The sequence below is a fragment of the Mesorhizobium sp. LSHC420B00 genome, assembly GCF_000503055.1.
Classification (GTDB): domain Bacteria; phylum Pseudomonadota; class Alphaproteobacteria; order Rhizobiales; family Rhizobiaceae; genus Mesorhizobium.
Genome location: NZ_AYVY01000034.1, coordinates 1 through 47,287 on the forward strand (window position 1 = coordinate 1; position 47,287 = coordinate 47,287).

The following is a 47,287-nucleotide window of genomic DNA, read 5'->3' on the forward strand; positions in this document are numbered from 1 at the left end:
ACCCATGACCAGGAAGAGGCGCTGGAGCTTGCCGACCGCGTCGTGGTGATGAGCCAGGGCCGCATCGAGCAGGTCGGCACCGCCGACGAGATCTACGACACACCGAATTCGCCCTTCGTCTATGGCTTTATCGGCGAATCGAGCTCGATCCCGGTCAAGGTCGAGGACGGCCAGGTCTGGATCGTTGACCGCCCGATCGGGCTGTCCGCGCCGCAGGCGCCGCAAGGCGAAGCGACGCTTTTCTTCCGTCCGCACGATGTCGAACTGGTGGAAGAATGCAATGGCTGCATCGCCGGCACGGTCGCCGCCAGCCGCCGCGTTGCCGATACCAGGCGGGTGGAACTCGAAATCGGCGGCGAACGCCAGCGGGTCGAGATCGAGCTGCCCGTCGACCATCCGGCGGCGCAGAAAAGCCGGGTGGCATTCAGGCCGCGGCGCTGGAAGCTGTTTCCGGCTGCTTGATTACGAGGCGATTACCAACTTGTGCACAACAAGACGTTTCGGCCCGCTCTTTCAACGCGCCTTAGCGAGAGCACAAGGGTCATCGGATTTTTCGGGAAAGCCGCAAAGCCGTAGTGCTCGTAGAAGGCTTTCGCTTCGTCCGATATGGCATGAACAAGAAGGCCGCGAATCCCGAGGATCGTCGCGGCGTAACGCGGTGCGCAGAACGGCGTCTTGCAACAGCGCGGCGCCTAACCCCTTGCCTTGCCAGCTTGTGTCCACGCTGCTCGAATGTCGCGCGGTCGACGTCGAGCAGCCTGATGGAGCAGGTCTGCACGGCCTTGCCGTTCAAGATGGCTTTGGTCACCGCGATCACGTTCCCGGCGGAAACTCGCCGTCGGTTGTCTCCCATCCCTGAAAGGCGTCCACGTCATCGACCGGAGCAAGCGCTGCGTCAGCGGATAGTGGTGTCGATGCACGCGTCTTTCGCCACAGCGGCGCCAGGAGCCACCATTCCCGGCGCTTCTCCAATACTGACCTTCGCGCGCTACGGCTTGAGGCGATTCGGAGCTGAACCTTCAAAGATAATAGCGAATTAAAGAAAACAGCGGTATTTTGACCGATTGAAATCTCCTTGGGGGTGCTCATGGCTCTATATGTCATTGGCGCAGGCATGGGTCGCACTGGCACATATTCGCTGAAGCTCGCGTTGGAGCATCTTGGGTTCGGGCCGTGTCATCACATGGCAGATGTCCACGCCAATCCCGAGCAGAAGGCGCTGTGGCGCGCCGCCGGCCAGGGACAACTCCCGACCTGGGATGCGGCATATGCCGGCTATCTTTCCGCGGTCGATTGGCCAACGGCGCATTTTTGGCGCGAAGTGAGTGACCACTACCCTCATGCAAAGGTTATCCTGACAGTTCGTGACCCGGAAGCCTGGTATGACAGCATGGCGCAAACAATAGGGCTCACGATGGATGCTGCTACCAATGATCCACAGTCCTTTGGTGTGGCGGTGGTTGGAAACACTGTCTTTGGCGGTCGATTTGATAACCGTGATCACGCAATCGCTGTCTATGAAGCACATAACGCTTCCGTGAAATCAACGCTGCCACCTGAACGCCTTCTTACTTATCAGGCCTCCGAAGGGTGGGAGCCGCTTTGTGCCTTTCTCGGTGTACAGTTGCCTTCCGAACCGTTTCCACGCACCAATTCGACTGCCGAATTTCGTGCTCGCATAGGGCGCTGAACGGCGGTTTTCCACCCCGGCCGGACCTTCCCGAGCCTCATCAGGCAATCTGATGTCTGAACGCACCAACCGACCACGTGCGCCAGTAGCAGTCATCCGATCGGACGAATCGAATGACCGCTTTGGCTAGTTCGGTTCGAATTCTTTTGCTCCAGGATGTGTTCCGCCGAACCAACCACGTAGGCAGCTGGTACAATACCAAGAACTGCAGGCCGGGGGTACGCGTCCGAGGAGGGCCGGTGCGTACGTCGCTGCGAAAGCGGCCAATTGGACCCACAATCAGCGAACATTCATTTTCGTCTGAGCGCCGATACGTCTCACAGTGGCCCTATGAACTCGGAAGATGCGAGCAATCTCGGCGGCGGGTGGACCATCATTCAGCATGCCGATGATTTCGGAGCGCTGATCGGACGTGAGTTTTGGGCGACGACCACCTTTTCGCCCGCGCTCCTGGCCGCTTGAAGCCCCGCCATGGTGCGTTCCCGTACCATGGGCTCGCTCGAATTCGGCGAAGGAACCGAGCATCCGCATCATCATGCGGCCTGCCGTCGTGGTCGTGCCGATTGCCTCGGTCAGTGAGCAGAACCCGGCGCCGGCGGCCTCGATCTTCTCAAGGATAAGGAGCAGGTCTTTGAGTGACCGCATCAGTCGGTCTAGTTTCCGGACAACCACGATATCGCCTTCTTCGAGCTCGCCAAGAAGCCGATGGAGCTCGGGTCGATCCCAGCGTCCTCCAGATGCTCGCTCCTCCGCGAGCCGCTTGCAGCCGGCGGCTTTGGCACCGCAGACAGGCCTACGCGCTTCTCTGGAAGCCATACTTGGCCTACTCTGTCAGGGGATCAGATGAGTCGCTCGTCACGAAAACGACGACCAAAGGATCGAAGAAATCGCTGGGTCGTCAGGCGCAGCGCGATATTTGGAGGTAACGATGAATTTCACGGACAGGCGCCTCTGGTACGGTGTGGCAGCCGTGATCGTGGTGCTGTTTGTGATCGGGTATGCGGCTGGGTGGTTTGGGGGCACACCGCCACCAGCGCCACAGCAGTAAGCGTACTCTGGTTGCGGTTGCCCGGTTTCGTGGACGATGCGAATTGGACGCGTTTGTCGTCCAAAGAACTGCAAGCGCCTTAGGCTCCAAAGAGATGCGCTAAACATCTTGGATTCGAACGCGCAGCAGTTTTGCCGAATTCAGGAACACCAGGACATCTGGCCCCAAGTGCAAAATCGCTGCCTGGATAGGACCGATCCAGCCCATCAGCGCTGCGGTAATGCCCAAAACGTGCACAACACCGACACCGACAAAAATATTTTCCTGAATTGTCCGGTAAGCACGTCGAGCAATTGCGCGCGCGCTGACAATTTTTGCCAGATCATCCTTCATCAATGCAATGTCGGCGGCTTCCAGTGCCGCCTGCGTGCCGCCGCCGCCCATCGCAATGCCGACATCGGCGCGTGCCAGCGCCGGCGCGTCGTTGATCCCGTCGCCGACCATCGCCACGCGATGGCCCTGCTTTTGCAGTTCGGCGATGGCGGCGACCTTGTCCTGCGGCATCAGATTGGCACGCACTTCATCCACGCCGAGTTCCTTGGCGATGGTCCGCGCTGTGGCCTCATTGTCACCCGTCACCATCACCATGCGCTTGACCCCGGTCGCACGGAGCTTTGCCAGCGCTTCGCGCGCACCTGGTCGCAATGTGTCGGCAATCAGAATCACGCCCGCGAATTTCCCATCGACCGCGACGTGAACCGGCGTCTGTCCGCCCTTTTCGATCGCATCGGAAAGCGGCACGCCGGCCTCGCGCAGCAACGATGCATTCCCGACCAGCACGGTGCGTCCGCAGACCGTCGCCTTCACACCGCGCGCCTGCAACTGCTCGTACTGCTCCGGTTCCGGGACATCGATTTTCATCCGGGCGGCATAGTTGACGACCGCTTTCGCCAAGGGGTGAGCGGAGCGCCGATCGGCGGCGGCGGCAAGGCTGAGCAGATCAGCTTCCGAAAGCGTGCCGTCCTGCATCTCCACGCCGACAACCTCGGGCTTGTTCGCCGTCTGTCTTGTCGAACACCAGGACGTCGACCTTGGCCAAAGACTCCAGATAGACGCCCCCCTTGACCAGAATTCCACTGCGTGCGGCTCGCGCAATGGCTGCGATAATCACCAGAGGAGTCGCCAATCCGAGTTCGGCAGGCGATGTGAAAATCAGCAGAGTGACGATCATCCGAACGTCGCGGGTATAAAGATAAACCGCAACGAGGAAGATCAGCACGACCGGGATCAGCCATGACGCGACCTTATCCGCCAGTTTCTGGACGGGTGCCTGTTCCGCTTCGGCATTCTCGACCAGACTGATGATGCGGGCAAAGGTGGTGTCGGCACCAACCTTCTCGGTCTCGATGTCGAGGGCGCCGGATTCGACGATGGTTCCGGCAAAGACATCGGCGCCATCGCTCTTGTCCTTCGGAATGCTCTCTCCAGTGATCGATGCTTCGTTGACCGAAGCCGCTCCACCGACGACGGTGCCATCGACCGGGATCTTCTCGCCGGCCCGCACCAAGACAACGTCGCCCGCGCGCAAATTCTCGATCGTGACCATGCGTTCGCCACCTGCGTCCCGCACAAGCGCAACCTGGGGCACCGAGCCGATCAGGTCTTTGATCGAGGCTCGCGCACGATCCATATTCAAATCGGCAATGAACTCTGCGATCAGAATGATCACCATGAGGACCGCGCCGGCGACGGTCTCGCCTCCGATCAGCGCTACCACCGTAGCGATGGTGACGAATATCTCGGTACCGATCTTGCGCTCTTTTACGAGGTCAACGGCGCCGGTCTTGACAAGCGGATACAAACCGATGGCAACCGCCCCCCACAAAGCTTGAATGGGAATCAGCTGTTGCCAGTACAGAAAGGCCATCAGGCCGATAAATATAATGCGAGCGACTTCGGTCCAACGTTCGCGTGTCATCAACACTCGCCAACCCGATGGAACAGCCTTAGGCGCCGGCTCAACGCTTTCGGTGGCTGCTGTCTCGGATTTCATGATTGGCTCGCTATCTGGATTGCGGTCTTGGCTTGAAGCGTGAGCGCATCAGGATCGTGTCCCAGGGAGTGGTGTAGTTGACGGCTTGGTCGCCGCAGCTTCCGGCATGGGCCGGGAATGATCAGCGCGCCACAGCAGGCTGATGAGCGGATCATCGCTCATTTGGCTGATGGTTTCCAGCGTAATGTATCTCGCCCGCTGCACGGCCCATTCATCGTTCTGCTCGAGCAGGATCGCGCCAACCAGACGGACGATGGCGTCATCATTTGGGAAGATGCCGATGACCTCGGTGCGCCGCTTGATCTCGCCGTTGAGGCGCTCGGTAACCGGTATGATCATGATGGTGCCATCTGATCCCCCGCTGGAGATGCGAGATTTTCAGCGCATGTGTGACCATCCGGGACAGCGGCGCCGGGAGCACGCCAAGTGCGGGCAGGCCGATGTATTCGATAAGCTGCGAGCTCGCGTTAGTAGCTGGCCGCCCCTGCGACCTGCCCGGTTGCGCCGAGAGCGCGGATCCGTAGGTGTCGCGTCGCCCGCCGGCTCCCGATTGTTCAAGGAGAGAGGGGGCCAATGACGTGTAATTGGAATGGACATCCACCGCACCTTTGCGGAAGTGGTTTTCTGCGAAGATGGCCGGCTGCGCCATCACGGACGGGTCGACATGACCCGCTCCGGACTGGAGGGATTTGGCCGCAGCTTGAACAGGACGGACGAGGTCGTTGTCGAGGCGACCGGCAACGCCATGGGGGTGGTGCGGGTGCTTTCGCCTTTCGTCGACCGGGTGATGGTGCATCAGTATCAGTCAGGTTGGATCACGCAGGATACAGTTGGTTCGCGGGCACCGGCGACCTCGACGAGGCCATGGCGGCCTATTCATTGGCCTATGTTCTGAGCCCATCTACCTCCGATGTTTCTTGCCGCCCCGTGGGAGAGTTCCTTCGTGCGAGCAGTTTGTCGATCCGCCGGCCATCCATGTCCACGATCTTGAAGTGCCAGCCGCCATACTCAAAATGTTCCCCGACCTCAGGCAGATGCCCCAGTCGAAACAGGGCAAATCCTGCGATCGTATGGAAGTCGCCTTCAGTTGGCCGTGCTCGAAAACCAAGGCGATCGAACGCGTCCTGGGCCGACATCATACCATCCACGAGAAGGGAGCCGTCTTCACCCTCGACGACATCCGGCTCTTCGCCTTCGATGTTGGGCAGGTCGCCGGCGATGGCTTCGAGCAAATCGGTCTGGGTAACAATTCCTTCCAGACTTCCGTACTCGTCGAGGACCATTGCTATGCGGACGGGCGCCTTCCTGAACTGCTCCAGCACTTTGAAAATCGGCGTTGATTCATGAACGACGAGCGGCTCACGGATGATCGCCATCGGATCGAGAACCTGCCCGTCAAGAACCTGGTCGAGCATGTCCTTCTTCAGAACCATGCCGAGCAGTTCATCGATACCGCCCTTGCCAACAAGGAGCTGCTCATGGCGGCAATCGCGGATCGTACGAAGAATCTCGGTTCGGTCATCATTCACGTCGATCCAGTCGATATCCGGCCGAGGCGTCATGATGTCACTGATGCGGCGCTCGCCGATATTGAAGACCCGCTCGACCATCTCCCGCTGCGCCTGCTGCAACAGCCCGCCTTCCTGACTGGCCGAGATCAGAAGCTTCAGCTCGTCTGGCGAGTGCAATGAATCCTCACCGGTTCCCGGGCGCAGGCCGCAGAGTCGCAGAACGAGGTTGCCGAGACCATTCAGCATTAGAATCGCCGGCCTGAGCAGAAAGAGGAACAGACCGAGCGGACGCACGACCCAGAGCGCAGTGTCTTCGCTGCGCTGGAGCGCCAGACTCTTTGGTGCGAGCTCGCCAAGCACGATGTGAAGCGCGGTGATGATGATGAAAGCGATCGCGACGGCGACAGTGTGTGAGCCCGCAGTCGCCAACGACCCGAGCAGCCCGATCAAGAGAGGCTCGACGAGATGCGCGAGAGCAGGTTCGCCGATCCAGCCGAGTGCCAGCGATGAAATGGTGATGCCGAGCTGGGTCGCCGCCAGATTGGCATCGAGATTGTCGACGGCCCGCTGGAGCGCTGCCGCATTCAGCCGCCCAGCCGCAGCGAGTTCGGCAACTCGGCTTCGGCGCACGGCGACCAGGGAAAACTCGGCGGCGACAAAGAAGCCGTTTGCGGCCACGAGTAGGAGAACCGACAAGATTCCAAGAATGTCGCTCAAACTGCCATCGCCTGTCGGCATGATATCCTCTTAATGACGCAATTGGATACTTCTCTGAAGCGCAAATGATGGCATTGCGCAATCGCTATCAGCATACGATCGCCAGAAGCATAATCCCCTGATGGCGATGGTGGTGCATCTACTAGCGACTGATCACGGTGCGGTCGAATACGTTGAATGCGGCAAAGTGCGTGGTCCAGCCTGGCTTGCAGCGCGGGTCATGTACCGACGCGCCCCGTTCTTGGCGTGGATGCGCAGATCACATGAAGGCAGACGCCATCACGCAGCCCGTCGATAAAGCTCAAATGATTGGGCTTGAACTGCTGACGGTAACAGGGCTGAAGCCAACGCGGGATCTGCAGATGATGTCAAGCGCCTCTCCGCAAAGAGGTGACGCTTGATAGGCGGCTGCTTCCGTGCAAATGCTCCGGCATGCGAATTCTCCTCGTCGAAGACACGCGCGACGTTGGCGAGGCTATCAGCCGCCGCTTCGAAACGATCGGCCACGCAGTCGATTGGGAGACGGACGGCCGTGCTGCCGCAGAGATCCTCGATTTCACCTGCTACGATCTCGTCATCCTCGACGTCATGCTGCCCAGCCTCGACGGGTTCGAAATCGTTCGACGGCTCCGGCAGGCAAGGAATACGACCCCGGTTCTGATGTTGACGGCCCGTTCCGAGATAGAGGACCGCGTTGGCGCGCTCGATCTCGGCGCCGACGACTATCTGGTCAAACCGTTCGATTTCCGGGAATTGGAAGCGCGCGCCCGTGTTCTGCTCCGGCGGAAAAGCGGCGAGGCGACCAACATCGTACAGTGTGGCGATGTCGTGCTCGACCGCGGCAGCCGCTCAGTCCGAGTAGGCAGGCGCGAGGTGCAATTGAAACGACGCGAGATGACGTTGCTTGAGATACTGGCGTCGCGGCCAGGCCGCGTCTTCAGCAAAGATGAACTTATCGATCAGCTTTTCGGGTTTGACGAGCCGGCCAATCAGAACGCGATCGAACTTTATGTCGGGCGGCTGCGCAAGAAGCTGGAAGGCGCCAAGGCGCAGATCGTTACCGTGCGGGGCGTGGGATATCAACTGGCTTCCGATGATACCGGCTGAGCCTTCCCTTTTCACGCGCCTGGCGGTCCGCATCTCGCTGGTGCTGGGCCTGGGTGCGGCTCTTCTGGTGAGTGCGGCGTCGTACTACGCACGTACCGCCGCCGATGACGCCTATGACCGGCTTCTGCTTGGTGCGGCCATCCAGATGGCAGACAGCCTTACGGTTGAATCCGGTTCGCTTATCATCAACCTGCCGGTATCAGCTTTTGAACTCCTGGGCCTCGCCAGCCGCGATCGCATCTTCTATCGCGTGATCGGCCCTTCCGGCGCGACGCTGACAGGTTATGCCGATCTGCAAACAGAAGTTGATCTGGCCGCAATACACGATGTCCCGGTATTGGAATCGGCGCATTATCGCGGCGAACCGGTTCGGATTGCGGTGGTGGCGCGCGCACTGTCCGATCCAGCCGTATCCGGTTGGGCGCATGTCATCGTTGGGCAGACCACGGAAGCCCGCCGCGCGCTCGCGGGTGAATTGACTCTCAGGGCGACCGTCCTCCTGGCGATCATGAGCATATTGGCATTGGCTGGAGCGATGATTGCTATTCGCTATTCTCTGCAACCGGTCAAGCATCTCGGAGCGACGCTCCGCCGTCGCGATCCACAAGACCTGACGCCGGTAACGGTCGTCGTACCGAGAGAATTGCGGCCCTTCGTTACTTCCATCAATTATTTCATGAGTCGGCTCGACGAGCGCGTGGAACTCCTGCAGCGCTTCATCGCCGACGCGGCGCACCAGATCAGAACGCCGCTGACGGCGCTAACGGCGCAGCTCGATCTGTTGAGTCAAGCCAAGCTGGACAAGTCGAGCCGCCAGCATCTCGATCGCGTACAGCAGCGCGCCAGCGAACTTGCGCGCCTGACCAACCAGTTGCTCAGCCACGCCATGGTCATCCATCGTGCCGATTCCGTGCAGCTTCAGCCGCACGATCTGGCAGATGTCGCACGGCGCGCTTTCCGTGCGGCGGTTCCGATAACTATCGATCCGGACATCATCGTCTCCTTCGAGGCGCCTGACGACGAGCCGGTCGTGCTTGCGGACGCCGTCAGCCTTCGCGAAGCGATCGTCAATATCATCGACAATGCCTTGCGCCATGGAGTGGTGTCGCGCCTTGAAGTCAGAGTACGCAGCGACGGTACACGTGCCCATCTCGAGGTCGAAGATGACGGACCGGGCATTCCGCGGGGCGAGTGGGAGCGGGTTACGCAGCGCTTCGAAACGTCCAAATCTCATGACGGCAGCGCAGGTCTTGGTTTCGCCATCGCGTCGGAGGTTGCGGCGGCTCACGGTGGCGCGCTGACCTTTCGCGAGACAAGCAAGGATGGCGGGAAGGGCACGCAAGGGTTCACCGTCACCTTGACGTTGCCCATCGCGACGGAGAAGACCGGATGATAACGGGAACATTGCCGACATTCGGTTTGATGGCTGCCGTCGTCCTATGCATCGGTCACGCGGCAAGAGCTGCTGAAGGAAGCAGCGCATTTTTCCCTTCGTCTCAGCCGGAGAAGAACCGACTGTCGATCCACGCCGCGACCGATCTGGCGGCAATGGAACCACTGATCCGGGATTTTCAGTCCGTTTTCCCCAACGTGGCAGTCGACTATGTTGAATATGTCACCAACGACTTGCAAAGGAGTGCCAGTGAAGCCTGTCGGACGGACGCGGTGCTGGGCGACATCTTGTTGTCTCCGTCGGTCGACCAACTTGTGAAGCTCGCCAATGACGGCTGCGCGGCGCCGCACGTGTCGGCCGAAACCGCGCATGTCGCCAATTGGGCAAACTGGCGCGACGAGGTATTCGGCTTTACCTACGAACCGGCCGTCTTCGTCTATAACGCCCGCCTCGTGCCGTCCGGCGACGTACCGCGCACCCACATCGAACTCGCCGATCTTCTCAGGCGGCGGATCGATTTTTATCGCGGACGGGTCGGAACGTTCGACATCCGACTTTCGGGCATCGGCTACCTATTGGCGTTCAGTGATGCGCGGCAGACGACGGCGGTCTACGGTCGGCTTCTGGAAAGCATGAGCCGAGCGGAAACTGTGGTGCGTTGTTGCACCGCGGAGACCCTTCAGGACGTTGCAAACGGGAGCCTATATATAGGCTACAATATGATCGGGTCATACGCCTACGCGGCGGCCAGGGGCAATTCCGACTTGAGGGTCGTTGTCCCGCGGGACTATGCGCTGATACTCAGTCGTGGCGCGCTCATTCCGAAGACGGCGCCGAATATGGACGTTGCCAAACGATTTCTCGACTACCTTCTGTCGGCCCGGGGACAGAAGGTTGCCAGGGATAGCGCCTTCTTCTTTGCCGAGAACGGGCAATTGCCTGAGGGAGCGGACGGCCCGGAAAAACTTGGGGAGTCTGGTATCGCGCGCGCCATACGCATCGGCCCTGCGTTACTTGCCGTACAAGACGAGGCGTTGCGCCGCCGCTTCATCGAGGATTGGAGCAAGTCCATGATCGATGCGCAGGGCCAGCGACCGTGACGCGTAGGATGCCGCCCCAAGATTTCAGCAATCCCGCAATACGTCGATGTGGCCGATCCCGCTGTCATCGACAATCTGATCACGACCCATCGGGCCTAGTCGGCTGAGCAAACCTCGACATCGCCGTGACAGGTTGGTGACAGGTCAGGATGATACTCGCCTTTTGTGCCTGGAGGAGGTACGATTTAGGCGAACTTGGAGGAGATCCTAATGAAAAATCGTCTTGCGACGATGATGGCCGCGTTTTCGCTGTCAGCCGCTTTTGTGACGCTTGCCGCCGCTGCCGAGATCCCCGCCGGGTATCCGGATAACTACAAGGATCTAGTGGCCGCCGCCACCGCGGAAGGACACCTCAGCATCTATTCGACGACCGATGCGGCGCTGGTCCAGCCCTTGCTCAAGGACTTCGAAGCAGCATTCCCCGGCATCGCCGTCGAATATTCCGACCTCAATTCCACCGAACTCTACAATCGCGTCATTGCCGAAACCGCTTCGGGCCAAGGCACGGCAGATGTCGCATGGTCTTCGGCTCCGGATCTGCAGATCAAACTTGCCGCAGACGGCTATGCGCAGGAATACAAATCCGTGGAGGCGGCCCACCTTCCGGCCTGGGCGTCCTACAAGGACATGGTCTATGGTACCACCGCCGACCCGGTGACTTTCGTCTACAACAAGCGTCTCGTGCCTGAAGGCGATGTTCCCGCAACCCACGCCGATCTTCTCAAGCTGATGACTGGGAAGACCGCAGAATATGATGGCAAGATCGCGTCCTACGATCCGGAAAAATCCGGTGTCGGCTTCTATTTCTACAACCAGGACGCCAAGAACTGGACCGATTCCTGGGCGCTTAACAAGGCTTTTGGCAAGGCCCATATCAAGCTCTACAGCTCCGCCGGCTCGATGATCGAGAAGGTCACGTCTGGCGAACATTCCATCGCCTATGGCATCTTCGGCTCATATGGCCTCGCCAAGCAGGCCAAGGACGAGAACCTCGGTGTGATAATCCCGAAGGACTATGTCCTGGTGACCACCCGCGCCACCGTCATTCCGGCGGAAGCCCAGGATCCCAATGCTGCGAAGCTATTCGTAGACTATCTGCTGTCGGCGCGCGCGCAGAAGCTGATCGCCGACGACATCAAGCTCTATGCCGTTCGTGATGACGTTGAAGGGGCAACCACGCTGGCGTCCATAAAGGCCGCCGCCGGTGAAAACGTTCACCCGATCGCGCTCGACGACAAGCTGCTCGAAGGTCTCGACGAGACGACACGGCTGGCGTTCCTCAACGAGTGGCAGAAAGCCATGAAGGGCGAGTAATCGCTTGATCGGGAGTGCCTCCACAGTCGGCTCTCTCACCCTTCTTGCTATTAAGAATCATCGGAACGGCGCGCTTGCGCTCTTGCTAGCGGACGGCCCCCGGCTTTGTTCGAGGCAATCATGCCCTTCCGTGTCTTTCGTGTCAGCACCAACCTCCTCGCCATCCTGGTGGTGCTGGCGCCGGTCACCCTGATCATTTATCAGAGTTTTCTGTCCGCGCCTTTCTTCCAGAAAACCGCGCATCTGTCGCTGAACGCCTACAGCTTCATCCTCGCGGACGCGGATTTCTGGCTAGCGCTGACGACTTCGCTCAAGCTCGCGGTGGGCATGACGGTGATCGCAGTTCCGGTGGGAATCCTGCTGGCGTTCATCATCGTGCGCACCGACGTGCCGGGCAAGCGCTGGCTGGAGCCGATCATCCTGATCCCGGTTTTCATGTCGGCGGTGGTGCTGGCCTTCGGCTATGTGATGACACTGGGACCAGTCGGCTTCGTCTCGCTGGCGGTCAAGTCGATGATCGGCTACGTGCCCTGGAATGTCTATTCGGTGACATCGATCGCGATCATTGCCGGGCTCACCCATGTCCCACATGTCTATCTCTATGCATCGGCGGCGCTCCGCAACGTTGGCGCCGACCTCGAAGAGGCGGCACGCACCGCCGGCGCTGGCCCTTGGCGCGTCGCCGCCAGTGTGTCGCTGCCCATGGTGATGCCGGTGGTGCTCTATGCGGCGGTTCTGGTGTTCTTCCTCGGTTTCGAACTTTTCGGCCTGCCGCTGGTGCTTGGCGATCCGGAAGGCGTGCTGGTTCTCGCCACCTATCTCTACAAGCTCACCAACAAGCTCGGTGTTCCTTCCTACCAGTTGATGGCCGTAGTGGTGGTGGCGATCATCATGATCGCGCTGCCGCTGGTCGTGCTGCAGCGCTACATGCTGCGCAACGCCAGCCGCTATGTGTCTGTCAAAGGCAAGGGCAGTCGGCACAACCCCATCCGGCTGGGCGCTCTTCGCTGGCCGGCCTTCGCGCTTGTGGTGGCCTGGTTCGCGGCCACCGTGATCATACCGGTGGGCGGCGTCGCAATTCGTTCACTGGTGACAAGCTGGGGCGTCGGGGTGAATATCTTCCAGGTGCTGACGTTGGATCACTATCGCGATCTCGCTGACTATCCGAATGTCATCAGCGCCATTCTCAACACGGTCGGCGTCGCGGTGGTCGGCGGCGCGGCTTCGATCGCGGCCTATACTGCCGTGGCACTCGCCGGTCACCGCTCGAACGCACCCCTGACTAAAGTCGTCGATTACGTGGCCATGATACCGCGGGCGATGCCGGGCATTGTGGCTGGCCTGGCCATGCTGTGGATATTTCTCTTCTTCAAGCCGATCGCACCCCTGCGTGCCACGATGATCTCGGTATGGCTCGCCTATACCATTGTCTGGTTCGCCTATGGCATGCGGCTGATTTCCGGAACGCTCCTGCAGATCGGCAAGGAGCTCGAGGAAGCCGGCCGGTCAGTTGGCGCCAGCGAGGGCCGGGTCGCCCGGGACATCACGCTGCCGCTCATCCGCGGCGGCATGTTCTCGGCCTGGCTGTTGATCTTCCTGATCTTCGCCCGTGAATATTCGACGGGCGTCTATCTGCTCGGACCGGGAACCGAAGTGATCGGCTCGCTCATGGTTTCCCTTTGGGGCACCGGCGCGATCGATCTGGTCTCGGCTCTCGCCGTCATCAACACCGTCATCATCGTGACCGGTCTTGCCCTCGTGATGCGCTTTGGAGTCCGCCTCAATGACTGACATCATCATAGACGGCCTGCGCCTCAGTTACGGCAACCTTGAAATCCTGAAAGGTGTGTCCTTCTCGGTCGAACCGGGTCAGATCGTCGCCTTGCTCGGCGCGTCCGGGTCCGGCAAGACGACGCTCTTGCGAGCGGTCGCCGGTCTGGAGACACCCAACAGCGGCAAGATACTGCTCGGTGACAAGCCGCTTTTCGATGCCGGGCAGAACATCAATCTGGCGCCGGAAACGCGCGGTCTCGGGCTGGTATTCCAGTCCTATGCGCTGTGGCCTCATCGGACGGTGTCCGAGAATGTGGGTTATCCCCTGAAGCTGCGCAAAGTGTCCCAGGCAGATGTTGCGAGCCGCGTCCAGAAGGCTTTGGACAGCATCGGCCTCGGCAAACTGGGCGAACGCTATCCGCATCAGCTCTCCGGCGGACAGCAGCAGCGCGTGGCGCTGGCCCGCGCGCTGGTCTATGAGCCGAACGTGATTCTGCTCGATGAGCCGCTGTCAAATCTGGACGCCAAGTTACGCGAAGAAGCGCGGATCTGGCTGCGCCGCCTCATCACCAATCTCGGGCTATCGGCGCTGTGCGTCACCCATGATCAGGTGGAAGCGATGGCGCTCGCCGACCGCATCCTGCTGCTCAACGGCGGCCAGATCGAACAGGACGGAACACCCAAGCAAATCTACAACAAGCCGAAGAGCCTGTTTGCAGCAGAGTTCATGGGTGCCAGCAATCGCCTTGACGGCGTGGTCACCGCCATCAACGGCAACCGTGCGGAAATTGTCGCCAACGGCATCCATCTTGTGGGCAGCGCCCAGCAGGAGCTGACCGTCGGCGCCAAAGTCACCGCACTCGTCCGGCTTGAGCGGGTGACGTGGTCCGGGGAGGACGGCCCTGGACGTATCGCCATGACCTGCGTCGAGAGCCTTTTCCTTGGCGATCGGCATGAAGTCATTTTCGAAAGCAATGACCTGACCATCCGGACCTATTCCCGGGACGCCCTTCCGTCCGGCCAATACCATGTCGAGTTCCCGTTCGAGGATCTGATGGTCTTCGCGGCGGAATGAACTCCGGCGTTCACCACGAAGAGGATCATTCTTGCCAACCGGCATAAACATCGTCGAGCGGCTGACCTGCCACGGGCAATTTCCTCCATCTGAGATCAAAGTCCGGCCTCGATTGAAGGGCGGACTGATGAAGAGAATGCGGTTTACGCAAGAGCTGATCATCGCGGTCCTGCGTGAGCATGAGGCGGGGCAAAAGCGGGCGACCTGGCGCGCAAGCATGGGACCTCCGAGGCGGTTAGCCTTACACACGTGTTGAACGCGTGTTCGCTTGCGCATCACCGGGTATCAAAGCTAATGAAACCCGGAGAGGACTTGGCTGCTTCTGCAGGTGAAAAGTGCTGATTTTCTCATGGTTCTATCTCGCGTCGTGCCTGCTTGCGCTTATAGCGCTCGTCGCCGTTCTCGAACTCGGGCTGCTTCCGGCACTGCTTTCGGGCCTTCTCGTGTTCAATCTCGTTCATTTCGCCGCACCGATGCTCCATCGAATCGGCGTTTCCAACAGCCTGACGAAAAGCCTTGCGCTGACCTTGGTGGCATTGATTTTCACGCTCCTGGTAGCCGCCGCTATCTTTAGCGGCATGTCGCAATTGACTGGCGGTTCGGAGAACGTCGTGACGCTCCTCAAGAAGATGGCCGAGATCATCGATACCGCGCGCGTCCATCTCCCGACCTGGGCGATGACCTATTTTCCGTCGAACATCGAGGAACTGGAAGTCTTCGCGGCCCGGTGGCTCCGCGAACATGCCGGCCAGCTTCAACTCGTCGGGCGGGATGTCGGCGTCCTGGTGGTCCACATTGTCGTCGGCATGGTGATCGGCGGCTTGATCGCGGTGAGCTCGGCGGCGCCATCGCGCGAGCCCGGCCCACTGGCGGTCGCGCTGGCGGATCGTGTCAACATTCTGAGCAAGGCCTTTCGCAACATCGTGTTCTCGCAAATCCGGATTTCGGCGTTGAATACGTTTCTGACGGCGGTCTATCTCGTCGTTGTTCTGCCGTCCTTCGGCATCGATCTGCCATTCATCAGGACAATGATAGCGCTGACTTTCGTCACCGGCCTTCTGCCGGTCATCGGCAATCTGATCTCCAACACGGTGATCGTGGTTGTCAGCCTCAGCATCTCCTTCCTTGCAGCACTCGGCTCGCTTGCCTTTCTCATCATCATTCACAAGCTCGAATACTTCGTAAACGCCAAGATCATCGGTTCGCGGATCAATGCGCGTGCCTGGGAGCTTCTTCTGGCGATGGTTTTCATGGAAGCCTGGTTCGGTATGCCGGGTCTTGTCGCCGCGCCGATCTATTATGCCTATCTGAAGGCTGAACTGACGATGCGCGGGCTAATCTAGTTTCCGTCCATAAACGGCAAACGATTGATTCTGTTGGATGAATCGCGGCTTTGCGCGAGCAAGGCCCGGCGGTTTCAGGTATCTTGGATCATGCCACTGATTCCAAAGCCTTGCCACCGCCGGAGCCGACAATGCGCCAAGAACGCACCGTCCAAGATGGGGTATTCGGCTTGCGCCCCATCTTGGCGGAGCGGCATGGAGGTGCTGCGCTTCGAGCTGATGGTAGAACGTGGTCTGTCCGAAACAGCCACAAGCATCAGGAAAGGAAGCGCAGCATGAAACATTATGCAGGATTGGACGTCTCGGTGAAAGAGACGGCAGTGTGCATCGTCGACGAAACAGGCACGGTTTGCCGCGAGATGAAAGTTCCCAGCCATCCGGAGGATCTTGCGCGGGTGCTCAAGGATCCTGCCTGGAACTTTGAGCGGATCGGTCTTGAAGCCGGGCCCTTATCGCAATGGCTGTTCGAGGCCCTTGCCAAAGCCGGCCTGCCGTTGATCTGCATTGAGACGCGTCACACCAAGGCATTCCTGAAGGCGCAGGTGAACAAGACCGACCGCAATGACGCGCGCGGCATCGCACAGATGATGCGGGTCAACCTGTTCCGCCCGGTGCGTGAAGACCCTGACGAGCCAGAAGCGTCGGGCGTTGCTGACGGCGCGCAAGCTGCTGCAGGAAAAGGCGATTGCCATCGAGAACGACATCCGCGGGCTGCTGCGCAACTTCGGGCTCAAGGTCGGCATCGTCGGTACGGGCAAATTCGAGCAACGCATCCACGAACTGGTTGAAGGCATGCCTGATCTGGCCGAAATCGTCGAACCGCTTCTCGACGCTCGCGGCAAGCTGCGCCAGCACTTTGCCACCCTTCACCGCAAGCTTTTGGCGATCGTCCGGGATGAGGAAGTTTGCCGCCGACTGATGACGACACCAGGTGTAGGCCCGGTCGTGGCTCTGGCCTATACCACCACCATCGACATTCCGGCCCGCTTCCGCAATTCGAAAGCGGTCGGACCGGTTTTGGGTCTGACACCTGTGCTCCATGAGTCGGGCGAAAGCCGCCGGGTCGGCCGGATCTCGTTATGCGGTGACGATATGATGCGAACGCTGCTCTACGAAGCCGCGCAGGTCCTACTGACGCGCGTGACGAAGTGGTCCTGGCTGAAGGCCTGGGCGATGAACGTCGCCAAGCGGCGTGGTCGGCAGAGGGCCATCGTTGCGCTCGCCCGTAGACTAGCGGTGATCATGCATCGCATGTGGAGCGATGGCACACGGTTCCACTGGACAAAGGAAAGCACACCGGTCGCCGTCTGAACTGGGCCGTTAAGAAGGAGACAACAAAGTTCCACTTGCCGGTGGAAAAACGTCCTTCGCGGGACGAGGGATGAGGTGAGTTCGCTATGCTGGCGGTGCCAGCATATTCGATCTTTTCGCCACGCACGAGATCGGTCACGAGTTGAAGGCGATGTCGCAATGGCTGGATGAGCATCGCGACCTTCTTGGCTTGGTGGCGCGCGATTTGGTGCGGGTCGACGTCAAGGCCACCGGACGGCAGGGCCTGCCTGCCGAAGCGGTGTTGCGCTGCGCGATCCTCAAGCAATACCGGCAACTGAGCTACCAGGAGCTGGCGTTCCATCTTGAGGACTCCGCTTCGTTTCGCGCCTTTGCTCGCCTGCCTTTGTCATGGAGCCCGCACAAGTCGGTGCTGCAAAGGACCATCAGTGCGATCCGGTCCGAGACCTGGGAACAGGTCAATCGGGTACTGCTGTCGAGCGCTCGGCAGGCGAAGCTCGAAGATGGCGCAGTCGTGCGGCTGGACAGCACCGTGACCTCGGCACTCATGCACGAGCCGAGCGACAGCAGCCTGCTTTGGGATGCCGTGCGGGTCATGGTGCGCCTGCTGAAGCGGGCTGACGCCTTGGTCGGCGGTGCCGGCTCAGCATGGCGGATCATTGCCGCGCAGCCAAGAAGCGGGCTCGCAAGATCCAGTTCACGCGCGGTCGACCCAATCGGGTCCAACTCTACCGCGAGCTGATCGCAATCGCCCGTGCGACCTTGACTTATCTGGAGCAGGCGAGCGAGCGATTGGTAGTGGCGAGCACACCGTCCATCGCACTGTGGCAGCTCCAGGTCCGTCACTATCGGCCGCTGGTCGAACGCATCATCAGACAGAGCGAGCGGCGGGTATTGGCCGGCGAGCCGGTGTCGGCCGGCGAGAAGCTGGTCAGCCTGTTCGAAGAGCATGCCGATATCATCGTCAAAGGCAGCCGCGACACCGAGTATGGCCACAAGCTCAACCTGACCACCGGCAAGAGTGGAATGATCCTCGATCTGGTGATCGAGAAAGGCAACCCGGCCGACAGCGACCGATTGCTGCCGATGCTGGAGCGTCACATAGGCATTTGGGGTCAGGCGCCACGGCAGGCAGCAGCCGATGGTGGCTTCGCCACGCGCGACAACCCTGGCCACGGCGAAGGCGTGGGGCGTCTCCGACATGGCCTTCCACAAGAAAGCCGGCCTCAAGATCGAGGATATGGTCAGAAGCAAGTGGGTCTATCGCAAGCTGCGCAACTGTCGCGCCGGCATCGAAGCTGGCATCTCGTGCCTCAAACGCGCTTACGGCCTGGCGCGCTGCACTTGGCGCGGCCTTGATCACTTCAAAACCTACGTCTGGTCCTCGGTCGCGGCCTACAACCTCGTCCTCTTCACCCGCCTCAGGCCGACCTGATATCAGCTCGGCATCGCAGCCGTCCCGCCGGCAGAGCCGCCGGCAATGGCGTGCGTCCGATCGTTGCCAAGCACTGCATTTTGTCGATCATCAACTATTCCTGACCTGTCCATGCCCGTCAACGGCGCTTCCGGTCGGATCCAAGCGATTGCAAATGCTGCGAAATACCGGCGTTTATGGACGGAAACTAATCTAGGGTTAGGGCAGGTGGCGATTTGACGACGCAAGCAAGGTTGCTGGGAAACCGCGCAAATTTGGCCACTCGCTGAACAGCACCATCTTGGTTAGTGAACCCTCAGGAGTTTCGTGACCGATTTGAAGGCCCCCGTTTAATAGCACACCCCCTGCAAAGACATTAGACAGCGCTAAAACGTAAATTGTCCGGAGGCATGTAATCTGCTACTGCTTAATCACCGACAAACGGCTCTGGAAAGCCGTGCGTCGGACATCATGCACAAGATCAACTCAAACCGGAGAACGGCCATGAAACGGCTGCTGACGGTCGCTGCCCTTTTGGCGGCAGGCAGTTTGGTTACGATGCAAGGCGCAGCCGCCGACGACGCTGCGATGATCAAGAGCGCTGAATCTGCTGCACCCCCTGCCGTGGCAAGCGGCGCTGCGGTCTACGCCGCGGATGAAAAGGGCGCCATGCGCACCTTGCGCGAGGGCAAGAACGGCTTCTGGTGCATGCCGGACAGCCCGTCCACGCCCGGCCCGGACCCAATGTGCGGCGATGCCAACGCGATGGAATGGGCGATGGCATGGATGGAAAAGAAGGAGCCGCCCAAGGGCAAGGTCGGCTTCATGTACATGCTGTCCGGCGGTACCGATGGCAGCAACACCGATCCCTATGCGACGAAGCCCGAGGAAGGCAACAATTGGATAGAGACCGGCCCGCATGTGATGATCGTCAACGCAATGGACATGATGCAGGGCTATCCGACGGACCCCAAGCCTGACACATCCAAGCCCTATGTGATGTGGCCGGGCACTCCATACGCACATCTCATGATCCCGATTAAGTAGCTGAAATGGAGTCACGCGGGCGCAAACGCTTGTTTCGCCCGCGCTTGTCCTGATAATTACAAACGCTTGCGGCGTCCGTGACCTTCAATCGAGAGTCTCGGCGGTCGGTAGCGTGTTGGCCTGATCTCCCATCACTTTTCCGGCAAATGGAAAATTTCGTGACAGCTCGAACGGTGGCGGCCCTGCAACACCAACAAATTCGTATACTCGTCAGAAAGTGCATAGTCTTTGATGACCGTCGCCGCGGGAGGAGTTCGCGTTGAATCGGACTATCGGAATGATCGCCACACTTGCGCTGTGGAGCGTGCCATTATCGGGCCAGGCGCTTGCGCATGCTCGATTGGTCGAGGCTACTCCAGAGATCAATAGCACCATTGCCGCTCCGCCCACCGAGATTGGACTGCGGTTTAGCGAATCCATTGAGGCTCGATTCTCGGGCATCGATCTGTCGGGGCCGGATGGTGCGAAGATCACCACGGAGATCGCGGTGCGCGATAAGGACATGGTGGCACCTGTATCAAGGTCCCTTGCGCCGGGTGTTTATCAAGTTGATTGGCACGTGCTGTCAGCAGACGGGCACAAGGTGAAGGGCAATTTCAAATTTGAAGTCAGACCGTAGAAATGGACGTTGATGGCACTCTGGCCTTCGCCCGGTGGGTCTACTTCCTCTCAGTGATGATTCTATTCGGGTCGGCACTCTTCCCTTTCTATGCGCTAGACAGAACCGCGGCTCCCGCGCTTGCGCCTCTACCCCGTAACATCAATCCTGCCCTCGCACTTGCGGCCGCAATCTTCGCGGCAATTTGGCTGCTGTGCTTTACGGCCGGGCTCTCCGGACGCGAGGGTATGGTTGACACCTTGCGCGGCGTTCTCATGGAAAGCGACTTCGGAACTGTTTGGTTTGTTCGCCTTTCGCTCGTTCTCCTGCTCCTGGTGATCAGTTTCTCGGGGCGGCCCGAATTGATCGTCGGGCCGGCTTTCTTGCTACTGACCTGCGAGGGTTGGCAGGGCCACGCGGCGGCGTTGGGCCTTCTAGGCTCACTGACTCAAGCTCTCCATGTTGCAAGTGCCGGGGCGTGGATAGGTGGCCTCCTGCCCCTCGGCCTGCTTATCGCGGCAGCACAGCGGCATCCATCCGAAGTCGCAGGCGTGGAAACCGTCCTGTGGCGCTTCTCCCGCTTTGGTATGGTGGCGGTTGCGCTCATTTTTTTGACGGGTGCCATGAACACTTGGCTCGTGCTTGGCTCGTTCCCCGATCCGCGCAACAGCTACGGTCGAGTTCTCCTGTTCAAGATCAGCCTATTCGTCGCGATGGTCGGTTTGGCGGTCTACAACCGATACGCCCTGGTCAGCCGCATGAAGTCCGAACCGGCCAAAAGCTTGGGCACATTGTCTCGCAACGTTGCGCTGGAGCAGATCATCGGGTTTGGGGTGCTTATGGATGTAAGCGCGCTGGGGCTTATGGATCCGTACGCGTGACGCGCTGACTTTGCAATTATCCGCTGGCAACCGTTTCTGCAATTCGCGATCGACACTCACCTCTATCCGCTTGGCGCACAGAGTGGCTGGCCGGTCTGGCTGCCGATCTCAACCAACGTCAGGACGTGTGGAGTGCGGATATATGCCTGCAACCTAGACACGATTCCATGCGTAAACGAGTAACTGCCAGCCCCAGCCGGCTAGCGTTCATCGCTCCTTTGATCCCCACCCTGGTGGAGAAGCCTCCCGAGGGCCGAGGGAATGGACACACAAGTTCGACGGCTACCGCGGGTCTTCAATGCGGACCGCGTCGGAGAATAACTGGCGAATGATACTACGGGGCGACGGCGCAGCCGCCGACAGTCGGATGCAGGTCGATCTCGTCGCAGCAGCTGGGCCCGCTAAATGGCACTCTTGACTAACGTGCCAGACGGTCCATTTTTTGATCCTGCGGTGTGCTGATGTCGAAGCCCCTCTTTATCCCGGCGTTCGCTGCTATATGCCTGAGATCGCCGCTGGTGCGTGCCGATAATGTCGATCTGGCGTTGGAAGCTTTTCACGGTATTTGTCTTGCCCATGGACCTGACTTCGAACGAACCGTCGCTGCGGCCAGGAGACGCGGATGGACTCCGTTGTCCGGCGACGCAGCACTTGCCCCCGTCGGTGACATAGACGCCTTCCAGGGCCGGGAGGCGATCGGTGACGACCTCCCGGCCAAAACCATGATCGCGGTGACATAAGCCACTGAATGGCAAGTCCGTGCAAACTTGCTCCATAAAGCTATTCGATGTCGACGGCGCGCCATTCGAGGAGCGTTTCTTCGCCCGGACCGATGCCGAAAAAATCGGCGAGGACAGAAACGGAACGCAAGTTTCCAAACTCTACATATTGACAGCCGGCAATCGCAAGCAGCTTGTCCATTTGATGTTCCGGAGGTCCCGGACCACGTCGAACACCATCATTGCAAGCTCGATCGCCGACGACTAGGGCGGATCAGCTGGTGTTATCAGCACGGGACGCGGGGCTTTTTGCGTTTGCAAGGAACTCGCGATAGGAATGCTCTGAATCGATCAGGAGCAGGAAATTGAGCGATCGGCAAAAGATCATCTGGATGATAGTGCTGGCAATCCTTGCTGGTATCGCGGTGATCATGCTCAAACATTGGCTGAAGGGCGACCTTGGGTAGCTGCCTCCTTAGATGAAGCAACACAGCCCTGATCGATCAAGGTTGGTATGGGCTTTGGCCCGTCCCATTTCGGCCTGCTTGCAATGGCAGGTGTCCTGCCTGATGCGGAATCGACGAGCGAAATGTGAGCGAAAAATGCAACTGACAGGCATGGTATCCGGCGCGGCGCTGTTGCTCGCTTCCACCGCGGCAGCGAACGCCCATCCGCATGTCTTTGCCGAAGCGAAGCTGGACCTGACCGTCGGTCCAGACAGGACGGTCAAGTCGCTTCGGCATCTCTGGCGTTTCGACGACCTCTTTTCCAGCACTGTGCTGATGGAATTCGACAAGAATTCCGACCTTGTCCTTGATGCGAAGGAACTCGATGAAGTCGCTCTCACCGTCCATGCGTCGTTGGCCGAGTACAACTACTTTCAGATGGTGACCTTGAACGGCAAGGACGTGACGATGGCGCCACCGCCGAAGTTCAGCGTCAGCTATGAAAACGATCAACTCGTCGTCCAGTTCGAAACGCAGCCGAAGGACCCGTTGGCCCTTGCTGGAAAAGTCAGTATCGGTGTCTACGATCCGACCTTCTACACGGCGATCGATTTTACCGAGGACGAAAAGCTTGCGGTGGCCGGTCTGCCGCAAGGCTGCTCACGTTCCGTCGTCCGTCCAGATCCGGACACGGCCATCGCGCAGAACCAGAAGAGCCTGACAGACGCGTTCTTCAGTGACCCGACGGGGACCGATCTCGGCAAGATTTTCGCGACGCGTCTTGAGTTGACGTGTGGTTGAGGCGGGCGGCTCGATCGTGTTTTTCCAGACCCTTGTTGAATTCCAACGCACAATCTACTTGGCACTGGCCGAGCAGATCAAACTGCTTGCGGCTGGCGGCGGTTGGCTGGCGTTCACGGCCTTTCTGCCCATGGGCATTCTGTTCGGTGCGGCGCATGCGCTGACGCCGGGCCATAGCAAGGCTGTCCTGGCCACCTATCTGGCAGGATCGGACGCCAGCGTCCGGCGTGGGCTTCTGGTGTCGCTGACACTCTCCTTCACGCATGTAACGATTGCCGTGCTGATCGCGGCGCTCTCGTTGCCGTTGGTATCGATTGCCCTGGGCAGTGTTGGCCGCGCCCCACTGCTGGAAGACGTCAGTCGGGGCCTGCTTGGCCTGATCGGCATTTGGATGCTCTGGCGCGCATTGAGCCACGGCCATCACCACAAGCATGAGGGCGAGGCCGTCGGCGTCATGGCCGGCCTGATCCCATGCCCGCTGACGCTTTTCGTGATGACCTTCGCAATGTCCAGAGGCGTTCCGCTCGCCGGCATTCTTTTCGCAATCACAATGATGGCCGGCGTGGCGCTGACGCTGTCTTGCGTTGCGGTGCTGTCGATCGTGTTTCGTGAACGTCTGGTGCATTTTTTCGATAGCCGGCCACGCCTGTTCGATGCCATTTCCCGAGCCATTGAGGGCACTGCCGGCTTGGCGCTTGCCGGCGTAGCCGTTTGGCAGATCACGTCAGGCTGAAATGCCGTGAACCAGATCGAGCGGTGGATCAAGACCCGTTTACCTGGAGGTCAGCCGTGTCTTCGTCGCGGCGCAAAGCTTCGACGCGCATCTGCGCTCGTCGGTGGAACAGACGGATAGGTGACGCCCGACGCTCGAAGTGGCGCCGGGCGACCCTGTATGCGCTAGATCATACGCTTGACGTCGATGTAGTCGCCTTCAGTCTGGATCGTCAGGGTCACGTCGCTGCCACCGCGATTCCGCCAGAACCAACCATGATTTCCATCGAAGGCGCTGAAGGCATCGAACGACGACATTCAGATGCGCNAACCATGATTTCCATCGAAGGCGGCTTCAATGGCACGTTCGTCAGCTGGAACGCTGCGACCCTTTTCGTAGCTTACGGACTGACCGCCGCCATCGCCGTGCGTCTCGAAGTTCACCACGCCACCGTCAGCTGTCCAGGAAAAGTTTGCCTTGGCGCCCTGCCGCATCACGAGCTTGACTTCGGCACCCTGGCCTGGCGCCAACGTGAAGGATAGCTCGTCTTGCCTTCCATCTGGCCGGATCGGGGTTTCCGAGGCTGCTTCGGTGGCAGGCGCTGCAGCAATGGCCGGAGCCTCGGCAGGAGCGATCTCTCCAACTGTCACATTGTCTTGGGATACGGCCTCCCCAGTTGGCGACGGCTGCAAAGCAGGCCGTTCGGCGGTCAGGGCGACGAGGAGGTTTTCAATTCGGTCCATGCGCGCCATCAACTCGGCCGGAGGGACCATTTGCGTCATCCGCTCGGCCGTAGCCTTCGCGCTGGCCATTTCATCCGCTGCCGCCTCTGCCGCCAGTTGCGTCTTGATTTCGCCCATATTGGTGAGGCCGAGCAATCTGCCTGCTCCGGTCGGGTCGATCGCATACTCGGATGGCATGACGATCGTGACGAGCAGGGCAAGCGCCGTCAGCGCGGCAATGAAGGTGGAGCGCTTCAGCTGCGCCGAAGTCGGCAGATCGGCGCGTCCGGGAAGATCGGTGTTGTACATGGTTTCGGTTCCTTATGCAGCGACGAACAGGCCAGTGAGCTGATATCCGATCAGCAGGAATCCGGCCGTCATCATGATGACGTTTGCCGTGTAGGCGTGGCGCCAGAAGCTTCGTGTCCGGCGCCAGTAGCCCATCACGATCAGGATGGCGCCAAGGGCCAAGAGCTGCCCGATCTCGACACCGACATTGAAGGCCAAAAGGTTGGGCACCAGGCCGTCCGACGAGATGTTGTATTCGATGATCTTCGTCGACAGGCCGAAACCATGGAAGAAGCCGAAGACCAGCGTCGCGATCTTGGTGTTCGGCTGGAAGCCGAGCCATCGCTGGAAAGCGCCCATATTGTCGAGCGCCTTGTAGACCACGGACAGGCCGATGATCGCGTCGATGATGTAGCTGTTGATGCCGACGTTGAAGTAGACGCCAAGCAGCATGGTCGTGGAGTGGCCGAGCGCAAACAGGCTGACATAGATGCCGATATGCTTCATCCGGTGGAGGAAGAAGATCACGCCGAACAGGAACAGGATGTGGTCGTATCCCGTCACCATGTGCTTGGCTCCGAGATAGATGAAGGGCAACACGTTGATGCCCGAGATTTCCTGGATGTAGCCCTTGTCGCCGGCAGCGACGGCATGGGCAAAGGCTACTCCGGTGAGCAGCGGCAGGGTCATGAGAGCGATAAGCAGGGGCAGGGCGGGTCGCCAACACGTGCGACGCGAGCCTGTCCGGCCCCGGTCGAAGGGTCCTTGCATAAGATTTCCAATCTTCGTCGTTGAGGGTGGCCGCGTGAGCGGCCGCGATCATGCGGCGAGGAATGGTCTCGGCGGTCGCTCAAGCCGGAATGTCGTGCCCGGATCGACGAAAGTCGGCGGATAATTCAGCCAGCCCCGTTCGACCTGCGGAAAGGTCGGTGCGAACCCGACAGGCGTGCTCGCTGTCTCGTGCGAATGGTCGGCCGCATCGTGCCCGTGAAAATGGCCAGCGCTCTGCTCGTCGGCTACGCCGTCATCATTTGCATGGTCATGATTTTCGATCTGCGCGGCGGCTTCAACTTGGCGCTCGATCGTGGCGGCGGCAAGTGCGACCGGATCGTGCGAGGCCGAATAGCCGACGGGGCGCAGCATGCCGAACGTCATCGCCAAGGCGATGACGAGACAAAAAACTGAGCTGTGGATCCGATTCGGCATGAACGGCGATTATTCTCCAAAATCCTAAGGAATGGTTGTTGCATGCACCAGAATCGAGGCCTCTTTGAGACTTGCATATCCCCTCCGGGAGGATAGTATCAACATATGAGCGGCCAACCCCACATCCACGAAACCCATCCCGATATCGTCAAGCGCCTGAAACGGGCCGGAGGACATCTCAAGGGCGTCATCGAAATGATCGAAGCGGGCCGGCCCTGCCTCGACCTCGCCCAGCAGCTTCATGCTGTCGAGAAGGCCATTTCGCAAGCCAAGAAGACCCTGATCCAGGATCATCTCAACCATTGCCTTGAAGATGTCGTCGGGCCGCTGGCACGCGAGCAGCGCCGTTCGATCGACGAGTTCAAGGATATCACCAAGTACCTGTGAGAAGCGCCATTATGGACAAAGTTCGCGACTGGTTTGGGTTTGGCCCGATGACGCGTGGCAAGGGCGGCCACGGACATGATCACGGTGATGGCGGCCATGGCCACACCCATGGCGTCATCGATCCGACGATCGCCACGACGACGCGCGGCATCTGGGCGATCAAATGGTCATTCGTCGTTCTGGCCATCACGGCAGCGCTCCAGCTCGTGGTCGTGTTCCTCTCCGGCAGCGTGGCGCTGCTGGCCGACACGATCCACAATGTCGGCGACGCGGCCACTGCCATTCCGCTGTGGATCGCGTTCGTGCTGGCCCGCCGCAAACCGAGCAAGACGTTCACCTACGGGCTGGGCCGGGTCGAGGACCTGGCCGGGATCGTCATCGTTCTCATCATCCTGTTCAGCGCCATCGTCGCCGGCTATGAGGCGATCGACAGGCTGATCAATCCGCGTCCCATCGCATTTCTTGGTTGGGTCGCCATAGCCGGCATCATCGGTTTCTTAGGCAACGAAGCCGTCGCTGTGTTCCGTATCCGGGTCGGCCGCGAGATCAACAGCGCGGCGCTGATCGCGGATGGCTACCATGCGCGCACCGACGGCTTTACCAGTCTGGCGGTTGTGCTGGGTGCTATCGGCGTATGGCTGGGGTTTCCGCTGGCCGATCCGATCATCGGGCTCTTGATCACGGTGGCCATCTTCGCGATCGTCTGGCAGTCTTCGAAGGCAGTCCTCACGCGCATGCTCGACGGTGTCGAGCCCGGCATCGTCGACGAAATCCATCATGCCGCCGAGCACGTGCCCGGTATCGAACGTGTCCAAAGCGTGCAGGCGCGCTGGATCGGCCACCGCCTGCATGCCGACGTTGCCATCAGTGTCGCCGACGCGGCGACGGCCAAGGATGTGCTGGGCGTCACCGAAGCCCTCAAGGAGGAACTGTTCGCCCACTTGCCGGCGTTGGCGGAAGCGAATGTGCGTCTGGAAAGCCCGGCCGGATCTGCCGAAAAGGGCACGGAACCCTCTCACGCTCATGGTCATCATGCGCCGGAGCCGTTCAAGGTCGACTGCGATCTGGCTGCGGGGACACTGGAGATCGTCGACACGCCTGCCGGCGAGCGGATGCGTCTGACGATCGACCGGCACGCCGACGATTTGACGGCGACGGTGATCATCGACCGGCCAGAGGGGCCGGAGACGTTGCACCTCGATCCTGTCGCCGACAATCATCATCGCCTTGAGAGCACGTTGGCCCCTGCCGAGCCGCATGAATTCGAGGCAAGACTGGTCCTGAAGGCCAAGGATCGCGAACAGGTGCTGCCGTTCAAGATGGTCGAACCCGAAGGCCACCATCACTGAGATCCGTGTGCCGGCTCGTACTCCGTCTCTGGCTCGACGAGCCGTCTCGAACTGCAAGAAGACAAAAATATGCTTCAGGTCTTGGCCAATCGCACCTACCGTCATCTCTTCCTGGCCCAGGTCATCGCCCTGATTGGCACTGGCCTTGCCACCGTGGCGCTCGGGCTGCTGGCCTATGACCTTGCCGGCGCCGATGCCGGCGCGGTGCTCGGCACGGCGCTCGCCATCAAGATGATCGCCTATGTCGGCGTGGCGCCTGTCGCCGCTGCGTTCGCCGAGCGCCTGCCGCGCCGCACCATGCTGGTTTCGCTCGACCTCATCAGGGCAGGGGTCGCCGTGTTCCTGCCCTTCGTCACCGAAGTCTGGCAGATATATCTTCTCATCTTCATCCTGCAGTCGGCGTCAGCAGGCTTCACCCCGACGTTCCAGGCTTCGATCCCTGACGTGCTGCCCAAAGAGAAGGACTACACACGGGCCTTGTCGCTCTCGCGACTGGCCTACGACCTGGAAAGCGTCGTCAGCCCCATCCTCGCGGCGGCGCTGCTTTCAGTCATAAGCTTCCATAGCCTGTTCGCCGGCACGGTTGTCGGGTTCCTGGCGTCAGCGGCTCTGGTCGTCTCTGTGGTTCTGCCCAGCCCGCAGCCCTCGGAGCCGCGCGGCATCTATGAACGCACGACGCGCGGGATCCGCATCTATCTGGCGACGCCGCGTTTGCGCGGCCTGCTGGCCCTTAATCTTGCCGTCGCGGCGGCCAGCGCCATGGTGATCGTCAACACGGTGGTCCTGGTGCAGGCGCAATTTGGCCTCTCCCAAACCGACACGGCGCTGGCGCTCGCAGCCTTTGGCGGTGGATCGATGATTGCAGCTCTTGCCCTGCCGCGGTTGCTTGAGAACGTACCGGACCGGGTTGCGATGCTCTCGGGCGCCGCGATACTGGTCGCCGGGGTGCTGATAGGGCCTCTCGCCAGCAGCTACTATCTGCTGCTGCCGCTCTGGTTCGTGCTCGGGCTCGGCTATTCACTGGCGCAGACGCCAACGGGCAGATTGATCAGGCGTTCCGCCGATGCCGTCGATCGGCCCGCTCTGTTTGCCGCTCAATTCGCACTGTCTCATGCCTGCTGGCTGATCACCTATCCGATTGCCGGCCGCGTCGGGGCGGCAATGGGATTGCCCTTCACATTCATTCTGCTTGGCGTCATGGGCGCCGCCGCCCTGATTGCCGCGATCTGGCTGTGGCCGAAACACGATCCGGACGTGCTTGTGCACACGCATGTCGATCTGCCCAAAGACGACCGGCACATCGGCGACGCGGTATGGTCGGAAGCAGGCTATGAGCATTCGCATGGTTACGTTGTCGATGATCGGCACCCGCAATGGCCAAAAGCAAGTTGAGCGCCCGGCATGCCTGGCGATCTCGCCGTCTATGGCGGTCTTTTTCTGACCGCGTTCGTGGCGGCTACAATCCTGCCGATGCAATCAGAAGCAGCCCTTGCGGGACTGCTTCTGACGGAAAGCTATGCTCCGGCTCTGCTCATCGTCTCCGCAAGCGCAGGCAATGTGCTCGGCTCGATCGTCAATTGGTGGCTTGGCCGGGGCGTCGATCACTTTCGCGACCGCAAATGGTTCCCGGTGAAGCCCTCCGCACTGACGCGCGCGACGCGATGGTACCAGCGCTATGGACGATGGTCGCTGCTGTTGAGCTGGCTGCCCCTCGTCGGCGATCCGCTGACGATCGTGGCGGGCGTCCTGCGGGAGCCGTTCTGGAGCTTCCTCGTGATCGTCACGATCGCGAAGGTTGGCCGCTACCTAGCGCTCGCGGCGGTGACACTGAGCTGGATGTAGCGGCTCATGGCAACACATTCGCGACCATCGCTTCCGACCTTTCTCTTGAGCCGACGCAGACCGAATAAGTATAGACATATCGCATATCCGAGTTAGCATGATTCAAAATCAATCAAAAAATGGGGAACTGACATGATCACTCTCGACCGCCGCAATTTCCTTGTTTCCACTGCCGGACTTGCCTTCGCCGCCGCGCTGCCACGCAGCGCCTTCTCCGAAACCAACGACACGCTGAAGATTGCCATCGCCGCGGAGACCGGCGATCTCGATTTGCTGCAGAACGTGTCGACGCTGAGCACCTACACCATCGTCTTCGATGCGCTGATCCACTACGGCCAGAACGGCGCGCTTGAGCCGGGACTTGCCACCAAATGGACTGTCGCGGACGATCAGTTGTCAATCGCTTTCGATCTGCGTGAAGGCGTGACTTTCAGCGACGGCACACCGTTTGACTCGGCTGCGGCCGAATGGAACCTCAAGCGCTGGTTGGGGGTGAGCGACTTTTCATGGATCGGCATCTCCGACGCTTTCGATAGCATCGTCACCGATGGACCGAACAAGTTGACGGTCAAGCTGAAGCGGCCAGTGCCGGCGGCACTGCTTGAACTCACCATCGTGCGGCCCGTCCGTTTCCTGTCGCCCAAGGCGGTCGACAAGGATGGCAAGCAGACGGCGCCGATCGGCACCGGACCGTGGATCGTCGAAAAATACGATTCGAGCGGCACCACCCTCATTCGCAACGACAAATACTGGGGCGAGAAGCCGCTCTTCAGCCGCATGGAATTGAAGGTGGTTCCGGACGAACTCGCTCGCGCCAATGGTCTGCGCTCAGGCGACCTCGATGTCATCGGTGGCGACTGGGTGGCGACGCTGTCGCCGCGCCGCGCTCGCGCACTGGAAAGCGACGGCATGAAGGTCGTGGCCGAACCGGGCACGGCGACGATGCTGCTCGGCTATTCGCCGAAGTCGAAGATCATCGCGGACAAGGCCGTCCGTGACGCCGTCTATGCATCGGTCGACCGGGCGGCGATCGCCAAGGTGCTGTTCGAGGGCTTTGCCGACCCGGCCGCCGATCTGTTCCCGGCGAACGTGCCTTCCTCGGGCAAGCGGCATGACGTGCCGGTGCGCGACGTGGCGGCGGCCAAGAAGATCCTTGCCGATGGCGGCTGGGTCGACAGCGGTGGTGCCTGGACCAAGGCCGGCTCTCCACTGACCATCGATTTTCTCGTTTCCGAAGAGTCCCTGCCGGGATCGCGGCGCATCGCCGAAATGATCCAGGGTCAATTGTCCGAGGTCGGTTTCCAGGTCCAAGTCTCCTCGGTGGACAATGCCACCATGCATGAACGGCGTCCGGCCTTCGACTATGATCTCGCTTTCTTCACCACCTATGGCGCTCCCTATGACCCTCACGGGACCCTTGGCAATGCCTTCGTCTCGACGGCGGACAGCGGGCCTGACGGCAAGATCTATGTCTCGGACGCGCTCGACGGCGTAGTCAAGGCTGCGCTCGAGGCGAGCGGCGCCGAACGCGACCTGAAGATGCAGGCTCTCTACGATTGGCTGCACGACAACACCGCCATCTGTCCGCTTGTCGTCAGCCAGCGGCTGTGGGCTCACAATCCGCGCGCAGAGAACTTCTCGCTTCCGGCGACTGACTACGACTTGCCGTTCAAGGCGATCACGCTGAAGGCCTGAAGACTTCGAGCCCGAGTGAGGCCTGACGATGAAACGCACGATCCTGCGACGGATGCTGCTTGCCTGCCTTTTGATCCTGGCGGCATCCGCGCTGACATTCGCCCTGGTTGCGGCGGCTCCGGGCAATGTTGCGGCGCTCATTGCCGAGCGTGCGGCAGGTCCTGGCGCTGACGCGCAAATGATCGCCAAGATTGGCAACGAGCTCGGTCTCTACGACCCGTTGCCGATCCGCTACGGACGCTGGCTTTCCGGCGCGCTGGCCGGGGATTTCGGCATCTCACTGCGAACGGGAAAGCCGATCTCGTCGGAGTTTGCCGCCCGCATCNGGCATTCTCGCCTTCATTTTCTCGATCGCGCTCGGCATTGCCGGCGCCGTCAGCAATGGTGGCGTGATGGACAGGTTCCTCCATGCATTTTCGCTGATCGGCGCGTCGACCCCGAACTTCTTCGTGGCGGCGCTGCTGGTCATCGTGTTTTCGGTGATGCTGGGCTGGGTACCCACCTTCGGGACCAGCGGCTTCACCTCATGGCTTCTGCCGTGGGTGACGATCGCGCTGTTCCCGGCCTCCGTTCTCAGCCGCGTCGTTCGGGTCAACCTCCAGGAAGCGATGTCGCGGCCGTTTGCGACAACCGGCTTCGCCAAGGGCTATACCAGAACGCAGGTGCTGCTGCGCGAGGCGCTGCCCAACATCGCCATTCCGTTCCTGACGACATTCGGCGCGCAATTCACGCTGATGATCATCGGATCGATCGTCGTCGAGACGGTATTTGCATTGCGCGGCGTCGGTGCCTTTTTCATCGAGGCGATCCGCTTCCGCGACTTCATCGGCATGCAGTCGGTGCTGCTGCTGTTTGTCGTCTTCTTCGTCATGGTCAATTTCATCGTCGACATGATTTGCATCGTCGCGGATCCGCGAATGCGCCGGGCGCGGGGAGCATGAGGCGATGAACATTTCCGCTATCAGGGACATCAAGGACTGGCCGTGGCTGGTGCTGCTCCCCGTAATCGGCTTTGTGCTGATCGGCATCTTCGCTCCTGCTATCATGCCTTACGATCCAAGTGCGCAGGACTATTCGGCGACACTGGAGGGCATGAGCTGGAACCACTGGCTCGGCACCGACTATCTCGGCCGAGACGTCTTCAGCCGCATCGTCGGTGGCGCCCGCATTTCCCTGGTGGCGATGGTGATCGTGCTTGTGGCCGCGTTGGCGATCGGGGTCACGATCGGCTCCTTCGCCGGCTATGTCGGCGGCCGTGTCGAGCTCGTCCTTATCAGCATCATCGATATTGCGCTGGCACTTCCGAGCCTGGTGATCGCGCTGGCGTTGATCGGCATTCTGGGCACCGGCTACTGGTCGATGATAACGGCGCTCACCCTGGCGTGGTGGGCGAACTATGCCCGCATGAGCCGCGCCGTCGTCACCGCCGAGCTGCAGCAGCCCTATATCGAGGCGGCCCGCGTGATGGGCGCCGGCCATCTGTGGATTTTTGTTCGCCATATCCTGCCGCATGTGCTTGCCCTCGTCGTGGTCTATGCAAGCGCCGACGCCGGCGCTCTTGTGCTGGCCATCGCCACGCTCAGCTTTCTCGGACTTGGCGTCGCACCGCCGACACCGGAATGGGGCCAGATGCTGGTCGACGGCATGAGCTACATCGAGGAGGTGCCGCGCCTCGTCGTGCTGCCCGGTCTGGCGCTGACGCTGGTCGTGGTCAGCTTTAACCTTCTGGGCGAAGCCTTCGCATTGCAAAAGGTGCCGCGGCCGGTTCGCGGCGCGACGTTGCGCAGACGCCGAAGGGCGCGCGCTCGCGAAGAAGCCGAGCGTAACGCCGTCGAAACGGGAACGACTTCAGCATGAGCGACGCTCAGCCAATCTATTCGATCGAAGATTTGGTCATCGACCTCTACGCCACCACCGTTTCTGTGCGGGCGGTGGACGGGGTGTCGTTCAACGTCCGTCCCGGAGAAACGGTCGCGGTCGTCGGCGAAAGCGGTTCGGGAAAGACCGTAATGACGCTCGGTCCGCTCGGCCTGCTGCCCGAGGGCGTGACCGTGGACATGAAAGGGTCGGCGCGAGCCGACGGAAGCGAACTGCTCAGCATCGGTTCCCGGCAATTGTCGGACCTGCGCGGGCGCTATTTCGGCGTGATTTTCCAGGACCCGATGAGCGCGTTGAACCCGATGCTGAAAATCGGCCCGCAGCTGGCACGCCAGGCGCGCCGTTTCGCTGGCCTGTCGCATGAGGCAGCGCGCAAGGAAGCGGTCTCGCTTCTGGCGCGCTCCGGCATCCCGGACCCCGAGGATCGCTATAACCGCTATCCGCACGAAATGTCGGGCGGCATGCTGCAACGCGCGATGATCGCGCTGGCGCTGGCGGCCCGGCCGCGCGTGCTGATCGCAGACGAGCCGACCACGGCGCTGGACGCCACGGTCCAGGCGCAAATCCTGGAGCTCATCCGTCAGATCCAGCGCGAGGATGGCATCGCGGTCGTGCTGATCACGCACGATATCGGCGTGGTCGCTTCCGTCGCCGATCGCGTCATCGTGCTTTACGCCGGCCAGGTGGCGGAGGAGGGGACGGCGATGGATGTGCTGACCCGGCCAGTCCATCCCTATACGCGCGGGCTGCTCGCATCGGTGCCGGATTTTCGCGCCGACGAACGCGCGGCGACCCGCGAGATACCTGGCCTGCCGCCAAACCAGATCAGGCTGGAACCGGGTTGCCGGTTTGCCGAGCGCTGCGAACTGGTCGAAGCCGGTTGCCGGCAGCACCGGCCGCCGCTGCAGACGATATCCGCGTCGACGAGCCCGCACCGTGTGGCTTGCCCGGTCGTGCTGAAACGAGAGGGGATCGCCGTCCATGTCTGATGCCGCGGCGATCGAGGTCAGGGGATTGAAGGTGCATTTCGCCAACCGTTCGGGTGCCGGCGCGGTGCGGGCGGTCGATGGCATAGACCTGACGGTCGCGCGTGGCGCGTTCCACGGCATCGTCGGCGAGTCCGGCTGCGGCAAGACCACGCTGGCCCGTACCATCGTCGGTTTGCAGAAGGAGAGCGAAGGCACCGTGCTGATTGGAGGAAGGAATCGCGCCGAATGGCTGAAATCGGACAGGAAGTCGTTCAGCCGCGAAGTCCAGTTCGTCTTCCAGGACCCGTTGGGGTCGATGAGCCGCCGCCAGTCCGTCTACCAGACACTGGAGGAGCCGCTGCAGATCCATCGCTTCGGTTCATCAGTCGAGCGCCGGCGCCGCATCGCCGAGCTTCTGGATCTGGTTGCGCTGCCTGAGACGGTGCTCGACCGTTTGCCAAGGTCGCTCTCGGGTGGCCAGCGGCAGCGCGTTTCGATTGCGCGCGCGCTTGCGCTGAAGCCGTCCATACTGGTCTGCGACGAACCGCTCAGCGCGCTCGACGTTTCGATCCGGGCGCAGATCGTTAACCTGTTCACGTCGCTGCAGAAGCAGCTTGGTCTGACCATTGTCATTGTCGCGCATGATCTGGCGATCGTGCGCGAGGTCTGCTCGGACGTGACGGTGATGTATCTCGGCCGCATCTCGGAAGCTGGCGTGACCCGGCCATTATTTCGCGAGCCGGCCCATCCCTACAGCCAAGCGCTGCTGTCGGCTGTTCCTTCTCCCGATCCTCGCATCGAAGCCGGGCGCCGCCGGATCATTCTCGCCGGCGATCCGCCAAGTCCCAGCGCGCCGCCTCCGGGGTGCCGGTTCAACACGCGCTGTCCGGTGGCGATCGATGTCTGCCGGGTCGAGGAACCGATGCTGCGATCGGTGCCGCATGGCGGCGTTGCAGCCTGTCATCTGGCCGATAGCGGCCGCCGCCCGGTTATCTGAAAAGATGGCGTTTCTGCCCCCAACGCGTTTCGCGAGGCTGACCGTCATTGCCGGTGTCCTGCGCGAGCTTTTTTTGCTGGTCACTGCCGCCAAGGTTGGCCGTTATCTTGTTCTTGCCGCCGTGACGCTGAGCGTCATCTGACCTCGCGAAGCTTCTCCAACCTGAGCGGGTTAGGCCCGACTGGTTCGAAGGAGCCAGCCCAAGAGCCACGTCTGATACAGGCGGTCGGGAAGCCTAGCCTTTCTTGACGGCGACCTTGTCAAGGGGCCGCGCGCAGTCCTTTCGCCAGCTGCTGCGCGTCGCGGGACCGGCCAACCAAGCTAAGGCACAGCGCGCGAAGGGCTTCAGCCAACGTCGACATTGTTAAGACATTCCTGTGGCCGCGCGCCAGGCCTGCACAACAAAGCTGTGCTGGTTCCAGACCATCAGCGCTCCACTGACAGCCATGAGCGCGACCACAAGGCCGCGGAACTGTCGTCCACTCAGGCGCTCGAGCCAGCGCTTGGCCAGCAGATTGGCAAGCGCAGCGCCCAAACCCGCGGCTGCGCCGTACATGGCCGCCTGACCCCCGAGCGCGCCAAGTCCGGTGAATACCGCGATCTTGACGACATCGGTCACAAACGAGTTCACCGATTTCGTGGCGACCAACGTCTCCTTCTCCGAACCGTAGTTCAGATAGAGCGAATTCAAGACGGGTCCCACCGTGCCCATCAGCGCCGACAACAGCGCGACGATCAGGCCGGCCGGGAGGAACCACCAGCGGCGGGCTCGGTAGCTCCGCTCGCGCGCCCCGCCGCGAAATTCCCAGACTGCACTGATCAGATAGATCCCTATGAGTATCTGGAGCCATTCCGCCCGACTGTTGGCGAAGAGCCAGGAGCCCGCAGCGGCACCGGCGATGGCGCCGGGCAGGTACCAACGGACGAGGCTCCAATCGATGTCGCGCCGGAAGGCCAGGGCGCGGATGGGATTGCCGATGAGCTCGGTCAAGGTGATGACCGGCGCAACCGCCGCGCTCCCTGTGATGAAAGTCACGGCGGGGATCAGCAATAGACCTCCGCCTCCGGCCGAGAGGGTGTTCAGCGTCCAGGTGAGGAACCCCGCCAACGCCAGGAGGCCTAGTCTAATCCAGTCCATCGGATCAGAACGAAGCGGGCCTCCGATCGTTCCGAACGCATCGGTTCGCAAAAACCCGGCCCGCCTTTTGAGTCTCGTGTGCGGTGGAAAGGCGATCTCCGGCGGAATGCTGGTGGCAGAAAGACGCCCTGCCAGAGAACAATTCCCGAGGCGGCGGGAAGAAGGCCGGCGATCGCTCCGAGCCGGCCGAACTCCGCCGTTGGACGGGCCACCAATCTAGCTCTTCTTGACGGCGACCTTGTCGAGGGCTGCGCGCAGGCCTTTCGCCAGCTTCTGCACATCGTCGTTCGCCCAGAAATGCATGAAGAAGAGCCGCGGCTGCTCATCGAGCATGTGGCTATGCAGTGCGGTGATCTCGATGCCGTTGTCCTGCATGGCTTTGATAACCAGATTGACCTCCTTTGCGGTCAGCACAAAATCTCCCGTGATCGCCGCCTTGCCGCCACCTGTCGATTGGAAGTTGATCGCTATTGCCGAGCCCATGGCCGCCGGCACTTCCATTCCATTTTCCTCGACCGGCTTAGCGCGCGGGATCGTGAACTGGTAGATCGCGCCATTGGCTTTGCCCTTATAACCGATGGTTTGGTCGACACCGGCTGCGTCGAAGTCGATCTGCGGAGCGGCTTGCGGCTGGGCGCCGCCTCCCATCGGTGTTTTGCTCAGCGCCAATCCGGCATGAAGCGCTGTGGCGAGCGTAACCGGGTCGCCCTGGCCGAACACGTGCATGTAGAGCGTCATCGGCTCCGCGCGCAGCAGGTGGTTGTGCACCGCGGTGATCTCGATCCCGCCTTCTTCCAACTTCTTCATGACCGGGTTCACCTCGTCCTGCGTCAGAACGATGTCGCCCATGACCATAGTCTGATTTCCCATGGGTTCGAACGCGACCCAGCCTCCGAGCGCAAAGCCGGGTTTCAGGGCCACGCCGTCGAGCGACACCTTCAGGTCCGTTCGTGGCAAGCCCACTCGATAGACGCCATCAGGCGTCTCTGCTCCGGATTTGCCGAGCGCCTTTGCGATTGTTTGCCAATCGGGTGCCGCCGATGCCGGTTGGAGCAGCGCCGACATCGCGATCAGCATTGCTCCGGTCACGAGTTTTGCATGCATGGGGTTTCTCCTTGTGATCTGCCCCCATTGCCCAATTCGTCATGCGGCTGCTGGCTTCGTGGCGGGAGGCCAGCTGTGCGTTTCCGCTTTGCGGCCCGAAGCCCACGCGTAGAGCGCGTCATAGATGACGAAGCCGTGGTTCAGCACCTCATGGTCGTCGGGCGTCAGGTCCCGCAGACCCATGGAGATCGCCAGCAACCCGGCCGATTGCGGCGTCAGGTCATGCCGGTCGGTGTCGGCACCGCGCACGATCGCGGCAATGGTCACGATCGCCGGGTGCGCTCGAGGCCGTATTTCGAGACGAAGGTGTCGACACTGCAGCCGTCGCCGACATGCGTGAATTCGACGCCGGGCACGTCATACGGCGTAGCGCCCGTCTCCTGTGCAACCCGGATCACCTGATCGGGTGGCACGAACAGGAATTCGGACTCCTTGTCGATGAAGCGGGCGATCAGCCAGGGGCAGGCAATGCGGTCGATGACCGGACGTTCGCGGGTAACCCATTTCACGGCCTTGTCTCCCTTGATTTGGCAACAAGCCCAGGCGGCCCACTGCCATAAGGAGGTCAACGCTACGCCCGAATGTGAAATGATACAAGTGTTGCATTTATTTGTGCACGTGATACGGTTCACTTATGAGTGAGGGGGAAACGACGGAACAGCGCTGGCTGCTCCTTATCCATCGGCTGCCGAGCAAGCCGGCCTATTTCCGGGTGAAGATCTGGCGGCGGCTGCAAGGCATCGGCGCGGTCGCGGTGAAAAGCACCGTCTATGCACTGCCGGCCAATGCCGAGACGCAGGAGGATTTCGAGTGGCTCCTGAAGGAGATCGTCGCGGGTGGTGGCGAGGCGATGGTGTGCGAGGCGCGTCTCGTCGACGGGCTGTCGGATGCCCAGGTCCAGGCGCTGTTCGATGCGGCGCGTGATGCCGACTATGCGGAGATCGCCAAAGAAGCGCGTGGTCTCGCCGCCGAGATCGGCGCGAACGCTGCGCCGGAGAAACGTGTGGAGACGCGGCCGCAGCTCAACCGAATGCGCAAGCGGGTCGCCGAAGTGGACACGATCGATTTTTTCGGCGCTACCGGTCGCCTCGCGGTTGAGGGGTTGCTCGCCGAGCTCGAAACGCATGTCGTGGAGGACCAGCCCATGACCGAGGAGTCGAAGGCGGCTGAGCCGATCACGGACCTCAAGGGCCGGATCTGGGTGACACGCCGTGACGTGCATATCGACCGGATTGCCTGCAGCTGGCTGATCCGCCGCTTCATTGATCCAGACGCCGTCATCCGCTTCGTCCCGGGCAAGAGCTATGCGGCGAAGCCGAGAGAGCTGCGCTTTGATATGTTTGACGGTGAGGTCACCCATGAGGGCGACCGCTGCAGCTTCGAGGTGCTGCTCACCCGGGCCGGGCTTGACGACCCGGCGCTGCAGGCCATCGCCGAGATCGTCCATGATATCGACCTCAAGGACGGCAAGTTCGGGCGCGACGAGACGACGGGCATTGCCAGCCTAATCGCGGGCATCGCCATGACGAATAAGGGCGACGAGCAGCGGATCGCGCAGGGCGGCCCGGTCTTCGACAATCTCTACCAGTATTTCCGCCAGAAGCGCGGGTGAGGGGAACCAATGACCAGCGTCCATGCCGTCCATCCGAATGCGCTGGGGGATGAACCTTCGCATTGCATCCCCTTCCGCGAAGCAGTGCGGGTCTGGGCGCGAGTCGCTGCGTTGAGTTTTGGTGGCCCGGCCGGCCAGATCGCGGTAATGCATCGCATCCTCGTTGAGGAGAAGCGCTGGATCGGCGAGACGCGGTTCCTGCATGCGCTGAACTACTGCATGCTGCTGCCAGGACCGGAGGCCCAGCAGCTCGCCGTCTACATCGGGTGGCTCCTGCATAAAACCCGAGGCGGGCTCGTGGCCGGCACGCTGTTCGTACTGCCGGGCGTCATCGCCATCATGGCGCTGAGCTGGATCTATGCGATTTTAGGCAATGTCGGCGCGGTGCAGGCGCTTTTCTTCGGCCTGAAGGCCGCTGTCCTCGCCATCGTGCTCGAGGCGGTTATCCGGGTCGGCAAGCGAGCGCTCAAGAACAAGGTCATGACAGGCCTCGCCGCCGCCGCCTTTATCGGGCTCTTCCTGTTCCATCTCCCGTTCCCGCTCATTGTCCTGACGGCCGGAGTGATCGGGTACGTCGGCGGGCGGGCCGGGCTGGCAGCGTTCATGGCGGGCAACGGCCATGGCAAGGTCGGCGGCAAGCAGGTCGCCGACGCGGAATCGGCGCTCGGCGAAGGCATTCCTGCCCATGCTCGCCCGCCGGTCAGCTGGTCGTTGAAGATCGGAGGTGTGTTTCTGGTGCTATGGCTGGCACCTGTCCTCGGCCTTTTCGTGCTGTTCGGGTCCGGCAATGTCTTCGCCGATATCGCGGTCTTTTTCTCGAAGATGGCGGTCGTGACCTTCGGAGGCGCCTACGCCGTCCTTGCTTACGTGGCGCAGCAGGCTGTCGATACATATGGCTGGCTGAAGCCAGGCGAGATGCTGGACGGCCTCGGCATGGCGGAGACGACGCCTGGCCCCTTGATCATGGTGACCCAGTTCGTCGGCTTCATGGGCGCGTATCGAGCGCCGGGATCGCTTAATCCGCTGCTCGCCGGAACGCTGGGCGGCCTGCTCACCACCTGGGTCACCTTCACACCTTGCTTCCTCTGGATATTTGTCGGTGCGCCGTTCGTGGAAACGCTGCGCAGCAACAAGGCCTTGTCCGCCGCGCTGGCGACCATAACGGCAGCCGTGGTGGGCGTGATCCTGAACCTGGCAGTGTGGTTCGCGCTTCACGTTCTGTTTGGAGCACTGCGCGAGGTCAAAGGGTTCGGCATGACGGTCGATGTGCCCGCATTCAGCTCTGTCAACATCCCGTCGCTTGTCCTGACATTAGGTGCGCTGCTAGCGGTGTTTCGCTTCAAGATCGGCATGCTCCCGGTGCTCGCCGGCTGTTCGATCCTCGGGCTGCTCTACGGGATGGCGACGGGAGCGATCTAAGCCGTGCAGCCAGCGCCGCTTACCAGTGGTGAGGAGGCATCGTTGACATTACAGTGGCTCGCGCACGGTTTGCGCAAAGCTATTCCGAAGCGGCGCTTCAGGCTGCTTCCTGCCGGTGCTGAGCCGACTGTTGCGAACCTGCTGACATCGAGGGGACTGCGGGCGTTCGGTGACGGTGTGGTCAGCATCCTGCTTCCCGCCTACCTGGCCACGCTCGGCTTCGACGCCTTCGAGATCGGAACCCTGTCGACGGCGACGCTCGCGGGCTCAGCCGTCCTCACCCTGGCTGTTGGATCGTCGCGCATCGCTTCTCCCGTCGAGCGCTGCTGACCGCAGCGGCTGTCCTGATGATAGCCACGGGTATCGTCTTCGCTGTCGTTCACGACTTCTGGCCGCTGCTTCTCATCGCGTTCGTCGGCACGCTGAACCCATCTTCAGGGGACGTCAGCGTGTTTCTACCGCTCGAACATGCGCAGCTTGCGCAGAACGTCACCGACCGCGGCCGCACGGCGCTCTTTGCGCGCTACAGCCTCATCGGCTCTCTCGCCGGCGCCGTCGGGGCGCTGGCCGCCGGAGCGCCCGACTTTCTCCGCGACGCCATCGGCCTGGAAATGAAGCAGGCCCTCCAGGCAGCTTTTCTATTTTATGCCTCGCTTGGGTTGGCGGCGGTGCTCCTCTATCGGCGGCGGCCGAGTGACGCGCCTGGCGCAAACAGAGTGTCGGCACAGCCATTGCGCAGGTCTCGCTCCATCATTCTAACGCTCGCCGCGCTCTTCAGCCTCGATGCTTTCGCAGGCGGCTTCGTCGTCCAGTCGTTGTTGGCCCTCTGGCTCTTTCAACGGTTCGGCCTGTCGCTCCCCGCGACCGGCGCAATCTTTTTCTGGACGGGTGTCCTTTCGGCTGCGTCCTATTTGGTCGCTGTGCGAATTTCCCAGCAGATCGGACTCATAAACACGATGGTGTTTACGCACCTTCCGTCGAGCCTCTGTCTGGTGCTCATCCCCTTCATGCCGAGCGTCGCTCCGGCGATCGCTCTTTTGCTGATTAGAAGCGCGCTGTCGCAGATGGACGTGCCGACCCGCACATCGTACGTCATGGCCGTGGTGACGCCCGAAGTGCGGGCTGCCGCGGCGAGCATCACCGCCGTCCCCCGCAGCCTCGCGGCGGCCGCCAGTCCAGTCCTCGCAGGGGCTCTCCTTGCCGTCTCCAGCTTCGGCTGGCCCCTGATCATCGCCGGTGGGCTGAAAATTATCTACGATCTCCTGCTGCTCGCGACGTTCCGCAATGTTCGCCCTCCAGGGGAGCACGGGGGCGGGAGGAATGACATGTCAGTCGGCCATGATCGAACTGGCAACGACGCGCGGGTTTCCTGGTGGCGTTGAAGGCAGGACCACCAGCCGGACAAATTGCTTACGTCCGCCGGCAACGAGGATGTAGAGACGCGAGAACTCCTCCGTATCGCGATCATCGGCAATCTTCTCGGCATCCGTACGGGTGAAGAAACTCTTCCGAAATGCCTCATGATCGATATCGGGAAATGCCAGCGTACACGTCTGCACCGGTTTGCCACTCATCGTTGCCTTGGTGGTGCCGATGATGGTTCCTGCTGGCAATCCTTCCTCCGCTTCGGCCACCAGCCATGCCTCCACTGAGGTTGGATTAGCGATTGGCGCGAGTTCGGCGAAGCCTGCTTCGGCAATAAGTGTCCACCTGCGTTCGTGCGCGGTCTCTATCATGCGCTCGAAATTGGGACCCTCGGCCAGACAGGTACGGTGAAATTGTTCGACAGCCTGATCCGCATCACTGGCGGCCTGCGCCGGCGAGATCGTCAGACCCAAGATGGTCCCTGCCAACGCTAGAAATCGGAACATGTCTATCTCGCGTAGCTGATTGTGGACGAACCACTTATCCTGAACGGGCTACGACACTCGTTGTTCCGGACTGTCGGCGCCTGCATGGCTTGATGGAGGCGCGAAGCGCCTGCGCAGTTGATGCAATGTTCAGGCATCTGGCAACTGATGGAACCATGCCGCTCTGGGTTTCGATGACGGACCCTGCTACAGACCCACTCACACCGCCGGGCGGGACCATTTGATCTCGTGCTGAGTTCCTGGAGACATCTCCCGGCGCTCGCCGAGGAACCTGCATGTCGTGCTCGCCGGCAACCAGCCCCGGTGGTTTTTCGGGCACTTGGCCTATGTCCCAGTCCACTGTGAAACTTGTTAAAATCCGTTACGGCAAAGGTTTTCGAGGTCCGCTTTTGCCATTCCCTCGAAGCCCAGCGCGGGAAGAATATCATTATCTCCCTTAAGATCGCGACCGTAAGCCGCCGAGAATATGGCAATTCCAGATTCATGGAGAATCGCCGAATTTCCGCTGATCTTCCCCAACAAAACGGTCGGCAGCAGCCCGAACGGAACGTCCTCGAGAATATAGCGACTTTCGATAGTTGACGGGCCGAAGCCGCCGCGGCCTTGGCGATCCATCTCCTGGTTCATTTCCGAAACGGTGCCCATAGGGACGTGAAACGACAATGAAAAATGCTCTTCAACTGTGCGCACGGCAATTCCAAAACGGGCGGCGATCGCCAATCGTTCCGCGTCCAGAGCCTCGATAAAGCGGCCGACAGCCGGGGTGACGTTTCCGGCCTGGCTCCACTGTTCTCCCTTCTCCATGCGTGTGAGATTAAGAAGAGCGATCCCGAGATGGTTCTGCGGATTGAGGTTGCTGAGCGCGATAGCAAGCATGCCGTCGCGCTTGACGAAACGATCGCCGAACAAGCTCGTGCAAAGCTCGAACCCTTGGTCCTGAGCACTGAAAGGCAGCGTCGCGACATCCAGTTTCTGGCGAACGGTTGCAACATCGATTTCGGCTGGCCCGCGCTGTTGCCCGGTCACGAGCGTGGTACCCCAGACGACGATCGGCAGGCTAACCTTCCGGTCCGCAAGCCGCTTGGAGAGATACAGTGCCCCAAAGGAACTGTGCGAGCTGATGATAACCGGCGTTCCGTCCCTTAGATAAGGAGTGGCAGCGTCCATCACCATCTTGTGCCCGTAAGCCGGCAACGCGATTATGACGACGTCGGCATCGGCAATGGCGTCTTCGCAATCCTTGGCGATGCGCACCTTAGTCGTTGCCTTGATAGCTCCGGTAGCCTTCAGCAATCCACCGGCGGCCAGCGCCTTGGTGCGTTCTCCGGAAGGCGACCAAAGCATAGGGTCATGTCCCGCTTCGGCCAGAAAGGCGGCAAGGCCGTAAGCAATCGCTCCGGCGCCAAGAATGCTTACGCGCATAAATTCCCTCCTGTTGCGGGCAATGCAGCCTCCATTTCTCACTAGGAGGTTCCACAAATCGGAGCCGCATCTGCCATCGTCGGCTTCTGGCGATGGGATTCCGGCCTGAGCCCGCGATTGCAACATGCCTCAGCGAATATTCGTTTCCGCTTGACATATATCAAAAATGAATGAGACGATGTCAATCATATGGATTGCGCATGTAGAGAGAACATGGAAACCCGCGACCTTCAGAGCTTCCTTGCGGTTGCTGCCAGCGGCAGCATTACCAAGGCGGCTGACATGCTCGGTCGTTCCCAACCTGCAGTGACACGCACCATTCAGGATCTCGAGGCAGAGCTCGGCTTCGAATTGCTGCACCGTGTCGGTCGGCGGGTGCAGTTGTCCGAGGAGGGTGTGGCCTTCGAGGAGGAGGCGCGGCGCTTGCTGATGTCCTTCACCGAGCTAGCCGCGCGGGCCAAGATGATTGCCGCCGGCAGAGGGCGGATCCTGCAGATTGTTACCACCTCCGCGATCGGTACTGGCTTGATCCCGACGGCCATGGCCGAACTCAAAGGTGTCGAACTTCCGCACGAGACGCATCTGGGGCAGTTTCTCCCCTCGATCGTCGCCCAGGAGGTGCGCAGCGGACGTGCCGAGATCGGGTTTTCGAGCCTGCCGCTCGATACGCCCGGTCTGGATGTCCTGCGGCTCTATTCAGCGCCTGATGTTGCTGCCGTGCGGGAGGACGATCCGCTGGCTGAACTTGACGTCATACCGCTTTCCGCTTTTGCCGGTCGCCGCGTCGCCACATTGCTCAACCCCCTACGTTTCCAGTTGCATGTCTCCAAGGCATTGGCGGCCAGGGGCATCGACACCGGGCCAGTGATCCGGACGAATACTGCTTATGGCGCGTTGCAGATCGTTCGGCGGACTGGCGTTGCGGCTGTGATTGATCCCCTCACCGCCTATGGCGTGGCCCTGCCTGGGGTCGTCATTCGCCCGATCGACGTGACCGTTCTTTTCTATTGGGGCGTTGTGGCTGCCGAGAAACGCCCCCTTCGTCCAGTTGCGCAGGCGTTGATGGATGCGGTCGAAGCGGTGGCTGAACGGTCGATCGTCGGCTTCAAGAAACTAGATCCGGCCCTCGCTGGCCAATTGGTGAACGATCCGGCATCCGACACAAATCACGGAACGGGAATATGAAGCATACCCCTGCCGCGCCAACGTCGACAGGTCTTGCTGCGCTCGAAGCACAGCTCGCGCAGGATCTCGACTTTCTCGAACTGCCCGCCAAGCCATGGGTTCCCGCGCGTTCGCACGATGGCGTGCCGATCCGTGATGTCGTGGTGATCGGCGCCGGCATGTGCGGACTTGCTGCCACGGCAAAGCTGGTGCTGACCGGGATAACCAATGTCGTGGCCTATGATGCGGCTCCGGCCGGGCGCGAGGGACCATGGGTAACCTTTGCTCGCATGCAAACGCTCCGGTCGCCGAAAACCCTGCATGGTCCGTCGCTCGGCCTGCCGCAATTGACGTTCCGCGCCTGGTTCACGGCGCAATGGGGCGTTGAGGCGTGGCGGTCGCTGGACAAAATCCCCAAGAGCCAGTGGATGGACTACCTGGTCTGGTACCGCAAGGTTCTCGGTCTGCCGGTGCGCAACAGCGTGCGCATGACCGGACTGGCACCCGTTGGAGATCTGATTGCGATCGATATCCAGGGCGCGGAGACTGGCCGGGTCCTCACCCGTCGTCTCGTTCTGGCCACTGGTCGGTCCGGGTTGGGCGGTTTTGCCGTGCCCGATTTCCTCAGCGGCATCGATCGCGCCTATTGGGCCCATTCTGCCGACGACATCGATTTCGATGCGCTGAAAGGCAAGCGTGTGGCGGTGATCGGCGCCGGTGCCTCTTCCATGGATAATGCCGCAACGGCACTCGAGGCGGGAGCCGGCTGTGTTGACATGTTGATCCGGCGCAAGGAAATGCCGCGCATCAACAAGCTGACCGGCATAGGCAGCCCGGGTGTCGTACTCGGCATGCATCACTTGCCGGATGCCTGGAAGTGGAAATTCTTCGATTATACCGCCTCGACCCAGACACCGCCGCCGCGTTCATCGACACTCCGCGTGTCTCGCCATTCGAATGCTCGGTTCCTTCTCGACTGCGGCATAGTTGCGGTGAAGGAGGAGGCAGGGACCCTGCTGGTGGAAACCACGCAGGGACCGTTGCGCTACGACTTCCTGATCGCGGCGACCGGCTTTTCAAATGACTTCGACGGCCGCCCGGAATTCGCGGCGATCGCCCCACATATCCGCACCTGGTCGGATGGCCGATATAGGCCGGATATGGGGCCCGGTCGTGCAGGTATGTCGGACGCGCCGGATCTCGGTCCGGCCTTCGAGTTTCGCGAACGCGTCCCCGGCTCCTGCCCGATGCTGGCGCATATCCACTGCTTCAACGACGCCGCCATGCTGACCCATGGCAAGGTCTCCGGCGATATCCCGGCCGTCAGCGCCGGGGCCGACCGTCTGGTCCGCGGCATTGCCGCATCGCTGTTTGCCGAGGATGTCGAAACCCACTTCGCCAATCTGATCGCCTACGACACGCCGGAACTTCTGGGCGACGAATGGGTCGATTCAACTCCCTTGCTGCAGAAGGAGGCCGCGTTGTGATCGACGCGATGGACAAGGCTGCCGGCCTTTCACCGGATGATACCCTTTTCGCCGCAAGGCGGTTTCGGCTCGAATTCGTGCGAGGGGCAGAAGAATGTCGCCTCTCGGTGCTGCACCCGGCAACCGATCAGGGGCTGGCGCCGAATTTGCGTGTTGCTCTTGCCCGTCGCATGGCCGCCCTGAACGCCGATCCGGTCCTGGTGGCCGAATATGATGTGCAGCTGGCTCAGCTTGGTCCGACCGAGCAGCTTCTGGCCTTGGCCCAGGGGGAAACGGATTTGAATGAACCCCTGGCGACCATCGTTCGTCATGTTGACCTGATCACCCTGACGCCGAAAAAGGCGGAAGCGAGCCATATCGCTCTCCTGGAGAAGGCTGGATTGAACAATCCTCAGATCGTCGCGCTCTCCGAGCTAATCGCTTTTGTCAACTTCCAGACACGGGTGGCGACCGGCTTGCGCCTGATGAGGTCGGCATGATTTCCTCTGTTCGCCTGAAGCCGCTCAATTGGCATCCCCACATCGCACCGGTCGAGCTCTCCGAGGCCACGCCGGAACAGCTCGAAGCGATGAAGGTTACGCCATCGGCCAAGAAAGTTTCGGAGTATGTGCGCACCCTTGTGCATGATCCCGAGAGCTATCTTGCCCGCACCGTCTTGTTCAACGCGATCATGTATGTCGAAGGCGGGCTCGCCCGTCGCGACCGCGAACTTGGCGCATTGGGTGCCTCGATCGTCAATGGCTGCAAATTCTGCGCCGTTGTTCAC

At 61.0% G+C, this 47,287-nt stretch carries 46 protein-coding genes and 6 pseudogenes; 35 read left to right on the plus strand and 17 right to left on the minus strand.

All coding sequences use genetic code 11. The features are described 5' to 3' along the window. Window positions 1–462: TOBE-like domain-containing protein (locus tag X760_RS68655; RefSeq protein ID WP_023722089.1), on the plus strand; the 462-nt coding region annotated here is incomplete at its 5' end. 11 nt (window positions 463–473) lie between these two features. Here the strand turns inward: X760_RS68655 and X760_RS79220 are convergent. Beyond that, a pseudogene (locus X760_RS79220) lies at window positions 474–726 on the minus strand (GNAT family N-acetyltransferase); the annotation flags it as partial. A gap of 361 nt (window positions 727–1,087) precedes the next feature. Between X760_RS79220 and X760_RS75500 the strand changes: the two are divergent. Continuing rightward, window positions 1,088–1,690 (plus strand): sulfotransferase family protein, encoded by a 603-nt coding sequence (locus X760_RS75500; protein WP_084643033.1) that lies wholly within the window; start codon window positions 1,088–1,090, stop codon window positions 1,688–1,690. Between the two features lie 279 nt (window positions 1,691–1,969). Here X760_RS75500 and X760_RS0139640 read toward each other — a convergent pair whose 3' ends face one another. The 4 genes and pseudogenes from X760_RS0139640 to X760_RS0139650 form a co-directional block, all read right to left on the minus strand. Beyond that, window positions 1,970–2,506: a recombinase family protein gene (locus X760_RS0139640; RefSeq protein WP_031194978.1), complete on the minus strand. Its 537-nt coding sequence runs from the start codon at window positions 2,504–2,506 to the stop codon at window positions 1,970–1,972. Between the two features lie 331 nt (window positions 2,507–2,837). Then, complete coding sequence (locus X760_RS78960; protein ID WP_023722092.1) at window positions 2,838–3,707, minus strand: HAD-IC family P-type ATPase; 870 nt, start codon at window positions 3,705–3,707, stop codon at window positions 2,838–2,840. After that, a complete protein-coding gene (locus X760_RS78965; protein WP_023722093.1) occupies window positions 3,679–4,731 on the minus strand; it encodes an HAD-IC family P-type ATPase in 1,053 nt (350 codons plus the stop codon). Before X760_RS78965 ends, X760_RS78960 begins: the two co-directional genes overlap by 29 nt. A gap of 135 nt (window positions 4,732–4,866) precedes the next feature. After that, window positions 4,867–5,061, minus strand: a pseudogene (locus X760_RS0139650) (transposase); the annotation flags it as partial. 259 nt (window positions 5,062–5,320) lie between these two features. Between X760_RS0139650 and X760_RS68670 the strand changes: the two are divergent. Next, window positions 5,321–5,626, plus strand: a complete 306-nt coding sequence (locus X760_RS68670) for a hypothetical protein (protein WP_023722095.1) — start codon at window positions 5,321–5,323, stop codon at window positions 5,624–5,626. Here the strand turns inward: X760_RS68670 and X760_RS68675 are convergent. Further along, window positions 5,616–6,980, minus strand: a complete 1,365-nt coding sequence (locus X760_RS68675) for a hemolysin family protein (RefSeq protein WP_023722096.1) — start codon at window positions 6,978–6,980, stop codon at window positions 5,616–5,618. The two genes, X760_RS68670 and X760_RS68675, sit on opposite strands and share 11 nt — an antisense overlap. Window positions 6,981–7,391: 411 nt before the next feature. Between X760_RS68675 and X760_RS68680 the strand changes: the two genes are divergently transcribed. The 13 genes and pseudogenes from X760_RS68680 (at window position 7,392) to X760_RS68740 (ending at window position 22,034) form a co-directional block, all read left to right on the plus strand. Then, the gene (locus X760_RS68680) at window positions 7,392–8,066 is read left to right on the plus strand and encodes a response regulator transcription factor (protein WP_023722098.1); all 675 of its coding nucleotides are present in this window, start codon (window positions 7,392–7,394) and stop codon (window positions 8,064–8,066) included. A gap of 40 nt (window positions 8,067–8,106) precedes the next feature. Beyond that, a complete protein-coding gene (locus X760_RS68685; protein WP_348633256.1) occupies window positions 8,107–9,459 on the plus strand; it encodes a sensor histidine kinase in 1,353 nt (450 codons plus the stop codon). Between the two features lie 29 nt (window positions 9,460–9,488). Beyond that, on the plus strand, window positions 9,489–10,559 hold the full coding sequence (locus X760_RS68690) for an ABC transporter substrate-binding protein (protein ID WP_051409754.1): 1,071 nt from the start codon (window positions 9,489–9,491) through the stop codon (window positions 10,557–10,559). A 210-nt stretch (window positions 10,560–10,769) separates the two neighbouring features. Then, window positions 10,770–11,873 carry an ABC transporter substrate-binding protein gene (locus X760_RS68695; RefSeq protein ID WP_023722101.1) on the plus strand — a complete coding sequence of 368 codons (1,104 nt, stop codon included), beginning with the start codon at window positions 10,770–10,772 and terminating at the stop codon, window positions 11,871–11,873. A 120-nt stretch (window positions 11,874–11,993) separates the two neighbouring features. After that, the gene (locus tag X760_RS68700; RefSeq protein WP_031194982.1) at window positions 11,994–13,664 is read left to right on the plus strand and encodes an iron ABC transporter permease; all 1,671 of its coding nucleotides are present in this window, start codon (window positions 11,994–11,996) and stop codon (window positions 13,662–13,664) included. Then, window positions 13,657–14,721: an ABC transporter ATP-binding protein gene (locus tag X760_RS68705; protein ID WP_023722103.1), complete on the plus strand. Its 1,065-nt coding sequence runs from the start codon at window positions 13,657–13,659 to the stop codon at window positions 14,719–14,721. The genes X760_RS68700 and X760_RS68705 overlap by 8 nt, the downstream gene beginning before the upstream one ends. A 335-nt stretch (window positions 14,722–15,056) precedes the next feature. After that, a complete protein-coding gene (locus X760_RS68710) occupies window positions 15,057–16,064 on the plus strand; it encodes an AI-2E family transporter (RefSeq protein ID WP_023722104.1) in 1,008 nt (335 codons plus the stop codon). Window positions 16,065–16,339: 275 nt separating this feature from the next. After that, window positions 16,340–17,375 (plus strand): annotated as a pseudogene (locus tag X760_RS68715) (IS110 family transposase). A gap of 103 nt (window positions 17,376–17,478) precedes the next feature. Beyond that, window positions 17,479–18,789, plus strand: a pseudogene (locus X760_RS68720) (ISNCY family transposase). A 483-nt stretch (window positions 18,790–19,272) separates the two neighbouring features. Next, a complete protein-coding gene (locus X760_RS68725; RefSeq protein ID WP_023722110.1) occupies window positions 19,273–19,815 on the plus strand; it encodes a hypothetical protein in 543 nt (180 codons plus the stop codon). A 277-nt stretch (window positions 19,816–20,092) separates the two neighbouring features. Beyond that, complete coding sequence (copC, locus tag X760_RS68730) at window positions 20,093–20,434, plus strand: copper homeostasis periplasmic binding protein CopC (protein WP_023722111.1); 342 nt, start codon at window positions 20,093–20,095, stop codon at window positions 20,432–20,434. Window positions 20,435–20,436: 2 nt separating this feature from the next. Next, window positions 20,437–21,294: a copper homeostasis membrane protein CopD gene (gene copD / locus X760_RS68735; RefSeq protein WP_023722112.1), complete on the plus strand. Its 858-nt coding sequence runs from the start codon at window positions 20,437–20,439 to the stop codon at window positions 21,292–21,294. A gap of 461 nt (window positions 21,295–21,755) precedes the next feature. Then, window positions 21,756–22,034 carry a hypothetical protein gene (locus X760_RS68740; RefSeq protein WP_023722113.1) on the plus strand — a complete coding sequence of 93 codons (279 nt, stop codon included), beginning with the start codon at window positions 21,756–21,758 and terminating at the stop codon, window positions 22,032–22,034. 40 nt (window positions 22,035–22,074) lie between these two features. Here the strand turns inward: X760_RS68740 and X760_RS76730 are convergent, their stop codons facing one another. After that, on the minus strand, window positions 22,075–22,215 hold the full coding sequence (locus tag X760_RS76730; protein ID WP_023722114.1) for a hypothetical protein: 141 nt from the start codon (window positions 22,213–22,215) through the stop codon (window positions 22,075–22,077). 415 nt (window positions 22,216–22,630) lie between these two features. Between X760_RS76730 and X760_RS68745 the strand changes: the two genes are divergently transcribed. Together X760_RS68745 and X760_RS68750 are read left to right on the plus strand one after the other, a co-directional pair. Continuing rightward, a complete protein-coding gene (locus X760_RS68745) occupies window positions 22,631–23,260 on the plus strand; it encodes a DUF1007 family protein (protein ID WP_031194983.1) in 630 nt (209 codons plus the stop codon). 16 nt (window positions 23,261–23,276) lie between these two features. Further along, entirely contained in the window at window positions 23,277–23,993 is a 717-nt protein-coding gene (locus tag X760_RS68750; RefSeq protein WP_031194984.1) for an ABC transporter permease, read from the plus strand. A gap of 164 nt (window positions 23,994–24,157) precedes the next feature. On the opposite strand, the gene X760_RS79225 is transcribed toward X760_RS68750, so the two are convergent. The 4 genes from X760_RS79225 to X760_RS73915 form a co-directional block, all read right to left on the minus strand. Next, window positions 24,158–24,289, minus strand: coding sequence for a hypothetical protein (locus X760_RS79225; protein ID WP_023722117.1), 132 nt, complete (start codon window positions 24,287–24,289; stop codon window positions 24,158–24,160). Continuing rightward, window positions 24,290–24,850, minus strand: a complete 561-nt coding sequence (locus X760_RS68755) for a hypothetical protein (RefSeq protein ID WP_348633257.1) — start codon at window positions 24,848–24,850, stop codon at window positions 24,290–24,292. It abuts the gene before it with no gap. 165 nt (window positions 24,851–25,015) lie between these two features. Continuing rightward, the gene (locus X760_RS68760; protein ID WP_023722119.1) at window positions 25,016–25,672 is read right to left on the minus strand and encodes a HupE/UreJ family protein; all 657 of its coding nucleotides are present in this window, start codon (window positions 25,670–25,672) and stop codon (window positions 25,016–25,018) included. A gap of 129 nt (window positions 25,673–25,801) precedes the next feature. Further along, a complete protein-coding gene (locus X760_RS73915; protein WP_023722120.1) occupies window positions 25,802–26,188 on the minus strand; it encodes a hypothetical protein in 387 nt (128 codons plus the stop codon). Between the two features lie 105 nt (window positions 26,189–26,293). Between X760_RS73915 and X760_RS68765 the strand changes: the two genes are divergently transcribed. The 10 genes and pseudogenes from X760_RS68765 to X760_RS77450 all read left to right on the plus strand — a co-directional run. Further along, on the plus strand, window positions 26,294–26,575 hold the full coding sequence (locus X760_RS68765) for a metal-sensing transcriptional repressor (protein ID WP_023722121.1): 282 nt from the start codon (window positions 26,294–26,296) through the stop codon (window positions 26,573–26,575). Between the two features lie 8 nt (window positions 26,576–26,583). Further along, window positions 26,584–27,924, plus strand: coding sequence for a cation diffusion facilitator family transporter (locus X760_RS68770; RefSeq protein WP_156948255.1), 1,341 nt, complete (start codon window positions 26,584–26,586; stop codon window positions 27,922–27,924). A 69-nt stretch (window positions 27,925–27,993) separates the two neighbouring features. Further along, window positions 27,994–29,316: an MFS transporter gene (locus X760_RS68775; protein WP_023708305.1), complete on the plus strand. Its 1,323-nt coding sequence runs from the start codon at window positions 27,994–27,996 to the stop codon at window positions 29,314–29,316. Between the two features lie 9 nt (window positions 29,317–29,325). Then, window positions 29,326–29,766 carry a YqaA family protein gene (locus X760_RS68780; protein ID WP_023722123.1) on the plus strand — a complete coding sequence of 147 codons (441 nt, stop codon included), beginning with the start codon at window positions 29,326–29,328 and terminating at the stop codon, window positions 29,764–29,766. Between the two features lie 132 nt (window positions 29,767–29,898). Beyond that, the gene (locus X760_RS68785; protein WP_023722124.1) at window positions 29,899–31,461 is read left to right on the plus strand and encodes an ABC transporter substrate-binding protein; all 1,563 of its coding nucleotides are present in this window, start codon (window positions 29,899–29,901) and stop codon (window positions 31,459–31,461) included. A 311-nt stretch (window positions 31,462–31,772) separates the two neighbouring features. After that, on the plus strand, window positions 31,773–32,402 hold the full coding sequence (locus X760_RS68790; protein WP_023722126.1) for an ABC transporter permease: 630 nt from the start codon (window positions 31,773–31,775) through the stop codon (window positions 32,400–32,402). Window positions 32,403–32,406: 4 nt separating this feature from the next. Next, window positions 32,407–33,318: an ABC transporter permease gene (locus X760_RS68795; protein ID WP_023722127.1), complete on the plus strand. Its 912-nt coding sequence runs from the start codon at window positions 32,407–32,409 to the stop codon at window positions 33,316–33,318. After that, a complete protein-coding gene (locus X760_RS68800; RefSeq protein ID WP_023722128.1) occupies window positions 33,315–34,328 on the plus strand; it encodes an ABC transporter ATP-binding protein in 1,014 nt (337 codons plus the stop codon). Before X760_RS68795 ends, X760_RS68800 begins: the two co-directional genes overlap by 4 nt. After that, the gene (locus X760_RS68805) at window positions 34,321–35,304 is read left to right on the plus strand and encodes an ABC transporter ATP-binding protein (protein ID WP_023722129.1); all 984 of its coding nucleotides are present in this window, start codon (window positions 34,321–34,323) and stop codon (window positions 35,302–35,304) included. The genes X760_RS68800 and X760_RS68805 overlap by 8 nt, the downstream gene beginning before the upstream one ends. Window positions 35,305–35,341: 37 nt before the next feature. After that, window positions 35,342–35,446 (plus strand): annotated as a pseudogene (locus X760_RS77450) (DedA family protein); the annotation flags it as partial. A 222-nt stretch (window positions 35,447–35,668) separates the two neighbouring features. Here the strand turns inward: X760_RS77450 and X760_RS68810 are convergent. The 4 genes from X760_RS68810 to X760_RS78355 all read right to left on the minus strand — a co-directional run bounded on the left by X760_RS68810 (window position 35,669) and on the right by X760_RS78355 (window position 38,055). Then, window positions 35,669–36,442, minus strand: coding sequence for a sulfite exporter TauE/SafE family protein (locus X760_RS68810; RefSeq protein WP_023722131.1), 774 nt, complete (start codon window positions 36,440–36,442; stop codon window positions 35,669–35,671). A 216-nt stretch (window positions 36,443–36,658) separates the two neighbouring features. Beyond that, on the minus strand, window positions 36,659–37,507 hold the full coding sequence (locus X760_RS68815; RefSeq protein WP_245278731.1) for a DUF1259 domain-containing protein: 849 nt from the start codon (window positions 37,505–37,507) through the stop codon (window positions 36,659–36,661). Between the two features lie 78 nt (window positions 37,508–37,585). Next, the gene (locus tag X760_RS78350; RefSeq protein ID WP_023722133.1) at window positions 37,586–37,813 is read right to left on the minus strand and encodes a chromate resistance protein ChrB domain-containing protein; all 228 of its coding nucleotides are present in this window, start codon (window positions 37,811–37,813) and stop codon (window positions 37,586–37,588) included. Then, window positions 37,810–38,055: a chromate resistance protein ChrB domain-containing protein gene (locus tag X760_RS78355; protein ID WP_023722134.1), complete on the minus strand. Its 246-nt coding sequence runs from the start codon at window positions 38,053–38,055 to the stop codon at window positions 37,810–37,812. The genes X760_RS78350 and X760_RS78355 overlap by 4 nt, the downstream gene beginning before the upstream one ends. A gap of 125 nt (window positions 38,056–38,180) precedes the next feature. On the opposite strand from X760_RS78355, the gene X760_RS68825 reads away from it, so the two are divergent. The 3 genes and pseudogenes from X760_RS68825 to X760_RS68835 all read left to right on the plus strand — a co-directional run. Beyond that, window positions 38,181–39,158, plus strand: a complete 978-nt coding sequence (locus X760_RS68825) for a chromate resistance protein ChrB domain-containing protein (RefSeq protein WP_023722135.1) — start codon at window positions 38,181–38,183, stop codon at window positions 39,156–39,158. Between the two features lie 9 nt (window positions 39,159–39,167). Beyond that, window positions 39,168–40,577 (plus strand): chromate efflux transporter, encoded by a 1,410-nt coding sequence (gene chrA, locus X760_RS68830; RefSeq protein ID WP_023722136.1) that lies wholly within the window; start codon window positions 39,168–39,170, stop codon window positions 40,575–40,577. 102 nt (window positions 40,578–40,679) lie between these two features. Next, window positions 40,680–41,884, plus strand: a pseudogene (locus tag X760_RS68835) (MFS transporter); the annotation flags it as partial. Window positions 41,885–41,905: 21 nt separating this feature from the next. Here X760_RS68835 and X760_RS68840 read toward each other — a convergent pair. Further along, entirely contained in the window at window positions 41,906–42,448 is a 543-nt protein-coding gene (locus X760_RS68840; protein WP_156948253.1) for a hypothetical protein, read from the minus strand. Between the two features lie 351 nt (window positions 42,449–42,799). Next, complete coding sequence (locus X760_RS68845) at window positions 42,800–43,870, minus strand: NAD/NADP octopine/nopaline dehydrogenase family protein (protein ID WP_023722140.1); 1,071 nt, start codon at window positions 43,868–43,870, stop codon at window positions 42,800–42,802. A 213-nt stretch (window positions 43,871–44,083) separates the two neighbouring features. Between X760_RS68845 and X760_RS68850 the strand changes: the two genes are divergently transcribed. The 4 genes from X760_RS68850 to X760_RS68865 form a co-directional block, all read left to right on the plus strand. Continuing rightward, window positions 44,084–45,055 carry a LysR family transcriptional regulator gene (locus X760_RS68850; RefSeq protein WP_023722141.1) on the plus strand — a complete coding sequence of 324 codons (972 nt, stop codon included), beginning with the start codon at window positions 44,084–44,086 and terminating at the stop codon, window positions 45,053–45,055. Continuing rightward, complete coding sequence (locus X760_RS68855; RefSeq protein ID WP_023722142.1) at window positions 45,052–46,521, plus strand: NAD(P)/FAD-dependent oxidoreductase; 1,470 nt, start codon at window positions 45,052–45,054, stop codon at window positions 46,519–46,521. The genes X760_RS68850 and X760_RS68855 overlap by 4 nt, the downstream gene beginning before the upstream one ends. Next, complete coding sequence (locus tag X760_RS68860; RefSeq protein ID WP_023722143.1) at window positions 46,518–47,000, plus strand: hypothetical protein; 483 nt, start codon at window positions 46,518–46,520, stop codon at window positions 46,998–47,000. Before X760_RS68855 ends, X760_RS68860 begins: the two co-directional genes overlap by 4 nt. Further along, window positions 46,997–47,287 (plus strand): carboxymuconolactone decarboxylase family protein (locus X760_RS68865; RefSeq protein WP_023722144.1); only part of this gene is annotated, 291 nt, incomplete at its 3' end. The genes X760_RS68860 and X760_RS68865, both read left to right, overlap by 4 nt.

Excerpts from the sequence above, each read along its gene's own strand:
- X760_RS68675 (WP_023722096.1), bottom strand. The coding sequence starts at position 6,980 with ATGCCGACAGGCGATGGCAGTTTGAGCGACATTCTTGGAATCTTGTCG.
- copD (WP_023722112.1), top strand. The coding sequence starts at position 20,437 with ATGGACGTTGATGGCACTCTGGCCTTCGCCCGGTGGGTCTACTTCCTC.
- X760_RS68785 (WP_023722124.1), top strand. The coding sequence starts at position 29,899 with ATGATCACTCTCGACCGCCGCAATTTCCTTGTTTCCACTGCCGGACTT.
- X760_RS76730 (WP_023722114.1), bottom strand. The coding sequence starts at position 22,215 with ATGGACAAGCTGCTTGCGATTGCCGGCTGTCAATATGTAGAGTTTGGA.
- X760_RS68805 (WP_023722129.1), top strand. The coding sequence starts at position 34,321 with ATGTCTGATGCCGCGGCGATCGAGGTCAGGGGATTGAAGGTGCATTTC.
- X760_RS68690 (WP_051409754.1), top strand. The coding sequence starts at position 9,489 with ATGGCTGCCGTCGTCCTATGCATCGGTCACGCGGCAAGAGCTGCTGAA.
- X760_RS68695 (WP_023722101.1), top strand. The coding sequence starts at position 10,770 with ATGAAAAATCGTCTTGCGACGATGATGGCCGCGTTTTCGCTGTCAGCC.
- X760_RS68845 (WP_023722140.1), bottom strand. The coding sequence starts at position 43,870 with ATGCGCGTAAGCATTCTTGGCGCCGGAGCGATTGCTTACGGCCTTGCC.
- X760_RS79225 (WP_023722117.1), bottom strand. The coding sequence starts at position 24,289 with ATGTCGTCGTTCGATGCCTTCAGCGCCTTCGATGGAAATCATGGTTGG.
- X760_RS68670 (WP_023722095.1), top strand. The coding sequence starts at position 5,321 with ATGGACATCCACCGCACCTTTGCGGAAGTGGTTTTCTGCGAAGATGGC.
- X760_RS68800 (WP_023722128.1), top strand. The coding sequence starts at position 33,315 with ATGAGCGACGCTCAGCCAATCTATTCGATCGAAGATTTGGTCATCGAC.
- X760_RS68740 (WP_023722113.1), top strand. The coding sequence starts at position 21,756 with ATGTCGAAGCCCCTCTTTATCCCGGCGTTCGCTGCTATATGCCTGAGA.
- X760_RS68795 (WP_023722127.1), top strand. The coding sequence starts at position 32,407 with ATGAACATTTCCGCTATCAGGGACATCAAGGACTGGCCGTGGCTGGTG.
- X760_RS68840 (WP_156948253.1), bottom strand. The coding sequence starts at position 42,448 with ATGTTCCGATTTCTAGCGTTGGCAGGGACCATCTTGGGTCTGACGATC.
- X760_RS68850 (WP_023722141.1), top strand. The coding sequence starts at position 44,084 with ATGGAAACCCGCGACCTTCAGAGCTTCCTTGCGGTTGCTGCCAGCGGC.
- X760_RS78965 (WP_023722093.1), bottom strand. The coding sequence starts at position 4,731 with ATGAAATCCGAGACAGCAGCCACCGAAAGCGTTGAGCCGGCGCCTAAG.
- copC (WP_023722111.1), top strand. The coding sequence starts at position 20,093 with ATGATCGCCACACTTGCGCTGTGGAGCGTGCCATTATCGGGCCAGGCG.
- X760_RS68745 (WP_031194983.1), top strand. The coding sequence starts at position 22,631 with ATGGTATCCGGCGCGGCGCTGTTGCTCGCTTCCACCGCGGCAGCGAAC.
- X760_RS68815 (WP_245278731.1), bottom strand. The coding sequence starts at position 37,507 with ATGTCGGCGCTGCTCCAACCGGCATCGGCGGCACCCGATTGGCAAACA.
- X760_RS68775 (WP_023708305.1), top strand. The coding sequence starts at position 27,994 with ATGCTTCAGGTCTTGGCCAATCGCACCTACCGTCATCTCTTCCTGGCC.
- X760_RS68760 (WP_023722119.1), bottom strand. The coding sequence starts at position 25,672 with ATGACCCTGCCGCTGCTCACCGGAGTAGCCTTTGCCCATGCCGTCGCT.
- X760_RS68780 (WP_023722123.1), top strand. The coding sequence starts at position 29,326 with ATGCCTGGCGATCTCGCCGTCTATGGCGGTCTTTTTCTGACCGCGTTC.
- X760_RS68705 (WP_023722103.1), top strand. The coding sequence starts at position 13,657 with ATGACTGACATCATCATAGACGGCCTGCGCCTCAGTTACGGCAACCTT.
- X760_RS73915 (WP_023722120.1), bottom strand. The coding sequence starts at position 26,188 with ATGCCGAATCGGATCCACAGCTCAGTTTTTTGTCTCGTCATCGCCTTG.
- X760_RS68725 (WP_023722110.1), top strand. The coding sequence starts at position 19,273 with ATGAAACGGCTGCTGACGGTCGCTGCCCTTTTGGCGGCAGGCAGTTTG.
- X760_RS0139640 (WP_031194978.1), bottom strand. The coding sequence starts at position 2,506 with ATGGCTTCCAGAGAAGCGCGTAGGCCTGTCTGCGGTGCCAAAGCCGCC.
- X760_RS68700 (WP_031194982.1), top strand. The coding sequence starts at position 11,994 with ATGCCCTTCCGTGTCTTTCGTGTCAGCACCAACCTCCTCGCCATCCTG.
- X760_RS68855 (WP_023722142.1), top strand. The coding sequence starts at position 45,052 with ATGAAGCATACCCCTGCCGCGCCAACGTCGACAGGTCTTGCTGCGCTC.
- X760_RS68765 (WP_023722121.1), top strand. The coding sequence starts at position 26,294 with ATGAGCGGCCAACCCCACATCCACGAAACCCATCCCGATATCGTCAAG.
- X760_RS68680 (WP_023722098.1), top strand. The coding sequence starts at position 7,392 with ATGCGAATTCTCCTCGTCGAAGACACGCGCGACGTTGGCGAGGCTATC.
- chrA (WP_023722136.1), top strand. The coding sequence starts at position 39,168 with ATGACCAGCGTCCATGCCGTCCATCCGAATGCGCTGGGGGATGAACCT.
- X760_RS68810 (WP_023722131.1), bottom strand. The coding sequence starts at position 36,442 with ATGGACTGGATTAGACTAGGCCTCCTGGCGTTGGCGGGGTTCCTCACC.
- X760_RS75500 (WP_084643033.1), top strand. The coding sequence starts at position 1,088 with ATGGCTCTATATGTCATTGGCGCAGGCATGGGTCGCACTGGCACATAT.
- X760_RS78960 (WP_023722092.1), bottom strand. The coding sequence starts at position 3,707 with ATGCAGGACGGCACGCTTTCGGAAGCTGATCTGCTCAGCCTTGCCGCC.
- X760_RS68825 (WP_023722135.1), top strand. The coding sequence starts at position 38,181 with ATGAGTGAGGGGGAAACGACGGAACAGCGCTGGCTGCTCCTTATCCAT.